The organism is Cellulomonas sp. JZ18 (assembly GCF_009720485.1).
Lineage (GTDB): Bacteria > Actinomycetota > Actinomycetes > Actinomycetales > Cellulomonadaceae > Cellulomonas.
The window spans coordinates 2411638-2469308 of sequence record NZ_CP045245.1 but is presented as its reverse complement, the minus strand read 5'-3'; the positions used below and the strand labels follow the sequence as shown (position 1 = coordinate 2469308).

General features: G+C 75.4%; 51 protein-coding genes and 4 pseudogenes (2 of these 55 only partly in view). 46 read left to right on the top strand and 9 right to left on the bottom strand.

All coding sequences use genetic code 11. The annotated features are described in order from the left end of the window. The 21 genes and pseudogenes from smc to GC089_RS11070 all read left to right on the top strand — a co-directional run. Nucleotides 1–812, top strand: the end of a protein-coding gene (gene smc / locus GC089_RS11170) for a chromosome segregation protein SMC (protein ID WP_196250684.1). It extends 2749 nt beyond the left edge of the window; only the last 812 of its 3561 coding nucleotides appear in the window; its start codon lies off the left edge, out of view; its stop codon occupies nucleotides 810–812. Between the two features lie 142 nt (nucleotides 813–954). Continuing rightward, entirely contained in the window at nucleotides 955–1275 is a 321-nt protein-coding gene (locus tag GC089_RS11165; RefSeq protein WP_230684748.1) for a hypothetical protein, read from the top strand. A gap of 132 nt (nucleotides 1276–1407) precedes the next feature. Then, complete coding sequence (gene ftsY / locus GC089_RS11160; RefSeq protein WP_155377739.1) at nucleotides 1408–2631, top strand: signal recognition particle-docking protein FtsY; 1224 nt, start codon at nucleotides 1408–1410, stop codon at nucleotides 2629–2631. A 234-nt stretch (nucleotides 2632–2865) separates the two neighbouring features. Then, the gene (locus GC089_RS11155; RefSeq protein ID WP_155377738.1) at nucleotides 2866–4176 is read left to right on the top strand and encodes an ammonium transporter; all 1311 of its coding nucleotides are present in this window, start codon (nucleotides 2866–2868) and stop codon (nucleotides 4174–4176) included. After that, nucleotides 4176–4517, top strand: a complete 342-nt coding sequence (locus tag GC089_RS11150) for a P-II family nitrogen regulator (RefSeq protein ID WP_136520431.1) — start codon at nucleotides 4176–4178, stop codon at nucleotides 4515–4517. Before GC089_RS11155 ends, GC089_RS11150 begins: the two co-directional genes overlap by 1 nt. Before the next feature lie 22 nt (nucleotides 4518–4539). After that, nucleotides 4540–6327 carry a [protein-PII] uridylyltransferase gene (locus GC089_RS11145; RefSeq protein WP_155377737.1) on the top strand — a complete coding sequence of 596 codons (1788 nt, stop codon included), beginning with the start codon at nucleotides 4540–4542 and terminating at the stop codon, nucleotides 6325–6327. Nucleotides 6328–6354: 27 nt separating this feature from the next. Next, nucleotides 6355–7956: a signal recognition particle protein gene (gene ffh, locus GC089_RS11140; protein ID WP_155377736.1), complete on the top strand. Its 1602-nt coding sequence runs from the start codon at nucleotides 6355–6357 to the stop codon at nucleotides 7954–7956. Further along, nucleotides 7953–9055, top strand: a pseudogene (locus GC089_RS11135) (amidohydrolase family protein). The gene ffh and the pseudogene GC089_RS11135 overlap by 4 nt, the downstream one beginning before the upstream one ends. Before the next feature lie 219 nt (nucleotides 9056–9274). Continuing rightward, a complete protein-coding gene (gene rpsP, locus GC089_RS11130; RefSeq protein WP_155377735.1) occupies nucleotides 9275–9700 on the top strand; it encodes a 30S ribosomal protein S16 in 426 nt (141 codons plus the stop codon). After that, the gene (locus GC089_RS11125; RefSeq protein ID WP_155377734.1) at nucleotides 9700–9939 is read left to right on the top strand and encodes an RNA-binding protein; all 240 of its coding nucleotides are present in this window, start codon (nucleotides 9700–9702) and stop codon (nucleotides 9937–9939) included. The genes rpsP and GC089_RS11125 overlap by 1 nt, the downstream gene beginning before the upstream one ends. 115 nt (nucleotides 9940–10054) lie before the next feature. Continuing rightward, a complete protein-coding gene (gene rimM / locus GC089_RS11120) occupies nucleotides 10055–10603 on the top strand; it encodes a ribosome maturation factor RimM (RefSeq protein ID WP_155377733.1) in 549 nt (182 codons plus the stop codon). Nucleotide 10604: 1 nt separating this feature from the next. Continuing rightward, nucleotides 10605–11414, top strand: coding sequence for a tRNA (guanosine(37)-N1)-methyltransferase TrmD (trmD, locus tag GC089_RS11115; RefSeq protein ID WP_155377732.1), 810 nt, complete (start codon nucleotides 10605–10607; stop codon nucleotides 11412–11414). Nucleotides 11415–11630: 216 nt separating this feature from the next. Next, a complete protein-coding gene (gene rplS, locus GC089_RS11110) occupies nucleotides 11631–11993 on the top strand; it encodes a 50S ribosomal protein L19 (protein ID WP_155377731.1) in 363 nt (120 codons plus the stop codon). A 153-nt stretch (nucleotides 11994–12146) separates the two neighbouring features. Beyond that, nucleotides 12147–13034 carry a signal peptidase I gene (gene lepB / locus GC089_RS11105; RefSeq protein WP_155377730.1) on the top strand — a complete coding sequence of 296 codons (888 nt, stop codon included), beginning with the start codon at nucleotides 12147–12149 and terminating at the stop codon, nucleotides 13032–13034. 14 nt (nucleotides 13035–13048) lie between these two features. Then, nucleotides 13049–13888: a ribonuclease HII gene (locus tag GC089_RS11100; RefSeq protein WP_155377729.1), complete on the top strand. Its 840-nt coding sequence runs from the start codon at nucleotides 13049–13051 to the stop codon at nucleotides 13886–13888. Between the two features lie 60 nt (nucleotides 13889–13948). After that, complete coding sequence (locus GC089_RS11095) at nucleotides 13949–14272, top strand: DUF2469 domain-containing protein (protein ID WP_155377728.1); 324 nt, start codon at nucleotides 13949–13951, stop codon at nucleotides 14270–14272. 127 nt (nucleotides 14273–14399) lie between these two features. Beyond that, a complete protein-coding gene (locus tag GC089_RS11090; protein ID WP_155377727.1) occupies nucleotides 14400–14756 on the top strand; it encodes a YraN family protein in 357 nt (118 codons plus the stop codon). 1 nt (nucleotide 14757) lies between these two features. Further along, nucleotides 14758–16278, top strand: coding sequence for a YifB family Mg chelatase-like AAA ATPase (locus GC089_RS11085; RefSeq protein WP_155377726.1), 1521 nt, complete (start codon nucleotides 14758–14760; stop codon nucleotides 16276–16278). After that, complete coding sequence (dprA, locus tag GC089_RS11080) at nucleotides 16275–17456, top strand: DNA-processing protein DprA (protein WP_155377725.1); 1182 nt, start codon at nucleotides 16275–16277, stop codon at nucleotides 17454–17456. Before GC089_RS11085 ends, dprA begins: the two co-directional genes overlap by 4 nt. A gap of 133 nt (nucleotides 17457–17589) precedes the next feature. Then, nucleotides 17590–18516, top strand: a complete 927-nt coding sequence (locus GC089_RS11075; protein WP_155379148.1) for a tyrosine recombinase XerC — start codon at nucleotides 17590–17592, stop codon at nucleotides 18514–18516. A gap of 109 nt (nucleotides 18517–18625) precedes the next feature. Then, entirely contained in the window at nucleotides 18626–19582 is a 957-nt protein-coding gene (locus tag GC089_RS11070) for a FliA/WhiG family RNA polymerase sigma factor (RefSeq protein ID WP_155377724.1), read from the top strand. A 47-nt stretch (nucleotides 19583–19629) separates the two neighbouring features. On the opposite strand, the gene GC089_RS11065 is transcribed toward GC089_RS11070, so the two are convergent. Then, a complete protein-coding gene (locus tag GC089_RS11065) occupies nucleotides 19630–20130 on the bottom strand; it encodes a murein hydrolase activator EnvC (protein ID WP_230684747.1) in 501 nt (166 codons plus the stop codon). A 531-nt stretch (nucleotides 20131–20661) separates the two neighbouring features. Here GC089_RS11065 and rpsB point away from each other — a divergent pair. From rpsB to dxr, 8 genes and pseudogenes are all read left to right on the top strand, one after another. Then, entirely contained in the window at nucleotides 20662–21639 is a 978-nt protein-coding gene (rpsB, locus tag GC089_RS11060; RefSeq protein WP_155377722.1) for a 30S ribosomal protein S2, read from the top strand. 103 nt (nucleotides 21640–21742) lie between these two features. Then, complete coding sequence (gene tsf, locus GC089_RS11055; protein ID WP_155377721.1) at nucleotides 21743–22588, top strand: translation elongation factor Ts; 846 nt, start codon at nucleotides 21743–21745, stop codon at nucleotides 22586–22588. A gap of 201 nt (nucleotides 22589–22789) precedes the next feature. Then, nucleotides 22790–23524 (top strand): UMP kinase, encoded by a 735-nt coding sequence (gene pyrH / locus GC089_RS11050; protein ID WP_155379146.1) that lies wholly within the window; start codon nucleotides 22790–22792, stop codon nucleotides 23522–23524. Between the two features lie 56 nt (nucleotides 23525–23580). Beyond that, nucleotides 23581–24138 carry a ribosome recycling factor gene (frr, locus tag GC089_RS11045; protein WP_155377720.1) on the top strand — a complete coding sequence of 186 codons (558 nt, stop codon included), beginning with the start codon at nucleotides 23581–23583 and terminating at the stop codon, nucleotides 24136–24138. Further along, nucleotides 24138–24976: pseudogene (locus tag GC089_RS11040) on the top strand (phosphatidate cytidylyltransferase). The gene frr and the pseudogene GC089_RS11040 overlap by 1 nt, the downstream one beginning before the upstream one ends. Nucleotides 24977–25091: 115 nt before the next feature. Next, nucleotides 25092–26222: a 23S rRNA (adenine(2503)-C(2))-methyltransferase RlmN gene (gene rlmN, locus GC089_RS11035; protein ID WP_155377719.1), complete on the top strand. Its 1131-nt coding sequence runs from the start codon at nucleotides 25092–25094 to the stop codon at nucleotides 26220–26222. Next, nucleotides 26219–26773 (top strand): DivIVA domain-containing protein, encoded by a 555-nt coding sequence (locus GC089_RS11030; protein WP_155377718.1) that lies wholly within the window; start codon nucleotides 26219–26221, stop codon nucleotides 26771–26773. The genes rlmN and GC089_RS11030 overlap by 4 nt, the downstream gene beginning before the upstream one ends. A 40-nt stretch (nucleotides 26774–26813) precedes the next feature. Beyond that, nucleotides 26814–27980 carry a 1-deoxy-D-xylulose-5-phosphate reductoisomerase gene (gene dxr / locus GC089_RS11025; RefSeq protein ID WP_370513991.1) on the top strand — a complete coding sequence of 389 codons (1167 nt, stop codon included), beginning with the start codon at nucleotides 26814–26816 and terminating at the stop codon, nucleotides 27978–27980. 37 nt (nucleotides 27981–28017) lie between these two features. Here dxr and GC089_RS11020 read toward each other — a convergent pair whose 3' ends face one another. Continuing rightward, nucleotides 28018–29361 carry an FAD-binding oxidoreductase gene (locus tag GC089_RS11020; RefSeq protein WP_230684746.1) on the bottom strand — a complete coding sequence of 448 codons (1344 nt, stop codon included), beginning with the start codon at nucleotides 29359–29361 and terminating at the stop codon, nucleotides 28018–28020. Between the two features lie 160 nt (nucleotides 29362–29521). On the opposite strand from GC089_RS11020, the gene GC089_RS11015 reads away from it, so the two are divergent. From GC089_RS11015 to GC089_RS11005, 3 genes are all read left to right on the top strand, one after another. Then, complete coding sequence (locus GC089_RS11015) at nucleotides 29522–30835, top strand: RIP metalloprotease (RefSeq protein WP_155377716.1); 1314 nt, start codon at nucleotides 29522–29524, stop codon at nucleotides 30833–30835. A 129-nt stretch (nucleotides 30836–30964) separates the two neighbouring features. Beyond that, on the top strand, nucleotides 30965–32098 hold the full coding sequence (gene ispG, locus GC089_RS11010) for a flavodoxin-dependent (E)-4-hydroxy-3-methylbut-2-enyl-diphosphate synthase (protein WP_196250909.1): 1134 nt from the start codon (nucleotides 30965–30967) through the stop codon (nucleotides 32096–32098). A 109-nt stretch (nucleotides 32099–32207) separates the two neighbouring features. After that, nucleotides 32208–33113 carry a DUF4081 domain-containing GNAT family N-acetyltransferase gene (locus GC089_RS11005; protein WP_155377714.1) on the top strand — a complete coding sequence of 302 codons (906 nt, stop codon included), beginning with the start codon at nucleotides 32208–32210 and terminating at the stop codon, nucleotides 33111–33113. A gap of 52 nt (nucleotides 33114–33165) precedes the next feature. Here the strand turns inward: GC089_RS11005 and GC089_RS11000 are convergent, their stop codons facing one another. Further along, nucleotides 33166–34056, bottom strand: a complete 891-nt coding sequence (locus GC089_RS11000) for an Fpg/Nei family DNA glycosylase (protein ID WP_155377713.1) — start codon at nucleotides 34054–34056, stop codon at nucleotides 33166–33168. An 87-nt stretch (nucleotides 34057–34143) separates the two neighbouring features. Here GC089_RS11000 and GC089_RS10995 point away from each other — a divergent pair. Next, a pseudogene (locus tag GC089_RS10995) lies at nucleotides 34144–35936 on the top strand (proline--tRNA ligase). 37 nt (nucleotides 35937–35973) lie between these two features. Here GC089_RS10995 and GC089_RS10990 read toward each other — a convergent pair. Further along, entirely contained in the window at nucleotides 35974–37023 is a 1050-nt protein-coding gene (locus GC089_RS10990; protein WP_155377712.1) for a DUF4439 domain-containing protein, read from the bottom strand. Nucleotides 37024–37163: 140 nt separating this feature from the next. Between GC089_RS10990 and GC089_RS10985 the strand changes: the two genes are divergently transcribed. The 13 genes and pseudogenes from GC089_RS10985 to GC089_RS10925 all read left to right on the top strand — a co-directional run bounded on the left by GC089_RS10985 (nucleotide 37164) and on the right by GC089_RS10925 (nucleotide 54099). Further along, entirely contained in the window at nucleotides 37164–37709 is a 546-nt protein-coding gene (locus tag GC089_RS10985) for a ribosome maturation factor RimP (RefSeq protein WP_155377711.1), read from the top strand. A gap of 1 nt (nucleotide 37710) precedes the next feature. Continuing rightward, the gene (gene nusA / locus GC089_RS10980; protein ID WP_155377710.1) at nucleotides 37711–38748 is read left to right on the top strand and encodes a transcription termination factor NusA; all 1038 of its coding nucleotides are present in this window, start codon (nucleotides 37711–37713) and stop codon (nucleotides 38746–38748) included. Beyond that, nucleotides 38745–39218 (top strand): YlxR family protein, encoded by a 474-nt coding sequence (locus GC089_RS10975; protein ID WP_155377709.1) that lies wholly within the window; start codon nucleotides 38745–38747, stop codon nucleotides 39216–39218. Before nusA ends, GC089_RS10975 begins: the two co-directional genes overlap by 4 nt. Nucleotides 39219–39288: 70 nt before the next feature. Further along, nucleotides 39289–42197: pseudogene (gene infB, locus GC089_RS10970) on the top strand (translation initiation factor IF-2). 192 nt (nucleotides 42198–42389) lie between these two features. Further along, nucleotides 42390–42830: a 30S ribosome-binding factor RbfA gene (gene rbfA / locus GC089_RS10965; protein WP_136520397.1), complete on the top strand. Its 441-nt coding sequence runs from the start codon at nucleotides 42390–42392 to the stop codon at nucleotides 42828–42830. Next, nucleotides 42827–43840: a tRNA pseudouridine(55) synthase TruB gene (truB, locus tag GC089_RS10960; protein ID WP_155377708.1), complete on the top strand. Its 1014-nt coding sequence runs from the start codon at nucleotides 42827–42829 to the stop codon at nucleotides 43838–43840. Before rbfA ends, truB begins: the two co-directional genes overlap by 4 nt. A 224-nt stretch (nucleotides 43841–44064) precedes the next feature. Next, nucleotides 44065–47337 carry a glycoside hydrolase family 9 protein gene (locus GC089_RS10955; RefSeq protein ID WP_230684744.1) on the top strand — a complete coding sequence of 1091 codons (3273 nt, stop codon included), beginning with the start codon at nucleotides 44065–44067 and terminating at the stop codon, nucleotides 47335–47337. A 181-nt stretch (nucleotides 47338–47518) separates the two neighbouring features. Beyond that, the gene (locus GC089_RS10950; protein ID WP_155377706.1) at nucleotides 47519–48535 is read left to right on the top strand and encodes a bifunctional riboflavin kinase/FAD synthetase; all 1017 of its coding nucleotides are present in this window, start codon (nucleotides 47519–47521) and stop codon (nucleotides 48533–48535) included. A gap of 129 nt (nucleotides 48536–48664) precedes the next feature. Then, nucleotides 48665–48934, top strand: a complete 270-nt coding sequence (gene rpsO / locus GC089_RS10945; RefSeq protein WP_155377705.1) for a 30S ribosomal protein S15 — start codon at nucleotides 48665–48667, stop codon at nucleotides 48932–48934. A gap of 247 nt (nucleotides 48935–49181) precedes the next feature. Further along, nucleotides 49182–51425, top strand: a complete 2244-nt coding sequence (locus GC089_RS10940; RefSeq protein WP_155377704.1) for a polyribonucleotide nucleotidyltransferase — start codon at nucleotides 49182–49184, stop codon at nucleotides 51423–51425. Between the two features lies 1 nt (nucleotide 51426). Continuing rightward, complete coding sequence (locus tag GC089_RS10935; protein WP_155377703.1) at nucleotides 51427–52752, top strand: pitrilysin family protein; 1326 nt, start codon at nucleotides 51427–51429, stop codon at nucleotides 52750–52752. A gap of 100 nt (nucleotides 52753–52852) precedes the next feature. Continuing rightward, nucleotides 52853–53611 (top strand): 4-hydroxy-tetrahydrodipicolinate reductase, encoded by a 759-nt coding sequence (gene dapB / locus GC089_RS10930; RefSeq protein ID WP_155377702.1) that lies wholly within the window; start codon nucleotides 52853–52855, stop codon nucleotides 53609–53611. Next, the gene (locus tag GC089_RS10925) at nucleotides 53608–54099 is read left to right on the top strand and encodes a hypothetical protein (RefSeq protein WP_155377701.1); all 492 of its coding nucleotides are present in this window, start codon (nucleotides 53608–53610) and stop codon (nucleotides 54097–54099) included. The genes dapB and GC089_RS10925 overlap by 4 nt, the downstream gene beginning before the upstream one ends. A gap of 51 nt (nucleotides 54100–54150) precedes the next feature. Here GC089_RS10925 and GC089_RS10920 read toward each other — a convergent pair whose 3' ends face one another. The 5 genes from GC089_RS10920 to GC089_RS10900 all read right to left on the bottom strand — a co-directional run. Further along, nucleotides 54151–54711 (bottom strand): GNAT family N-acetyltransferase, encoded by a 561-nt coding sequence (locus GC089_RS10920; protein WP_155377700.1) that lies wholly within the window; start codon nucleotides 54709–54711, stop codon nucleotides 54151–54153. Between the two features lie 75 nt (nucleotides 54712–54786). Further along, on the bottom strand, nucleotides 54787–55440 hold the full coding sequence (locus GC089_RS10915) for a methyltransferase domain-containing protein (protein WP_155377699.1): 654 nt from the start codon (nucleotides 55438–55440) through the stop codon (nucleotides 54787–54789). 50 nt (nucleotides 55441–55490) lie between these two features. Then, nucleotides 55491–55805, bottom strand: a complete 315-nt coding sequence (locus tag GC089_RS10910) for an AzlD domain-containing protein (RefSeq protein WP_155377698.1) — start codon at nucleotides 55803–55805, stop codon at nucleotides 55491–55493. Continuing rightward, nucleotides 55802–56554, bottom strand: a complete 753-nt coding sequence (locus GC089_RS10905; RefSeq protein WP_155377697.1) for an AzlC family ABC transporter permease — start codon at nucleotides 56552–56554, stop codon at nucleotides 55802–55804. Before GC089_RS10905 ends, GC089_RS10910 begins: the two co-directional genes overlap by 4 nt. A gap of 61 nt (nucleotides 56555–56615) precedes the next feature. After that, a protein-coding gene (locus GC089_RS10900) for an NAD-dependent succinate-semialdehyde dehydrogenase (RefSeq protein WP_155377696.1) crosses the window boundary here: on the bottom strand, nucleotides 56616–57671 show its 3' portion. The gene runs 414 nt beyond the window's last position; only the last 1056 of its 1470 coding nucleotides appear in the window; the start codon falls outside the window, past its right edge — the gene reads right to left on this strand; the stop codon is at nucleotides 56616–56618.

Here is a 57671-nt window from a genome sequence, read left to right as displayed (position 1 = left end):
GCATCGAGCAGCTCGAGACCCGCTCCGTCGAGGACCTGGGCCTGGACCCCGACGTCCTCGTCGAGGAGTTCGGCCCGCACCGGGACGTGCCGGTCGTGCTGCCCCCCGGCGCGGAGCCGGAGTCCGGCGCGCCGACGGCGGTGCCCTACGTGCGCGCGGAGCAGGAGAAGCGGCTGCGGGCCGCCGAGCGCGGGCTCGCCCAGCTGGGCCGGGTCAACCCGCTCGCGCTCGAGGAGTTCGCCGCGCTGGAGGAGCGGCACCGGTTCCTCACGGAGCAGCTCGCGGACCTCAAGAAGTCCCGCGCGGACCTGCTCGAGATCGTCAAGGAGATCGACGAGCGCGTGGAGCGCGTCTTCGCGGAGGCGTACCGGGACACGGCGGCGGCCTTCGACGACGTCTTCCCGCGCCTGTTCCCCGGCGGCGAGGGCCGCCTCGTGCTCACCGACCCGGACGACATGCTGACGACCGGCATCGAGGTCGAGGCCCGGCCTGCGGGCAAGAAGGTCAAGCGACTGTCGCTGCTGTCCGGCGGCGAGCGGTCGCTCACGGCCGTCGCGCTGCTCGTCGCGATCTTCAAGGCCCGGCCGAGCCCGTTCTACGTCATGGACGAGGTCGAGGCGGCGCTCGACGACGCGAACCTGGGCCGGCTGCTGGAGATCTTCCGCGAGCTCCAGCGCGACTCGCAGCTCATCGTCGTCACGCACCAGAAGCGCACGATGGAGATCGCCGACGCGCTCTACGGGGTCACCATGCGCGGCGACGGGGTGACGACCGTCATCAGCCAGCGGATGCGCGAGGAGCAGCCGGCCTGAGGGCCGCGCGCCGGGACGGCCGCCGCCCCACGTGCGCCCCTCGCACGCACCCTCCGCACGCGCTGTGAAGGTCGTGTGGAGTGGTGGACGCCACGGTGCGGCAGGCGTGCGACGCCCGCCGGGGCGGCGGACCATTGGTCCCATGATCGTCGTGGTTCTCGTGGTCCTCCTCGTGCTGCTCGCCGCCGTCGCGGTGCTGCTGCTCGCCCGCGTGAGCAGCGATGACGCGCCGGGCGGTGTCGAGTCCCCCTGGCAGGCGTTCCGTCGTGGCCTGCGCGCGCGTCGCTCGCCGGACACCGACGACGCGCTGGCCGCCGCCCTGGCGGTCGAGCCGCAGGACGTGTCGCTCGCCGACTTCCTGCGGGCGAACGTCCAGGCCGGCGACGGCTACGTCGACGTCGACGAGCTCACGGACGACCTGCACCGGGTCGCCCAGACGCTGCGGGTGCGCCGGGGCGCCTGACCCGGCGGCGCACGCCCCGTCGCGGGCGGCGGGTGCTCCCGCCGCCCGCGCGGGCGTGCGCGGGCAGGTGCGTGGCCCCGCTCACGCCGCACCCGGTCGCGGCGGGCGCCGCCGTGCGGACAGACTGTCCGCGTGGACCTCAACGACCTCCTGCCCTACCTCGTCGGCGCCCCCGTGCTGGTGGCCGGCGCGGCCGCGGCGCTGCTCGTGCGGCGGCGCCGCGGCGGCGACCAGCGCCCGGACGCGCGGCCCGACGCGACGCGCACGGCCACCGACGTCGTCGACCGTCCGGTGGTCCCGACGCCGGTCGTGCCGCCGGACGTCGCGGTCGACGGCACGAGCGGCGCGGTGGAGGGCGCCACCGTCGAGGACATCTCCGTCGAGGACCTCGTCGCCCCGCCGCTGGAGACGCCGGCGCCCACCGCCGGGCGGCTGCGCCGCCTGCGCGAGCGGCTCGCCCGCTCGGGCTCCCCGCTGGGCACCCGCCTGCTGTCGGTCCTCTCGCGCGACCAGCTCACGGAGGACGACTGGGACGAGCTGGAGGAGACCCTCCTGCTGGCGGACGTCGGGGCCGGCCCGACCGACGAGATCATGCAGGCGCTGCGCACGCGCGTGCGGGTCGAGGGGCACTCGGACCCCGTGCAGGTGCGTGCGGTCCTGCGCGAGCAGCTGCTCGCGCTGGTCGACCCGAGCCTGGACCGGTCCCTGCGCACCGCGCCCGTCACGACCGCGGACGGCGAGCCGGTGCCCGCCGTGGTGCTGGTCGTGGGCGTCAACGGCACCGGCAAGACGACGACCGTGGGCAAGCTGGCGCGCGTGCTGGTCGCGGACGGGCGCACGGTCGTGCTCGGTGCGGCGGACACGTTCCGCGCCGCGGCCGCCGACCAGCTCGAGACGTGGGGCTCGCGGGTCGGGGTGCGCACCGTCCGGTCGGACCGGGACGGCGCGGACCCGGCCTCGGTGGCGTTCGACGCGCTGCGCACGGGCCGCCAGGAGCGTGCGGACGTCGTCCTGGTCGACACCGCCGGGCGCCTGCAGAACAAGGCCGGCCTTATGGACGAGCTGGGCAAGATCACCCGCGTGCTGAGCCGTGACGTGCCGCTGTCGGAGGTCCTGCTCGTCCTCGACGCGACCACGGGGCAGAACGGGCTGCAGCAGGCGCGCGTCTTCGGCGAGGTCGCGGGGGTGACGGGCATCGTCCTGACCAAGCTCGACGGCACCGCCCGAGGCGGCATCGTCGTCGCGGTGCAGCGCGAGCTCGGCGTCCCGGTCAAGCTCGTCGGCCTCGGCGAGGGGCCGGACGACCTCGCGCCGTTCGACCCCGAGGCGTTCGTGGACGGCCTGCTGGGGGACTGACCCCGCCCGGCGCGCGGCGCGGGTGCCGGTCCGCCGGTGCCCGCGCCGCGCACGCGCACCCGCGCGGTGCGCCGTCCCGAGTGCTGGACGATCGCCCGGGTGGAAACACGATGTTCACACCGCCGGGCCGCATGTCACGTCCCGGAAACCGCGCGCGTGCGCCGGTGAAACGCCTCTCCGCGACCGTTGTCGCCGACCAGCCACCCCCGGCTGGCGAGGGGAGAGGCGATCTCGATGGAAGAATTCGTCCTGGACAGCGGGAACACGGCGTTCATCATCTTCGCCGCTTCCCTGGTGTTCCTGATGACGCCCGCGCTGGCGTTCTTCTACGGCGGCATGGTCCGCGGCAAGAGCGTGCTCAACATGATGATGATGAGCTTCGGGGCCCTCGGCCTCGTCTCGCTCATCTGGGTCGTGTACGGGTACTCGGCGGCCTTCGGCAGCGACATCGGCGGGTTCATCGGCAACCCGACCGACTTCCTCGGCCTGCAGGGCGCCACGGACGACGAGAGCCTGATGGCCGGGACCGGAGTGCCGTTCCTGGTCGCCGCCGGCTTCCAGCTCACGTTCGCGGTCATCACCGTCGCGCTGATCTCGGGCGCCGTCGCGGACCGCATGAAGTTCGGCGCCTGGCTGGTGTTCGCGGGCCTGTGGGTGACGGTCGTCTACCTGCCGCTCGCGCACATGGTCTGGGGCGGCGGCCTGCTCGGCGGCGGCTGGTTCCTCATCGACGCGCTGCCCGTCCCGATCGACTTCGCGGGTGGCACGGTCGTGCACATCAACGCCGGTGTCGCGGGCCTCGTGCTGGCGATCGTCCTCGGCAAGCGCAAGGGCTTCGGCCGTGAGCCGATGCGGCCGCACAACCTGCCGTTCGTCATGCTCGGCGCCGCGCTGCTGTGGTTCGGCTGGTTCGGCTTCAACGCCGGCTCGGAGTTCGCCGCGGACGGTACGGCCGGCCGCGCCTGGGTCAACACGACGGTCGCCACGGCGGTCGCGCTGCTCGCCTGGATCGGCACGGAGAAGATCCGTGACGGCCACGCCACGTCGCTGGGTGCGGCGTCGGGCGTCGTCGCCGGCCTCGTCGCCATCACCCCGGCCGCCGCGGCGGTCGACACGTGGGGCGCGATCGCGATCGGCCTCGTCGCGGGTGTCCTGTGCGCCCTGGCCGTCGGCCTGAAGTACAAGTTCGGCTACGACGACTCCCTCGACGTGGTCGGGGTCCACCTCGTCGGCGGCCTCGTCGGCACGGTCCTCATCGGCCTGTTCTCGACGAACACGGACGCGACCTGGTACCCCGAGGGCGCGGCCAACGGCCTGTTCTACGGTGGCGGCGCGGGCCAGCTCGGCACGCAGATCGTCGTCGCCGTCCTGGCCATGCTCTTCAGCGGTCTGGCCACGCTCGTCATCGCGCTGGTCCTCAAGGCGACGATCGGCCTGCGGGCGTCCGACGAGCAGGAGGTGTCCGGTCTCGACCTGACGGTCCACGGCGAGACGGCGTACGAGTCGCTGGGCGCGGGTGCCCGCGTCGTGACGGAGGTGAAGTGATGACGAAGCTCGTGACGGCGGTCATCCAGCCGCATCGGCTGGACGACGTGAAGTCGGCCCTCGAGGCCGCGGGTGTCCGCGGTCTGACGGTCAGCGAGGCGAGCGGCTACGGCCGCCAGCGCGGCCACACCGAGGTGTACCGCGGTGCGGAGTACACGGTGGACCTGGTGCCGAAGGTGAAGATCGACGTCCTCGTCGCGGACGGCGACGCGGCGGCGGTCACCGAGGTCATCGTCCGTGCGGCGCAGACCGGCAAGATCGGTGACGGCAAGGTCTGGGTCGTGCCGGTCGAGGACGTGGCCCGCGTCCGCACCGGTGAGCACGGCGACGACGCCCTCTGAGCAGGACGGTCGCGCACAGCACATGACGACGGGACGGCCGCCCGCGACGGGCGCCGCCGGGTCGCCGCAGGTCCCGCACCCGCTCGGGGTGCGGGACCTGCGTGCCGCCCGGCTCACGACCGCCGCACGGATGACGGGACCGGGCACGGACGGGGTCGCCCGTCGGCGCGCCGTCGCGGACCTCGTGGTGGGGGCGCTCGCCCGGCTCTGGGACGAGGTCACCGAGGGGCGGGACGTGCCCGGGGTCGCGCTCGGCGTCGTCGGGAGCGTCGGCCGTGGTGACGCGAGCCCCGTGTCGGACCTCGACCTGCTGCTCGTGCACGAGGGGCGCGGGCACGGCCCCGACGAGATCGCGGCGCTCGCGCAGCGCCTGTGGTACCCCATCTGGGACGCGAACCTCGACCTGGACCACGCGGTGCGCTCGCTCGCGCAGTGCCGGCAGGTCGCGTCGAAGGACCTGCCGGCGGCGGTGGGGCTGCTCGAGCTGCAGCCGGTCGCGGGGGACGGCGTCGTCGTCGCGCGGGCCCGGTCGGCGCTGCTGGCGGACTGGCGCTCGGCCGCGCGCCGGCGCCTGCCCGAGCTCCTGGCGTCCACCCGGCAGCGCGCCGAGCGGCACGGCGAGCTGGCCTACCTGCTCGAGCCGGACCTCAAGGAGGCGCGCGGCGGCATCCGGGACGCCGTCGTGCTGTCCGCGCTGGCGGCGACGTGGCTGACGGACCGGCCGCACGGCGCGGTCGACCACGCGTACGCGCACCTGCTCGACGTCCGCGACGCCGTGCAGGTGGTGACGCGCCGGCACACCAACCGGCTGCTGCTCGTCGACCAGGACGAGGTCGCCGCGCTCGTCGGGTTCGACGACCGGGACGACCTGCTCGCGTCGGTGGCCGAGGCGGGGCGGGTCATCTCGTACGCGCTCGACACCACCGCCCGCAACGCCCGGCAGGCGCTGCAGCGCCCGGCGCGCCGGCCCGTGCTCGTGCGGGGCCGGCGCACGCCGCCGCGGCTGCGCCAGATCGCGGAAGGGCTGGTCGAGCACGACGGGGAGCTGGTGCTCGGCGTGGACGCGCGTCCGGCCGACGACCCCGTGCTGTCGTTGCGCGCCGCGGCGACGGCGGCGCGCACGGGCCTCGTCCTGTCGCCCGTCACGGTCGCGAGCCTGGAGGCGACGCCGCCGCTGCCGGTGCCGTGGCCGCGCGCCGCGCGTGCGCACCTGCTGCACCTGCTGGCCTCCGGGCCCGCGCAGGTGCCCGTGTGGGAGGCGCTGGACCTCGCCGGGGTCGTCACGACGTGGATCCCCGAGTGGGCGGGCGTGCGCAACCGGCCGCAGCGCTCGCCGGTCCACCGGCACACCGTCGACCGGCACCTCGTGGAGACGGTCGCGAGGGCGGGGCGGGACCGCCGGGCGGTCGAGGCGCCGGACACGCTGCTGCTCGCCGCGCTGCTGCACGACATCGGCAAGCGCGCCGGCGCCGGGGACCACTCCGTCGAGGGTGCGCGCCTGGCCGGTCCCGTCGTGGAGCGGATGGGGTTCGGGCCGCGGGTCGCGGCCGACGTGGCGCGCCTGGTGCGTGAGCACCTCACGCTGGCCGAGCTCGCGACCGGTGCGGACCCGGACGACCCCGCGACGCTCACGCGCCTCCTCGACGCCGTCGACCACCGAGCCGACCTGCTCGTGCTCCTGCGCGCGCTGACCGAGGCGGACGCGTCCGCGGCCGGCCCCGCGGCGTGGACCGCGTGGCGGGAGCGGCTCGTCGACGACCTCACCGCCCGGGGTCTGCGCGCCCTGGCAGGTACCCTGGACCGTCCGTAGCCCGTCCGCTTCCCGCAGCGAGGTCCGGTGTTCGCCACCCTCTCCGACCGTCTCACGTCGACCTTCAAGAACCTGCGCTCGAAGGGCAGGCTCTCGGAGGCGGACATCGACGCGACGATCCGTGAGATCCGTCGTGCCCTCCTCGACGCCGACGTGGCCGTGCCGGTCGTCCGCCAGTTCACCGGTGCGGTGCGCGAGCGCGCGCTGTCCGCCGAGGTCTCGCGCGCGCTGAACCCCGCGCAGCAGGTCGTCAAGATCGTCAACGACGAGCTGGTGGCGATCCTCGGCGGGCAGACGCGGACCCTGGTCTTCGCCAAGCAGCCGCCGACGGTGATCCTGCTCGCCGGTCTGCAGGGTGCGGGCAAGACGACGCTCGCGGGCAAGCTCGCGCAGTGGCTCAAGGGCTCGGGGCACACCCCGATGCTCGTCGCGGCGGACCTCCAGCGTCCGAACGCCGTCACGCAGCTGCAGGTCGTCGGCGAGCGCGCGGGCGTGCCGGTGCACGCGCCGCACCCGGGCAACCAGGGGGCGGACGACGTCCTGCCGGCCGGTGCCGACCCCGTCTCCGTCGCCCGCTCGGGCCTGGAGGAGGCGCGCCGGCGCCAGCACGACGTCCTCATCGTCGACACCGCGGGTCGTCTCGGCGTCGACGCCGAGCTCATGCGGCAGGCCGCCGACATCCGCGACGCCGTGCAGCCGGACGAGGTCCTCTTCGTCGTCGACGCGATGATCGGCCAGGACGCCGTCACCACGGCGCAGGCGTTCCAGGACGGCGTCGGCTTCACGGGCGTCGTGCTGTCCAAGCTCGACGGCGACGCGCGCGGTGGTGCCGCGCTGTCGATCGCGAGCGTGACGGGCCGGCCGATCATGTTCGCCTCGACGGGTGAGAAGCTCACCGACTTCGAGGTCTTCCACCCCGACCGCATGGCGTCGCGCATCCTCGACATGGGTGACGTGCTCACCCTCATCGAGCAGGCCGAGAAGGCGTTCGACGCCGACCAGGCCGAGAAGATGGCCGGCAAGCTCGTCGGCGGCGAGGACTTCACGCTCGAGGACTTCCTCGTGCAGATGCAGCAGCTGCGCAACATGGGCTCGATCAAGAAGATGTTCGGGATGCTGCCCGGCATGGGGCAGATGCGCGAGGCGCTGGAGAACTTCGACGAGCGCGAGGTGGACCGCATCGAGGCGATGATCCGCTCGATGACCCCCGGCGAGCGGCAGAACCCGAAGATCATCAACGGCTCCCGCCGTGCACGCATCGCCCGCGGCTCCGGGACCACCCCGAGCGAGATCAACCAGCTGCTCGAGCGGTTCGAGGGCGCGAAGAAGATGATGCGCCAGATGGCCAAGGGCGGCGGCATGCCGGGCATGCCCCCGGGCATGGGGAACCTGCCGGGCATGGGCGGCAAGAAGTCGCGGGGCAAGCAGGCGCCGGCCAAGCGTGCGAAGGGTGCCCGCTCCGGCAACCCGGCGAAGCGCGCGGAGCAGGAGAAGGCCGCCGCGGCACGCGCCGCCGGGCAGGCCCCGGCCGGCTCGGCGTTCGGGATCGGCGGCCGTGCGGCGCAGGCGCCGGACCCCGCGGACCTGCAGCTGCCGGCCGGGCTCGACAAGCTCTTCGGCGGCCGCTGAGCGCCGGCGTGGGCGTCACGCACCTGCGGGGGACCGTCGTGCTCGGGGACGAGCACGAGGTCGGTGAGGCGTGGGTCGTCGGCGACCGGCTGACCCTCGAACGTCCCGCGGGCGTGCCGGACGCCGTGCTCGAGGGGTGGGTGCTGCCCGGTCTCGTCGACGTGCACTGCCACATCGGCCTCGCGTCGGACGGCGCCGTGGACGCGGCGACGGCCGAGCGGCAGGCCCTCGCGGACCGCGACTCGGGCGTCCTGCTCGTGCGCGACGCGGGGTCGCCCGCCGACACCGGCTGGGTGCACGCACGCGCCGACCTGCCCCGGCTGATCCGCGCCGGCCGCCACCTCGCGCGGCCCAAGCGGTACCTGCGGCACTACGGCCGCGAGCTCGTCGCGGTCGAGGAGCTGCCGGCGGCGGTGCGCGAGGAGGCCGCGCGCGGTGACGGCTGGGTCAAGCTCGTCGCCGACTGGATCGACCGCGACCTCGGACCCGACGGCGACCTGCGCCCGTTGTGGCCGGACGACGTGCTGGCCGCCGCCGTGGCCGCCGCGCACGAGGCCGGGGCGCGCGTGACGGCCCACACGTTCTCGACGGAGGCGCTCGACCCGCTGCTCGCCGCGGGCGTCGACTGCCTCGAGCACGCGACGGGTGCCACCCCCGACCAGGTCGAGCGCATCGCCGCCGCCGGGGTCCCCGTGACCGCGACGCTGCTCCAGGTCGCGCAGTTCGAGGCGATCGCCGCGCAGGGGAGGCCCGCTACCCGCGCTTCGCGGCGCGGATGCGGCGGATGCACACGCGGCGGCTGCAGCACGTGCGCGACCTGCACGACGCGGGTGTCCGCGTGCTCGTCGGCACCGACGCGGGCGGCACGATCGGCCACGGCCGGATCGCGGACGAGGCGGCCGAGATGGTCGAGGCCGGGATCCCCGCCCGCGACGTCGTCGCCGCCGCGAGCTGGCGCACGCGCGCGTGGCTCGGGGCGGAGGGCATCGCCGAGGGGGCCAGCGCCGACGTCGTCGTCTACGACGCGGACCCGCGCGCGGACGTGCGCGCGCTGGTCGCGCCGGCGGCCGTCGTCCTGCGCGGGGTGCGCCACCGCTGACGTACCGGTCGCCGGGTGACGCCGGGCGGGTGCGGCTCTGTGAGCACCGCGGCACGGCGCGTGCTCACCGGGGCCCCGATGTCTGGCACAATGGTCGGCTGTACTCGGCGCGCACAGCCCCTCTACCTGTGCCCGCTGCGTCCTCGGCCGGACCGGCGCGCCCTCCCCACGGGTGCCGACCGCGACGCCACCCCAGCAGACATCAGGAGACACCACCTCGTGGCCACGAAGATCCGCCTCAAGCGTCTGGGCAAGATCCGCGCGCCGTACTACCGCATCGTCGTCGCCGACTCGCGCACCAAGCGCGACGGCCGCGTGATCGAGGAGATCGGCAAGTACCACCCGACCGAGGAGCCGTCGCTCATCGACGTGAACTCGGACCGTGCGCAGTACTGGCTCGGCGTCGGCGCGCAGCCGACCGAGCAGGTCCTCGCGCTGCTCAAGGTCACCGGCGACTGGCAGAAGTTCAAGGGCCTGCCGGGTGCCGAGGGCACGCTGCGGACGAAGGCGCCGAAGGCCGACGCCGCGGCCGCCGTCGAGGCCGCCTCGGCCGACGCCGAGAAGGCCAAGGCCCGCGCCGCCGAGCAGAAGGCCGCCGCTCCCGCTGCGGACGCCGAGGCGCCCGCCGAGGACGAGCAGGCCTGATGCTCGCCGACGCGCTCGAGCACCTGGTGCGGGGCATCGTCGACCACCCGGACGACGTGCGCGTGCGTGCCTCGTCGCAGCGCCGCGGGGAGATGCTCGAGGTGCGTGTGCACCCCGAGGACCTCGGGCGCGTCATCGGTCGCGGCGGCCGTACCGCCCGTGCCCTGCGCACGGTCGTGGGCGCGCTGTCGACCGACGGCCCGGTCCGCGTCGACGTGGTCGACGTCGACCGGCGCTGAGAAGCATCCCGACGGCCCGGTCCCTCCTCGAGGGGCCGGGCCGTCGGCCGTCACCGGGCCCGCCCGTGACCGAGAAGCCCCGGTGCCGGCAGGCGGGCGGGGGAGGGAGAGCACGATGCAGCTGACGGTCGCCCGGATCGGGCGGGCCCACGGCCTGCGCGGCGAGGTCGCGCTGGACGTCCGGTCGGACGTGCCCGAGCGGCGGCTCGTCGAGGGGGCGCGCCTGGCCACGGAGCCCGCGTCGGCGGGGCCGCTGACCGTCGCGCGCGTGCGCCGGGCCCAGGAGCGCTGGTACGTGACCTTCGCGGAGGCGGGCGACCGCACCGCGGCCGAGGCGCTGCGCGGTGTCGAGCTCCTGGTCGACAGCGACGACGACGCCGACGACGACGGCTGGTACGAGCACGAGCTCGTCGGCCTGCGCGCCGAGCACGTGGCGGACGGGCGCCTGCTCGGCGAGGTCGTCGGGCTCGAGCACCTGCCCGCCCAGGACCTGCTCGTGGTGCGCGAGTCCGACGGCACGCGCACCCTCGTGCCGTTCGTCGAGGCGATCGTGCCGGTCGTCGACGTGGCCGCCGGACGCGTGGTCCTCGACCCGCCGGGCGGCCTGCTCGCGGCCGACGCCGCACGGCTGGTGGTCGACGAGCCGACCGGCGACGAGGGCTGACGTGCGCGTCGACGTCGTCTCGATCTTCCCCGAGTACCTGGCCGCGCTCGACCTGTCGCTCGTCGGCAAGGCGCGCACCGCGGGGCTGCTGGACCTGCGCGTGCACGACCTGCGCGCGTGGACGGACGACCGGCACCGCACGGTCGACGACACGCCGTTCGGCGGCGGAGCCGGCATGGTGATGCGGCCCGACGTGTGGGGTCGCGCCCTCGACGACGTGCTCGACGACGGGGCGCACCTCATCGTCCCGTCGCCCGCCGGCGAGGTCTTCACGCAGCGCACCGCCGAGCGGCTCGCCCGCGAGGAGCACCTCGTCGTCGCGTGCGGCCGGTACGAGGGGATCGACGCGCGCGTGGCCGAGCACTACGGCGAGCGCGTGCGCGTCACCGAGCTGTCGCTCGGCGACTACGTGCTCAACGGCGGTGAGGTCGCCGCGCTCGTGGTCGTCGAGGCGGTCGCGCGCCTGCTGCCGGGCGTCGTGGGCAACCCCGCCTCCCTGGTCGAGGAGTCGCACGGCGCGGCCGGTCTGCTCGAGTACCCCGTGTACACCAAGCCCGCGCAGTGGGCCGGACGTGCCGTGCCGGACGTGCTGCTGTCCGGGCACCACGCCCGGATCGAGCGCTGGCGCCGCGACCGCGCCCTCGAGCGGACGGCCGCGCGCCGGCCCGACCTCGTGGCCGCGCTCGACCCCGCCGCACTGGACCGGCACGACCGCGCGGTGCTGGCGGCGCTGGGCTGGGACGTGCGGGAGGGCCGGCTCGTGCGCGTGGACCCGGGCGGGGACGCCCTGGAGCGTGTGGGCGAGCCCTGATTCGGTCCGCGGGCCCCGGCTGTGGCAGACTGGTCGGTCGGTGCGCGTCGGTCGCCTCTCTGCCGCAGGGGAGAGCGCCCACGACGCACGGACCCGGCCCGGCCGCGGTCCGTCCCACCGAATCCGGAACCCCCTCGGGCGCCTGCCCTGCCCCGGCAGCGCGTGCGCCCGTCGATCACGCTCCTGACCTGCGGCAGGGCGGGGAAGTGACACCTCATGCAGACGCTCGACGCGCTCGACGCAGCCTCGCTGCGCACCGACGTCCCGGAGTTCCGTCCCGGCGACTCGCTCAAGGTCAACGTCAAGGTCGTCGAGGGCAACCGCTCTCGTATCCAGGCGTTCCAGGGCGTCGTCATCGCCCGCCAGGGTGCCGGCGTGCGCGAGACCTTCACGATCCGCAAGATCAGCTTCGGCGTCGGCGTGGAGCGCACGTTCCCCGTCCACTCGCCGACGCTCGACTCCATCGAGGTCGTCACCCGCGGTGACGTCCGCCGCGCGAAGCTGTACTACCTGCGCGCGCTGCGGGGCAAGAAGGCGAAGATCAAGGAGAAGCGCGAGCAGGCCCCGGCCAAGGGCTGAGCACCGCACCTCCCACGACGGGCGGTCACCGCAGCTGCGGTGGCCGCCCGTCGTCGTCCCCACCGCGCACGGTCGCGCAGGAGGCGGCCGGTGGGACGGCCCGGCGGGCGGGCAGGTGCCCCGTCGGACGCGCCCGCGTGCGAGAGTGTGACCGTGAGCGAGCGACGCGCCGAGCAGCTGGGGTCGGTGCCGACCCCCGGGCAGGGCGCCGACGCCCGTGCCGGGAACGGGCGGCCGCCGTGGCCCCCGACGGGTGCGGCGGCCGGCGGCGACGGACGGGTCGCGCCGGAGCCGGCGCACGACCCCGAGGTCGCGGGCAGCCGCCGTCGACGGCGCGAGCACGCGCGCGAGGCCGGCCGGGCCCGACGCTCCGGCGCCTGGTCGTGGGTGCGCGAGACGGCGATCATCCTCGTCAGCGCGCTCGTGCTGTCGCTGGTCGTCAAGACGTTCCTGGTGCAGGCGTTCTTCATCCCGTCGCAGTCGATGCACGACACCCTCATCGAGAACGACCGGATCCTCGTCAGCAAGCTCACTCCCGGACCGCGCGATCTGCGCCGCGGTGACGTCGTCGTCTTCAAGGACCCCGGTGGTTGGCTGCCGCCCACGGCGGAGGAGCCGCGCGGTCCCGTGGCCGCCGCCGTCGAGGACGGCCTGACCTGGATCGGTCTGCTGCCCCAGGACGCCGGCGAGCACCTCGTGAAGCGGGTCATCGGGCTGCCGGGGGACCGTGTGGCCTGTGCGGGCCCCGGTGAGCCCGTCACCGTCAACGGCGTCCCGATCGACGAGCCGTACCTGGCTGCCGGCGCCCAGCCGAGCGAGGAGCCGTTCGACGTGGTCGTGCCCGAGCGCTCGGTCTGGGTGATGGGGGACAACCGCCAGCGTTCGGCGGACTCGCGCTTCAACCAGGGGCGTCCCGGCGGCGGCTCCGTGCCGATGGACAACATCGTCGGCGTCGCGTTCGTCACCGTGTGGCCGCTCGACCGCGTGACCGTGCTGCGCAACCCGTCGGACACGTTCGCCGGCGTCCCCGACCCGTCCTGACCTCCGGATCCTGCATGACTCTCACCGACCCGTCTCCCGCCGCCGCGCCCGCGACCACCGCGCCGGTGCGGCAGCCGCGCGCGGCGCGCCCGTCCTCGCGGCCCGTGCCGCACCTGCGTCACGAGCGCGCCCTGCTGCGCGAGGGGCACACGTACGTGGCGGGGATGGACGAGGTGGGCCGCGGGTCGCTCGCCGGTCCGGTGACCGTCGGCGTCGTCGTGGTCGACTCCGGCACCCGCTCGGCACCGCGCGGCGTCGCGGACTCCAAGCTGCTCACCCCGGCCGCGCGCGAGCAGCTGCTGCCCGCGCTCGGCCGGTGGGGCGTGGCCCGGGCGGTGGCGCACGCGAGCGCGCAGGAGATCGACGAGCGCGGGATCGTCGCCGCGCTGCGGCTGGCCGGGACGCGCGCGCTGGCAGCCGTCCTGACCGTCGTCGAGCGCGTCGACGTCGTGGTGCTCGACGGTGCGCACGACTGGCTGACCCCGCCCGCTCCCGACCTGTTCGGCACGCAGGACGAGCTGTTCGGCGACCGGCAGGACGTGCCCGTGCCCGCCGTGCGGCTGCGCGTGAAGGCGGACCGCACGTGCGCGAGCGTCGCGGCGGCCAGCGTCCTGGCCAAGTGCGAGCGCGACGCGCTGATGGTGCGGCACGCCGACGACCACCCCCACTACGGCTGGCACGAGAACAAGGGCTACGCGGCACCCGACCACCTGGCGGGCCTGCGTCTGCACGGCCCGAGCCCCCTGCACCGCCGCTCGTGGCGGCTGCCCGAGACGGTCGCGCCGCCCCCGCAGACGCGAGGTCCCGGCTGGACCCTCGACGGTCTGCTGACCGAGGACCTGCGGCTCGTCTGAGGGGCACGGCGCGACCCGCGCAGTCCCGTGCCCCGGCACGGGATGGGGGATGATGGTCCCGTGAGCGCCGAGGACCTGGAGAACTACGAGACCGACATGGAGCTCGCGCTCTACCGCGAGTACCGGGACGTGGTCGGGCTCTTCTCGTACGTCGTCGAGACGGAGCGGCGCTTCTACCTGGCCAACCACGTGGACCTGCAGGTCCGCTCGGCCGCCGGCGAGGTGTACTTCGAGCTCTCGCTGGTCGACGCGTGGGTGTGGGACGTGTACCGCTCGGCCCGGTTCGTGAAGTCGGTGCGCGTCGTCACGTTCAAGGACGTGAACGTCGAGGAGCTCGCCAAGGCCGAGCTCGACCTGGGTTCGGGGACCGCCTTCCCGCGCTGACCGCGTCCGCACCGGGCTCGGCGAGCCGACCACAGCCCTCGTCGGCGCGCGGCCGCCCACCGCCCGACCCGCTGCCGCCGCCGGCTCCCGCCCGCACCGGCCAGGGTCGTGGCCGGAGGTGGTCGGCGTGCGAGCGACGGACGCGGTGGGACGGTACGGCGAGGACGTGGCGGCGAGGTTCGTCACGGAGGCCGGGTGGCGGGTGCTCGACCGCAACTGGCGGTGTCCGGAGGGTGAGCTCGACATCGTCGCGCTCGACGGCGACGAGCTCGTCGCCATCGAGGTCAAGACGCGGCGGTCGGCGCGCTACGGGCACCCCGCGGAGGCGGTCACGGCCCGCAAGCTCGCGCGGCTGCGCCGGCTGACGGCGGCGTGGTTGCGCGCGCACGACGCGCCGGTGCGCTCGGTGCGGGTCGACGTCGTCGCCGTGACCCTCCCCGCGCGTGGCCGTGCGCACGTCGAGCACCTCGTGGGGGTGGTCTGACGTGCTCGGGCGCACCTGCGCCGTCGCGCTGCTGGGCCTGCACGGGCACGTCGTCGAGGTCGAGGCGCACCTGGCTGCCTCGTTGCCGGCCTTCACCCTGGTCGGGCTGCCGGACGCCGCGCTCGCGGAGTCCCGCGACCGCGTCCGGGCCGCGGTGTCCTCGTCGGGGCTCGTCTGGCCCAACCGCCGCATCACCGTGAACCTGTCGCCCGCGACGCTGCCGAAGACGGGCTCGGGGTTCGACCTGGCGGTCGCGGTGGCGACGCTCGCCGGCGCGGGCGTCGTCGATCCCGCGCGCGCCGCGCAGTGGGTCCACGTCGGGGAGCTGGGGCTGGACGGGCGGGTGCGCCCCGTGCGCGGTGTCCTGCCGGCGGTGGCGGCGGCGGTCGCAGCGGGCCGGCCCCGGGTGGTGGTGCCCGCCGGGAACGCCGCCGAGGCGGCGCTCGTCCCGGGCGCCGAGATCCTCGCGGCGGAGCACCTGGCGCAGGTCGCGGCCCGGCACGGTGCGGACGTCGACGTGCCCGACGTCGAGGCCGTCCCCGCGGTGACGGCGGCCGGTCCGCCCGGTGGCCCTGTGCTCGACCTGGCGGACGTGCGGGGGCAGGAGGAGGCACGGCTGGGCGTCGAGGTGGCGGCTGCGGGGGGCCACCACCTCCTGCTCGTCGGGCCGCCGGGGACGGGCAAGACGATGCTCGCGGCGCGGATGCCGGGGCTGCTGCCCGACCTCGAGGACGCCGACGCGGTCGAGGTGACGGCGCTGCACTCGGTGGCCGGGACGTTCGACGCCTCCCTCGGGCTGCTGCGCCGGCCCCCCTTCGAGGACCCGCACCACACCGCGACGGCGGCCAGCGTGGTGGGCGGCGGGCCCGGCCTGCCGCGTCCGGGGGCGGCCTCGCGCGCCCACCGGGGCGTGCTGTTCCTCGACGAGGCGCCGGAGTTCACGACCGGTGTGCTGCAGACCCTGCGCCAGCCGCTGGAGCACGGCGAGATCGTGCTGCACCGCGCGGCGGGGGCCGCACGGTACCCGGCCCGGTTCCAGCTCGTGCTCGCGGCCAACCCCTGCCCGTGCGGGCGTGCTGTGGGCAAGGGCCTCGACTGCACGTGCCGACCGGAGCAGCGGCGCCGGTACTTCGGGAAGCTGTCCGGTCCGCTCCTCGACCGGGTCGACCTGCAGCTCGACGTCCAGCCCTCGCGCGCCAGCGACGGCGTGGGGGAGGGCAGCGCCGCGGTCGCGGCACGCGTCGCGGCTGCGCGCGCGGCGCAGCGGGCCCGGTGGCGGGATGCCGGGTGGCGCACCAACGCCGAGGTGCCCGCCCGCGCCCTGCACAGCCGGCTCGGTCCCGACGGGCGGTTGCTGGCGGACCTGCACCGTGCCGTCGACCGCGGCACCCTCAGCCTGCGCGGCGCGGACCGGGTGCTGCGGGTCGCGTGGACGGTCGCCGACCTCGACGGGCGGGTCGCGCCCGCGCGCGAGGACGTGGCCCGCGCGCTCGCCCTGCGGACGCGGGGGCACGGCGCGTGACCGAGGACGAGCGGGACGCGCGGGCGGTGTGGAGCGCCCTCGCGGAGCCCGGTGACGAGGTCGCGGGCGCGCTCGTCCAGGCGTGCGGTGCGGCCCGGGCGCTGTCGTGGGTCGACGCTGCGATCGCCGCGGGGGCGCCGGACTGGGCCGCGCTCGAGGGGCCGGCCGGTGCGACGGGCGACCGCACGCGCCGACGGGTGTCGGCCGGCCTCGCGCGCTGGGCGGTGCGCCGTGCCCGCGTCGAGCCCGCGCGCGACCGCGAGGCGGCGGCGCGCGTCGCTGCTCGTGTGGTCGTCCCCGGGGACGCGGAGTGGCCCGCGGGTCTCGACGACCTCGGCGTCGCCGCGCCCTTCGCGCTGTGGGTGCGCGGTGGTCCTGCGGCGTCCCAGCGGGCGGTCGCGCTCGTGGGTGCCCGGGCCTGCAGCGCGTACGGCGAGCGCGTCGCCGTCGACCTGGCCGTCGACCTGGCGCGGCGGGGCTGGCAGGTGGTCTCCGGCGGTGCGTACGGGATCGACGCCGGCGCGCACCGCGGGGCGCTGCTGGGGGAGGGGCGGACGCTCGTGGTGCTGGCCGGTGGTGTCGACCGCGCGTACCCCGTCGGCAACGCGCGTCTGCTGGAGGAGGTCGTGCACACAGGCGGTGCCGTGGCCAGCGAGGTCCCGCCCGGTGCCGTCCCCACGCGCAGCCGCTTCCTGCAGCGCAACCGGCTGATCGCGGCGTCGGCGCGTGCCACGGTGGTCGTGGAGGCGGCGTGGCGGTCGGGAGCGGCGAGCACCGCCCACCACGCCGCACGTCTGCTCAGGCCGGTGGGCGCCGTGCCCGGTCCGGTGACGTCGGCGGCGTCGGCCGGGTGTCACCGGCTCCTGCGCGACGGCGTCGCCGTCTGCGTCACGGACGCCGCCGAGGTCGTCGAGCTCGCCGGGGAGGCCGGCACGGACGCGGTGGCGGAGGCGAGCGCACCCGACGGGCCGCGTGACCGCCTGCCGCCGGTCGCGCGCCGGGTGCTCGACGCGCTGCCGCGGCGAGGGGCTCGGGGTGCGGACGAGGTGGCCGTGCGCGCCGGCACGACGCCGGGCGAGGCGCGTGACATGCTCGGCCTGCTCGAGCTCGACGGGCTGGTGCGCCGCGAGGCCGCCGGTTGGGTGGTGGCCGACGGGCATGAGCAGCGCCCCGGGTGAAAAAAAGCGGCGTTCAGGGGAATCCGTCCTGCAGAACCGGACATTGTCGGCGGATTCCGTCATCGCGCTTTCTTGTAGTTTCCTGGGCGTCTTGTGAAGGCCCGGTGACGCACGCCACCTTAGGAGCATGTTCATGGCGGAGATCACGGCGCAGGCGCCCGAGCGGGCGCAGCTGCTCGCCGACTTCGCCCTCCACCTGCGTGCGCAGCGTGCTCTGTCGGAGAACACCGTGCGGGCCTACCTCGGCGACCTGGAGCACCTGTTCGGGTACGCCGTCCGTCACGGGGCGGCCCGCCTGGACCAGGTCGACCTGACCGTGCTGCGCGGCTGGCTCGCCGCGATGGCGAGCGCCGACCGCAGCCGGGCCACCCTCGCGCGGCGCTCGGCCGCCGCGCGCACGTTCTTCCGCTGGGCCGTGCACACGAGCCGGCTCGCCAGCGACCCGACCCTGCGGCTCGCCTCGGCGCGCGGTGCCGCGCCCCTGCCGACGGTGCTCGCGGTGGAGCCGGTCACGCGGCTGCTGGACGCGGCACGGGAGCGCGCCCAGGACGAGGACCCGGTGCACGTGCGGGACTGGGCCGCCCTGGAGCTCCTGTACGGCACGGGCGTGCGCGTGGGCGAGCTGTGCGGTGCCGACGTGTCGGACGTGGACCTCGCCGGCCGGACCCTGCGCGTGGTCGGCAAGGGTGACAAGGAGCGGGTCGTGCCCTTCGGCCTGCCGGCCGCGCGTGCGGTCGACGCGTGGCTCGCGCGGGCGCGCCCGCGCCTGGTCCGCGAGGGCACGCCGTCGGCGCTCCTGCTCGGGCGGCGCGGCGGACGTGTGGACCAGCGGCAGGTGCGCGCCGTCGTGCACGCGCTCGCAGCGGCGGTGGGCGTCGACGACGTCGCGCCGCACGCGCTGCGCCACACCGCCGCCACGCACCTGCTCGAGGGCGGGTCGGACCTGCGCTCGGTGCAGGAGATGCTCGGCCACGCGAGCCTCACCACGACCCAGCGGTACACCCACGTCTCCGCCGAGCGCCTGCGCTCCGCCCACCGGCTCGCCCACCCACGGGCATGAACGCCACGCTCCTGCCGCCGGGACGCCCCGCGCGGCCCGCCCTCGCCCGCCCCGCCCCGCCCGCCCCACCTCGCCCCGCACGGGCACCAGCACAGAGACGGAGCCGACGATGACGGCACTGCAGGACGCCCCCGTCGGGCTCGCCACCACCGCCCTGCGCACCTACCGTCCCGGGACCGCTCCGGCCGGCGTCGTGCCCCAGCAGCGCGTCGCCGCCGTGCCCGCGGTCGAGGACGAGCCCGCCCCCACGGCGTCCGACGCGGCGCTGGCGGGCGTGGCCGCCCCGGTCGCCGTCCCCGAGCCGTCGGACGTCGAGGCGCTGTGGACGCGCTACACGCAGGAGCGCTGCCCGCGCTCGCGGGAGCAGCTGATCCTGCACTACGTGCCGCTGGTCACCGCCGTGGCGGGCCGGATCGGGATGCGCCTGCCCTCGACGGTGGAGCACGCGGACCTCGTGTCGTACGGCATGTTCGGGCTGATCGACGCGATCGAGAAGTACCGCACCGACCGGGCCGTGAAGTTCGAGTCCTACGCCTCCTCGCGCATCCGCGGCGCGATCATCGACGAGCTGCGCGCGATGGACTGGGTGCCGCGCTCGGTGCGCACGAAGGCGCGCGCGGTCGACCGGGCGTACGGCGAGCTCGAGTCGACCCTCCACCGCGCCCCGACGGAGACCGAGGTCGCCCAGCGGCTCGACCTGCCCGTGCACGAGCTCCGCGCGGTGTACACCCAGCTCGCCGCCGTCAACATCGCGGCCCTCGACGAGCTGCTCGCGGGGTCCGACGACCGCCCCGGCGCCGGGACCCTGGCCGACACCCTGGGTGACCGGCGCGCCGAGGACCCCGCGGGTTCCGTCGAGGCGCAGGAGACGAAGTACCTGCTCGCCCGCGCGATCGAGTGCCTCGGCGAGCGAGAGCGCCTGGTCGTGGTCCTGTACTACTACGAGAGCATGACGCTCGCGGAGATCGGCCGCGTCCTCGGCGTGACGGAGTCGCGGATCTCCCAGATCCACACGGCCGCCATGGTGCGGCTGCGCACGCGCCTGCTCGACGCCGAGCGCGGCTGAGCCCCGCCGAGCGAGGCTCGCACCCGCCGAGCGAGGCCCAGGGAGCGTCAGGGCACGGGCAGCAGCACGACCGGGCCCGACCCGGGCAGCAGGCTCCACGGGTCGACGTACCGCTCGCCCTCGCGGACGCCCCAGTGCAGGCAGGCGCGTCGGCAGTGCCCACCCTCCGCCAGAGTGCCCAGCGCGTCCCCGGCACGCACGGCGGTCCCCGCGACGACGACGGCCGTCACCGGCTCGACGCTGCTGCGGCGGCCGTCGGCGTGCAGCACCGTGACGACCCCGCGTCCGGCGACGGGTCCCGCGAACGTCACGACGCCGTCCGCCGGCGCCACGACCGTCGTGCCGGGCTCCGCGCTGAGGTCGACGCCACGGTGGCCGGCGAGCCACCGCTCCGGCGGCGCCTCGAAGGGGCGACTGGGGGCGTGGACGCCGCCCACCGGGGGCCGGTACGTCACGGGCGCTGCCGCTGCGGCCGGGGGACGGGCACCGGACGGCGGCGCGACGGCCCCGCCGGCGAGGGCGGCGAGGACGAGCACCGCCGGCAGCACGGCACCGGCTCGCGCGCGCCGGCGGGTGCCGTGTCCGGTGGTTCCGCGCCGCTCCGCCGGTGCGCCGTGCCGGCGCCGCCGGGCGGACGTCGGACCCGAGGGTGCGGCGGATCGACCGACCGCCCGGCGTCGTGGACGACGCCGGGCCGGCTCGGGTGCCGGGGGAGGAGGGGGCGCGGTGTGCGGCATGGCGTCGACGGTGGCCGTGGCCCGGTGCGCCCGGGAGCGGGGGAGTCTGGCCTCGGGACGGGCGCGTGCGGAGATCGGGCTGAGGGCGGCTCGCGGGCCCTCCGGCAGGGCACCGGCCGGCGTGGGCTAGACTTCCCCTACGACCGGCCCGTGCCGGTCGAATTCGCGTGCCATGACCCGGTCGCCGACCGGTCGTCGTCCCGCACGGTCCGGGCCCTCGGGCCCGGCGCGGGCGGCGGGTGGCACCAGGGGACCGGCCGCCGGCCGGACCGACAACCGAGACCGCGGGCCCTGCCCGCACGAGAGCGCGCGCCTGGCCGGTGCGCGCCGGGAGGACGTGTCATGGCCGTCGTGACCATGCGCCAGCTGCTCGAGAGCGGTGTCCACTTCGGGCACCAGACCCGCCGCTGGAACCCCAAGATGAAGCGCTTCATCTTCACCGAGCGCAACGGCATCTACATCGTCGACCTGCAGCAGTCGCTGTCGTACATCGACCGCGCGTACGACTTCGTGAGCCAGACCGTCTCGCACGGCGGCTCGATCCTGTTCGTCGGCACGAAGAAGCAGGCGCAGGAGCCGGTCGCGGAGCAGGCCGCGCGCGTCGGCATGCCCTACGTCAACCAGCGCTGGCTGGGCGGCATGCTCACCAACTTCTCCACCGTCCACAAGCGTCTGCAGCGCCTCAAGGAGCTCGAGCAGATCGACTTCGACGACGTCGCGGCCTCGGGCCTGACGAAGAAGGAGCTGCTCGTCCTGCGTCGCGAGAAGGACAAGCTCGCGAAGACGCTCGGCGGCATCCGTGACATGGCGAAGGTCCCCTCGGCGATCTGGGTCGTCGACACCAACAAGGAGCACCTCGCCGTCGACGAGGCGCGCAAGCTCGGCATCCCGGTCGTCGCGATCCTCGACACCAACTGCGACCCGGACGTCGTCGACTACCCGATCCCGGGCAACGACGACGCGATCCGCGCCGTGCAGCTGCTGACCCGCGTGATCGCCGACGCGGCCGCCGACGGCCTCATGAAGCGCCACTCGGGTGGTGCCGCCGCCGCCACGCAGGGCGCCGACGCCGACGCCGAGCCGCTCGCCGAGTGGGAGCGCGAGCTCCTCGCCGGCGCCGAGGCCGGCCTGCAGGACCCGGCGCTCGCGCCGGCCGAGCTGGACGCGGCCGCCGCGGCCGCCGGCGACCCGCAGGCCGCCGAGGGCGAGGCCGGCCCGGCCGAGTCCGCGACCGCGCCCGGCCAGGACGCGGCCCCGGCCGTCGACGCCGCCGCGGACGCCGCGGCGCGCGAGCAGGCCGCCCAGGACGAGCAGGCCTGACGCACCTGGTGACCCAGCGGGTGCGGCGCGAGCGACCGCGCCGCACCCGCTCGGCCCGCGGACCAGCGGGCCGGACCCGAGAACTCAAGGACGGACGGAACTGATGGCGAACTACTCGCTGGCCGACATCAAGGCGCTGCGCGAGCGGACCGGTGCCGGGATGCTCGACGTCAAGAAGGCGCTCGAGGAGGCCGAGGGCGACGCGGACAAGGCGCTGGAGATCATCCGCGTCAAGGGTCTCAAGGGCGTCGGCAAGCGTGAGGGCCGCTCGGCCTCCGACGGTCTGGTCGCGGCGAACGTCGCGTCGACCACGGACGGCGAGGGCCAGACGGGCGTGCTCGTCGAGGTCAACTCGGAGACCGACTTCGTCGCGAAGAACCAGACGTTCATCTCCCTCGCGGAGCGCGTCCTGGCCACGGCCGTCGCCTCCGGTGCCGCCGACGCCGACGCGCTGCTCGCGGCGGACTCCGACGGCACGCCGCTGCAGACGGTGGTCGACGAGACCGCCGCCACGCTGGGCGAGAAGGTCGTCGTGCGCCGCGTCGCCCGCCTCGCCGGCGAGCACGTCGAGGTCTACCTGCACAAGGTGAACAAGGACCTGCCGCCGCAGGTCGGCGTCCTCGTCGCCACGGACGCGGCCGGTGCCTCGGTCGCCCGTGACGTCGCGACCCACGTCGCCGCCTACTCCCCGACGTACCTGACGCGGGACGAGGTCCCGTCGGACGTCGTCGAGAACGAGCGTCGCATCGCCGAGGAGACGGCCCGCAACGAGGGCAAGCCCGAGGCCGCGCTGCCGAAGATCGTCGAGGGCCGCCTCAACGGCTACTTCAAGGAGTCGGTCCTGCTGGACCAGGCCTTCGCGAAGGACCCGAAGAAGACGGTCGGCCAGGTGCTCGCCGAGGCCGGCGGCACGGTGACCGGCTTCGTGCGGTTCCGCGTCGGAGCCTGAGCACGTCGTGACGGCGGTGGCCCCGGTCCGTACGGACCGGGGCCACCGCCGCACCGGGCGCCCGCGGTCCGCCGGGCGCCGCGCGTCGACCCCGCGGGCCACGCGCGCCCGTCGCGGCGCGACCGACGAGGAGGACCCGTGACCGAGAACCCGACCGACGGCCGGCAGGCCGCACCCGAGACCGGCACGTCCTCCCCGGGGGTGCCCGTGCGCAGCGCGGGGGAGGTCCAGGGCCGGCGCGTCCTGCTCAAGCTGTCGGGCGAGAGCTTCGGCGGCGGCTCCGTCGGCCTGGCCGTGCCCGTCGTGCGCCGCATCGCGGGCGAGATCGCCGCGGCGGTGCGCGACGGCGTGCAGGTCGCGATCGTCGTCGGGGGCGGCAACTTCTTCCGCGGCGCCGAGCTGCAGGTCGGCGGCATGGACCGCGCCCGCGCCGACTACATGGGCATGCTCGGCACGGTCATGAACTGCCTCGCGCTGCAGGACTTCCTCGAGCAGGCGGGCGTGAGCACGCGCGTCCAGACGGCGATCACGATGGGCCAGGTCGCCGAGCCGTACATCCCGCTGCGGGCGATCCGGCACCTCGAGAAGGGCCGCGTCGTCATCTTCGGCGCCGGCGCGGGCCTGCCGTACTTCTCGACCGACACCGTGGCGGTGCAGCGCGCGCTCGAGACGCACTGCCAGGAGGTCCTCATGGGCAAGAACGGCGTGGACGGCGTCTACACCGCCGACCCCCGCCGGGACCCGACCGCGCGCAAGCTCGACCACCTGACGTACACCGACGCGATCGTCGGGGAGCTCGGCGTCATGGACACGTCGGCCCTCAGCCTGTGCCGCGACAACGACGTGCCGATGCGCGTCTTCGGGCTCGAGGAGCACGGCAACGTCACGCGTGCGCTCGAGGGTGAGAAGATCGGGACGCTCGTCACCGCGAGCTGAGCGCACGCCCTCCGCACCGCACAGCGCGGTCCGCACGACACGATGAAGGAGCACCGGTGATCGACGACACACTCCTCGAGGCCGAGGAGAAGATGGACAAGGCCGTGGAGGTCGCGAAGGAGGACTTCGCCGCCATCCGCACCGGCCGTGCGAACGCGGCGATGTTCGCCAAGGTGTTCGTCGACTACTACGGCTCGCCCACCCCGCTGCAGCAGCTCGCGTCGTTCAACGTCGTCGAGGCGCGCACGATCCTCGTCTCGCCCTTCGACAAGTCGTCGATGTCGGCGATCGAGAAGGCGCTGCGCGACTCCGACCTCGGGGTGAACCCGACGAACGACGGGAACGTCGTGCGCGTCGTCCTGCCCGCCCTCACCGCGGAGCGTCGCAAGGACTTCGTCAAGCTCGCCAAGAGCAAGGCGGAGGACGCGCGCATCTCCGTGCGCTCCGTCCGGCGGCGTGCCAAGGAGGAGCTCGACCGCATCGCGAAGGACGGCGAGGCGGGCGAGGACGAGGTCGTGCGTGCGGAGAAGGAGCTCGAGGCCCTGACCAAGCGCCACGTCGACCTGGTCGACCAGCTCCTCGCCGCCAAGGAGAGCGAGCTGCTCGAGGTCTGATGACACAGCTCGCCGCCCCCCGCAGCTCCAGCCCTGGACGCGACCTCCCGGCCGCGGTCACGGTGGGCGTCGTGCTGCTCGGCGCCGTGGCGGCGTCGTTGTTCATCCGCAAGGAGGCGTTCGTCGCCCTCGCGGTCCTCGCCGTGGGGCGGCCGTCTGGGAGCTGGCGCAGGCGCTCACCCGGCGCTCGGTCCACCTGCCCCTGCTGCCGCTGCTCGTGGGGACGGCCGGTGTCCTCGTCTCCGCGTACACCGCGGGCCCGGAGGCGCTGTTCGTCGCGTTCCTGCTCACCGTCGGCGGCGCCGTCGTGTGGCGCGTGCTCGACGGCAGCGGCGAGTCCGCGCTGCGGGACGCGACCGCCGCCACGTTCGCCGCCGCCTACCTGCCGTTCCTCGCGGGCTTCGTCATGCTGATGCTGGCCGAGCCGGACGGGCCCGCGCGGGTCGTGCTGTTCATCCTGCTGGCCGTCGCCTGCGACACCGGCGGGTACGCCGTGGGGAGCCTGCTCGGCCGGCACCCGCTCGCGCCGACGGTGAGCCCCAAGAAGTCCTGGGAGGGTCTGCTCGGCTCCGTCGTGCTCACGTGCGTCGTGGGTGTCGTCGGCGTGCAGGTGGCGTTCGACGGCGAGCCGCTCGTCGGCGTCCTGCTCGGGCTCGGCACGGTCGTGAGCGCGACGCTCGGCGACCTCGCGGAGTCGATGCTCAAGCGTGACCTCGAGCTCAAGGACATGGGCCGTCTGCTGCCCGGGCACGGGGGTGTCCTGGACCGTCTCGACTCGCTGCTGCTCACCGCCCCGACGGTCTGGGTCCTGCTGACCGTCCTGCTCCCGGCGGGCTGAGCCGCCACGAGCGAGCGCGACCGTCGCCCGCCCGGCCCCTCCGCCCGTCCTCCCGGCCCCACCGGGCCGCCGTCCGTCCGTCCCGACCGCCACCCGCGGGAGAGGAGCCGCCGCCGTGAACCCCACGCCGGTCCGTCTGGATCTCAGCGCCCCCATGCGCGGCGCCCGCGGCAAGCCGCCGCGGCACTTCGTCGACCTCACGCCCGAGGAGCGCGTCGAGGCGGTGCAGGCGCTGGGCGAGAAGCCCTTCCGCGCCAAGCAGCTCGCGACGCACTACTTCACGCACCTCACCGCCGACCCCGCGGCCATGACGGACCTGCCGAAGGCCACCCGGGACGTCCTGGTCGCCGACCTGTTCCCGCCGCTGCTCACCGAGAGCCGCACGCTGACGGCCGACCAGGGGACGACCGTCAAGACGCTGTACCGCCTGTTCGACGGCGCCAAGGTCGAGTCGGTGCTGATGCGCTACGCCAACCGCGCGACGCTGTGCGTCTCGAGCCAGGTCGGCTGCGGTCTCGCGTGCGCCTTCTGCGCCACCGGCCAGATGGGCCTCACACGCAACCTGTCCACGGCCGAGGTCGTGGAGCAGGTGCGGCAGGCGGCGCGCGCCCTCGCGGCCGGTGAGATCCCGGGCGGTGCGACGCGCCTGACGAACGTGGTCTTCATGGGCATGGGCGAGCCGCTGGCGAACTACAAGACCGTCATGGCGACGGTCCGCCGGCTCGTCGCGCCCACGCCGGACGGTCTCGGCATGTCGGCACGCAACATCACGGTGTCGACGGTGGGCCTCGTCCCCGCGATGGACAAGCTCGCGAAGGAGGGCATCCCCGTCACCCTCGCGCTGTCCCTGCACGCCCCGGACGACGAGCTGCGCAGCGAGCTGGTCCCGGTCAACACGCGCTGGACCGTCGACGAGGCGCTGGACTCCGCCCGCCGGTACTTCGACGTCACCGGCCGCCGCGTGTCCATCGAGTACGCGCTCATCCGGGACGTCAACGACCACGCGTGGCGCGCGGACCTGCTGGGGGAGAAGCTCGTCGCCCGCGGCGGCACGGGCTGGGTGCACTGCAACCCGATCCCGCTCAACCCGACGCCGGGTTCGCGCTGGACGGCGAGCGATCCCGAGGTGGAGCGCGAGTTCGTGGCACGCTTGCGCGCGCACGGCATCCCCACGACCATCCGGGACACGCGGGGCAGCGACATCGACGGCGCGTGCGGCCAGCTCGCCGCGGAGGAGGACGAGTGAGCGACGGGATGTTCCGTACCGTCACCGGGTTGCGGCGCGGGTACGACCCCGACGAGGTGGACGAGTTCTTCGCCCACGCGCGCTCGCTCTACGAGCAGGGCCCCCCGACGGGCCTGTCGTCCGCACAGGTGCGGGGCGTCGCCTTCGACATGGTGCGCGGCGGGTACGTCACCGCCGCCGTCGACGCCGCGCTGGACCGGCTGGAGGCCGCCTTCGTCGCGCGGCACCGGGCGCAGTTCATCGCCGAGCAGGGCCAGGACGCGTGGATGGCGCACCTGGGCGCGCAGGCGCGCACCCTGTACGGGCGGCTGGGCCGTCCCGACGGCGACCGGTTCGCCCCGCCCCAGGGGCGGGAGCCGGGCTACGAGCCCGCCGACGTGGACGCGCTCTGCCACCGCCTCATCGCGTACTTCGACACCGGGGCCCCGCTGACCGCGGCCGAGCTCCGGTCCGCGACGTTCCGCCGCCGGACCGGGCGCAACGGCTACGCCGAGGGGCCGGTCGACGCGTTCGTCGCCCGCGCGGTCGAGGTCCTGCTCGGCGTCGAGTGACGCGGCCGCCCGCACGGGGCACCGTGCGGGCTCTGCGAGGATGACCCGCGTGAGCCAGCGCAGCGTCGTCGTCCTCGGGTCCACCGGATCGATCGGGACGCAGGCCCTCGACATCGTCGCCCGCGCGCCCGAGCGGTTCGTGGTCGCCGGCCTGTCCGCGGGGGGTGCGCACACCGACCTCCTCGTCGAGCAGGCGCGCACCCACCGCGTCCCGGTCGTCGCGGTGGCCGACGAGACCGCCGCCGTCCGCGTGCGCGACGCCCTGCCCGGCACGCAGGTGCTGGCCGGTCCGCAGGCCGCCGCGGAGCTGGCGGGGAGCGGTGCGGACGTCGTGCTCAACGGGATCACCGGGTCGGTCGGGCTGCTGCCCACGCTCGCGGCGCTGCGCGGCGGCAGCACGCTGGCGCTGGCGAACAAGGAGTCGCTCGTCGTCGGCGGCGCCCTCGTGCACGCCGCCGCCGTCCGTGCCGACCAGATCGTGCCCGTCGACTCCGAGCACTCGGCGATGGCGCAGGCGCTGCGCTCCGGCGAGCGCGGCGAGGTCCGGCGCCTCGTCCTCACCGCATCGGGAGGGCCGTTCCGGGGCTGGACCGCGGACGCGGTCCGGGCGGCGACGCCCGCGCAGGCGCTCGCGCACCCGACGTGGGCGATGGGTCCGGTCGTGACGGTCAACTCGGCGAGCCTGGTCAACAAGGGGCTCGAGCTGATCGAGGCGCACCTGCTGTTCGACGTGCCGGTCGACGACATCGCCGTCGTGGTGCACCCCCAGTCCGTCGTGCACTCGATGGTCGAGTTCGTCGACGGCTCGACGATCGCGCAGGCGTCCCCGCCCGACATGCGCCTGCCCATCGCGCTCGGGCTGGCCTGGCCCGAGCGCGTCCCGGGGGCGGCCCTGCCCTGCGACTGGGGGGCGCCGACCGCCTGGACGTTCGAGCCCCTGGACGAGCAGGTGTTCCCGGCGGTGCGGTTGGCGCGGCACGCCGTGGCGGCGTCGGCGACCCACCCGGCGGTCTTCAACGCGGCCAACGAGGAGGGCGTCGCGGCGTTCCTGGCCGGCCGGATCGGCTTCGGCGACGTCGTCGACACGGTCGCGCGCGTCCTCGAGGAGCACGTCGGCACGTCGGCCGCCGCCCTGACCCTCGACGCCGTGCTCGCCGCGGAGGAGTGGGCGCGCGCCCGCGCTCGCGAGGTGCTGGCGCGGGCCTGAGCGCCCTGCCGCCGCTGCCCCGGGTCTCCCGGCGTGGTCAGGCGGGGCGGCGGGACGCGAGCAGCCGGGCCAGCGCCGGCGTGCGCCCGCGACGTTCCTCGGCGCGGTCGGACCAGGCGTCGACCGCCGCAGCCAGGGCGGCGGCGCCGCGACCCCGCGCCGCGGCAGGTGGACGGCGCACCCAGGGCAGCTCGGTGAGCGCGGAGTCGGCGCCCGTGACGAGATCGGCCAGGGTGCGCCCCGCGAGGTTCCCGACCGCGGGCCCGTCGGCTCCCGCCCCGACCGCCCACGCGATGCCGTCGGCCGGGTCGACGCCGAGGGCCGGCGCGCCGTCGCCCGTCACCCCCTGCGCCGTGTCCCACACGTGCGTGACCGCGTGGTCGCGCACGGGAGGCAGCAGGTCGGCGACCCGTCCCAGGTCCGCGGGTGTCCCCGCGGCGACGAGCCGGTCGTCGACCGTGCGGACGAGCTCGAGCGGACGGTGCCGGTCCTCGACGACGGTCGTGCCGGCCGCCAGGCCGAGGGCCTCCCACACGTCGGCGGGCAGGGGCTCGGTCGCGAGGGTGCGCGCACGCCGCAGGCCGGCAGGACCGGGTGCGCCCGCCAGCCGGGTGGCGCCCGTCGTGACGACGACACGGCGGCTGCGGACGACGCCGTGCGCCGTCGCCACGGCGCCGGGAGCGACGCGGAGCGCCGGCGTGCGCTCGACCACGCGTGCCCCGCGCTCCTGAAGCACCTGCGCGAGTCCGCGCAGGAGCCGGACGGGGTCCACGTGCGCCGCGTCGGGCGTCCACGTGGCGGCCAGGACGTCGGCCGCGCGGACGTGGTCCTGCGCGCGCAGGGCGTCGAGGAGGCGCACGTCGTCCCCCGTCGCGGGGGCGGCGGCGGCGCGGGAGGCGATCCGGTCGACGGCGGGACCGGTGCGCGCGAGGGTCACCAGCCCGCCGTAGCGGAAGCCGGCGTCGACCTGCTCCGCGGCCAGCACACCGCCCACCTCGACGACGGCGTCCTGCAGGGCCGCGCGCAGCGCCCGCCGCGTCCGTCCCGCGGCACCCGTGCCGGTGCCGTCCGACGCGGTGCGCAGCGCGTCGGCGAGGACCGGACCGGCCGGCGCGGCCCCGGTCGCACGTCCGCCCCCGGCCGCGCCCACGAGCCCCGCGTCGAGGACGAGCACGTCGAGCGAGGGGTCGGCCTCGAGCAGGTAGTAGGCCGTCCACACGCCGGTCGTGCCGGCGCCGACCACCACCACGTCAGCCGTGGTGTCGCCGTCGAGCGGGGGGCGCGCGCGGGCGGCCGCGGGGTCGTCGGCGACGAGGCGGTCCCACCACAGGACCTCGCGCGGAGCGCCCGCCGCGGGCCTGGGGCCGTCGAGGGGGTGCACCGGGCCAACGTACCGGTGCGGCGCGCGGGTGACGCTCCCAGGCGGCTCCCAGGCGCTGCGCACACCCTGGTGCCGCGCGGGCTAGCCTGTCCGCGCGCGGCGGGCGTCCCGCAGCCGCCGCAGGACGCGCCGTCGGCGCAGGGTGCCAGGAGGTGGGTGCGTGGAGGCGCTGCTGGGCGTGGTCGTGTTCGTCGTCGTGCTGCTGGCGTCGATCGCGCTGCACGAGATCGGGCACATGGTGCCCGCGAAGCGCTTCGGCGTGCGCGTGAGCCAGTACATGGTCGGCTTCGGCCCGACGCTGTGGTCCCGGACCAGGGGCGAGACCGAGTACGGCCTCAAGGCGATCCCGCTCGGCGGGTTCGTCCGTCTCGTCGGCATGTACCCGCCGGACCACGCCGTGGACGCGCCCGCGCCCCGCACCTGGGGCCAGCGGCTGGCGGCCGACGCACGCGCGGCCAGCGCCGAGGAGATCCGACCCGGGGAGGACCACCGCGCGTTCTACCGGCTCTCGACGCCCAAGAAGCTCGTCGTCATGCTCGGCGGGCCGGTGATGAACCTGCTCATCGCCGCCGTGCTCGTCGTCGTCGCCTACGTCGGCATCGGCATCCCCACGCCCGTGCCGACGCTGTCGTCGGTCTCGGAGTGCGTCATCCCGGCCGACGCCCCCGCCGACCGGGGGTGCACGGCGCAGGACGCGGCCGCGCCCGGTGCCGCCGCCGGGCTGCGCCCCGGCGACACCGTGGTGTCCTACGACGGCACCCGGGTGACGTCGTGGGAGCAGCTGGCGGGCCTGATCCGCGGCACCGGGGACGAGCAGGTCCCCGTCGTGGTCGAGCGCGACGGCGACCGCGTCGAGCTCGACGTGACGCCGGTCGTGGCGGAGCGTCCCGTGGTCGCGGACGACGGGACCGTCGTGACCGACGACGACGGCACGGTCGTGACGCGGCCCGTCGGCTTCCTCGGGGTGTCGCCCTCCGAGGAGGTCCGGCGCCAGTCCGTGGGCTCGGCGCTCGCGTTCACGGCGGCCCGCACGTGGGACACCGTGTCGGTCGTCGGCACGCTGCCCGGACGCGTCGTCGACCTGGTGCGCACGACGTTCACGGGCGGCGAGCGCGACGAGACCTCCATCGTCGGCATCGTCGGCGTCGGGCGGTTCGCGGGGGAGATCGCGTCGCTCGAGCAGGAGTCCGCGGGCGTGCGTGCCGCGAGCCTGCTGGCGACCCTCGCGATGCTCAACCTCGCGCTCTTCGTCTTCAACCTCATCCCGCTGCCGCCGCTGGACGGCGGGCACGTCGCCGCGGCGCTGTGGGAGGGCGCGCGCCGGCAGGTCGCCCGCGTCCGCGGCCGCGAGCGCCCCCGTCCCTTCGACACGGCGCGTCTCGTCCCGCTGGCGTACTCCGTCTTCGTGGTGCTGGGCGCGGTCGGGCTGCTGCTCGTGTACGCCGACATCGTCGACCCGGTCTCGATCCTGTGACGTGCACCACGACCGCGCGGTGGTGTGCGTGCCGCGTGCGTGAGGGGTCCGTGAACGTCGGTCGCGACCGGGCGGTGCGCGTCCGGCGGATGGGATGATGGACGCGTGAGCACCCCGATCAGCCTCGGCATGCCGCAGGCACCGGCGCCGGTCCTGGCCCCGCGCCGCCCCTCCCGCAAGATCCGCGTCGGCAAGGTCGAGGTCGGCGGCGACGCTCCGATCTCGGTCCAGTCGATGACGACCACGCCGACGACCGACATCAACGCGACCCTCCAGCAGATCGCCGAGCTGACGGCCGCCGGCTGCGACATCGTGCGCGTCGCGGTGCCGAGCCAGGACGACGCCGACGCGCTGCCGGCGATCGCGCGCAAGTCGCAGATCCCCGTCATCGCCGACATCCACTTCCAGCCGAAGTACGTGTTCGCCGCGATCGACGCCGGCTGCGCCGCCGTCCGCGTGAACCCCGGCAACATCCGCAAGTTCGACGACCAGGTCAAGGAGATCGCGAAGGCGGCCGCCGACGCGGGCACCTCGATCCGCATCGGCGTGAACGCGGGCTCGCTCGACCCGCGTCTGCTCGCGAAGTACGGCAAGGCGACGCCCGAGGCGCTCGTCGAGTCGGCGGTGTGGGAGGCCTCGCTGTTCGAGGAGCACGGCTTCCACGACTTCAAGATCTCGGTCAAGCACAACGACCCGGTCGTGATGGTCCGCGCGTACGAGCTGCTGGCCGAGCGCGGCGACTGGCCCCTGCACCTCGGCGTCACCGAGGCCGGGCCCGCGTTCCAGGGGACCATCAAGTCCGCCACGGCGTTCGGCGCCCTGCTGAGCAAGGGCATCGGCGACACCATCCGCGTCTCGCTGTCGGCGCCTCCGGTCGAGGAGGTGAAGGTCGGCATCCAGATCCTCCAGGCGCTCAACCTGCGGCCGCGCAAGCTCGAGATCGTCTCGTGCCCCTCGTGCGGTCGGGCGCAGGTCGACGTCTACACGCTCGCGGAGAAGGTCACCGCCGGGCTCGAGGGCATGGAGGTGCCGCTGCGCGTCGCCGTCATGGGCTGCGTCGTCAACGGTCCCGGCGAGGCGCGCGAGGCCGACCTCGGTGTGGCCTCGGGCAACGGCAAGGGGCAGATCTTCGTCAAGGGCGAGGTCGTCAAGACCGTGCCGGAGTCGATGATCGTCGAGACGCTCATCGAGGAGGCCATGCGCATCGCCGACTCCATGGACCCCGTCGAGGGCGGCGGCGCACCCGTGGTGTCCGTCGGTTGACGCCCTCCGCGGCGCTCCCGCGGCAGCGGTCGCGGGCGTGACGGGATCCGGTGCGGGCGCGCCCGCGCCCGGCCGGGCGCCCTGCGACCCGCTGGGGCACAATCGCCTCATGACGGCGGCGCAGGGGACGGCGCTCGGGGGGCGCACGGGAGCGGCGGTCCTGACGGACGCCGACGTCCCGGCCGCGCTGGCCGTCTGCGCGACGGACCCGGTCGGCTCCGTGCTCGCCGCGAGCCGCCTCGAGCAGGCGGCCGCGACCGGTCTGCGCCGTGCGGGCGGCGAGCTGTGGGGCTATGCCGAGGACGACGGTCTGCGCGGCATCTGCTGGGTCGGGGCGAACCTGGTGCCGGTCCTGGTCCCGCACGACGACGCGGGCGCGGCCCGCGCCCTCGACGCGTTCGCCGAGCTGGGCCGTCTGCGCGGCCGGCGCTGCTCCTCGATCGTGGGGCCGGCGGACGCCGTGCTGGGGCTGTGGTCGCGGTTGCGGGGCTCCTGGCCGGTCGAGCGGGAGGTGCGTGCGAGCCAGCCGTCGATGGTCATCGACCACGAGCCGGCGGTGGCCCCCGACCCCGCCGTGCGCCGCTCGGTGCCGGAGGAGTACGACGCGGTGCTCCCGGCGTGCGTGCGCATGTTCACCGAGGAGGTCGGCTACTCGCCGGCGAGCGGGCCGGGCGGCCCCTACGAGCAGCGCGTGCGGCTGCTCATCGAGCAGGGGCGGTCGTTCGTCCGGGTCGAGGCGGGCGGCGGCCGCTGGCGGCGGCCGCGGGTCGTCTTCAAGGCCGAGGTGCCCGCGGTGGCCGGCGGGGTCGCGCAGGTGCAGGGCGTGTGGGTCGACCCCGAGCGACGGGGCGAGCGGTTGTCCGAGCGCGGGATGGCTGCCGTCGTGCAGACAGCGCGCGCCGAGCTCGCGCCGACGGTGTCGCTGTACGTCAACGGGTACAACACGCGCGCCGTACGCGCGTACCGCGCGGTCGGCTTCCGTCAGGTGGGGGAGTACGCGACCGTGCTGTTCTGAGCCGCCGCGCGTCGGCCCCGGAGGCCCGCGGCGCTCGGCGCACGCGCGCCCGTCAGCGCAGCAGGCGCGACAGGCGCCGGTCGGCGAGCGGCTTGCCCCCCGTCTGGCACGTGGGGCAGTACTGCAGGGACGAGTCGGCGAACGACACCTCGTGCACGATGTCGCCGCACGGCACCCCGTCCCAGCCGGGGCAGGGCTCGCCCGTGCGGCCGTGGACGCGCATCCCCTGGCGCTTGGCGTCCTTGAGCTCGGCGGCCGGCTTGCCCGACGCGGCGGCGACGGCCTCGGTGAGCACCGCGCGGATCGCCGCGTGCAGCCGCTGGGTGCGGGCCTCGTCGTACGACCGCGTGGGCGCGAACGGGCTGGTCCGCGTGACGAGCAGGATCTCGTCGGAGTAGGCGTTGCCGATGCCGGCGATCGTGCCCTGGTCGCGCAGCAGTCCCTTGACCTGCTGGTTGCGGGCCGCGAGCAGCTCACCCAGCAGCTGCGGCGTGAACGCCTCCGACAGCGGCTCGACGCCGAGCGTGGCGACCTGCGGCACGTCGACCGGGTCGGCGACGACGTGGACGGCCAGCCGCTTGCGCGTGCCGGCCTCCGTCAGGTCGAACCCGGAGCCGTCGTCGAACCCCACCCGCAGCGCGACCGGCGACCTGCCGGGACGGGCCGGGCGCTCGGGCAGGGCGTCGTACCAGCGCACCCAGCCGGCGCGCGAGAGGTGCCACACGAGGTGCAGCACCCCGTCCGCCGGCGTCTCGACGGCCGTGTCGAGCCACTTGCCGTGCCGGCCGACGTCCAGGACGACCCCGCCGCGCAACGCCGTCGGCGCCGGACGGAACGTCTTCAGCGCGCTGATCGCCGCGACCTCGACGCGCGTGACGGTGCGGCCGACCGTGCGCCCGCGCAGGTACTGCGCCAGCGCCTCGACCTCGGGCAGCTCGGGCACGGGCCCATCGTGGCGCACGCCACCGACAGCGCGCACCCGCCCGGGCGCGGCGCGGAGGCGTGCGCGCGGGCCACTAGGCTCCGTCCCATGCTCCTGCGCATGTCCACGCTCTTCGTCCGCACCCTGCGCGAGGACCCCGCCGACGCCGAGGTGGCCAGCCACAAGCTCCTCGTGCGCGCGGGGTACATCCGCCGCGCCGCCCCGGCATCTACACGTGGCTGCCGCTGGGCCTGCGGGTGCTGGCCAAGGTCGAGCAGGTCGTCCGCGAGGAGATGACGGCGATCGGGGCGCAGGAGGTGCACTTCCCGGCGCTGCTGCCGAAGGAGCCGTACGAGGCGACGGGTCGCTGGACGGAGTACGGGCCGAACATCTTCCGCCTCAAGGACCGCAAGGACGGCGACTACCTCCTCGCGCCGACGCACGAGGAGATGTTCACGCTCCTGGTCAAGGACCTGTACTCCTCGTACAAGGACCTGCCGCTCGCGCTGTTCCAGATCCAGACGAAGTACCGCGACGAGGCGCGGCCGCGGGCCGGCCTGATCCGCGGGCGCGAGTTCGTCATGAAGGACGCCTACTCGTTCGACGTCGACGACGAGGGCCTGGCGGCGTCGTACGAGGCGCAGCGGGGCGCGTACCAGCGCATCTTCGACCGCCTCGGCCTGGAGTACGTGATCGTCGCGGCCACCTCCGGCGCGATGGGCGGGTCGCGCTCGGAGGAGTTCCTGACGCCGACGCCGATCGGCGAGGACACGTTCGTGCGCTCGGCGGGCGGGTACGCCGCCAACGTCGAGGCGGTCACGACGCTCCCGCCGGCGCCGCTGGACTGGTCGGACGCGCCCGCCGCGCACGTCGAGGACACGCCGGACACCCCGACGATCGAGACCCTGGTGGCGTACGCCAACGCGCACGTCCCGCGCGCGGACCGGCCCTGGACGGCCGCCGACACGCTGAAGAACGTCGTGCTGGCGCTGGTGCACCCGACGGGCGAGCGCGAGCTCGTCGTCGTCGGCCTGCCGGGCGACCGCGAGGTCGACCTCAAGCGGCTCGAGGCGGGCGTGGCGCCGGCCGAGGTCGAGCCGGCCGGCGACGCGGACTTCGCCGCGCACCCGGAGCTCGTGCGCGGGTACATCGGTCCCGGCGTGCTCGGGCCGAACGTCGCCGTCGCCGAGGGCGGCAAGCGCACGTCCGTGCGCTACCTCCTCGACCCCCGGGTCGTGCCCGGCACGCGGTGGATCACGGGTGCGAACGAGCCCGGGCGGCACGTCTTCGACCTCGTCGCCGGGCGCGACTTCACGGCCGACGGGACCGTCGAGGCCGCCGAGGTGCGCGCGGGCGACCCCGCGCCGGACGGGTCGGGTCCGCTCGAGCTCGCCCGCGGCATCGAGATCGGCCACATCTTCCAGCTCGGCCGCAAGTACGCGCAGGCCCTGGGCCTGACCGTGCTCGACCAGAACGGCAAGTCCGTCGTCGTCACCATGGGCTCCTACGGCATCGGCGTGACGCGCGTCCTGGCGGCGCTCGCCGAGGCGAACCACGACGAGCGCGGTCTCGCGTGGCCCGCGCACGTCGCGCCCGCGCACGTGCACGTGGTCGCGACGGGCAAGGACGCGGCGGTGTTCGAGGCGGCCGAGGCGCTCGCCACGACGCTCGCGGCCCGCGGCGTCGAGGTCCTGTACGACGACCGGCCGAAGGTGTCGCCGGGCGTCAAGTTCGCGGACGCGGAGCTGCTCGGCGTGCCGCTCGTCGTCGTCGTCGGTCGTGGCCTCGCGGACGGCGTCGTCGAGGTGCGTCCGCGCGCCGGCGGCTCGGGCGAGCAGGTGGCCGTCGAGGCCGCCGCCGACCACGTGGCCGAGCTGGTCGACGGGCTCCTGGCCGGCTGACGGCGGGGCGCTCGACCGACGCGCTCGACCGAGGCGCTCAGCCGACGGGCTCGCCCGCGAGCTCGGGGAGCCCCGGGAAGGCGACCGGCGCCGCGCCCCGTGCCGTCGCCGCGTCGTGCGACGCGCGCAGCCCCGCGACGAGGGACGCGCGGCCGCCGGCCGGTGCCGTCGCCACGGCGGTCGCGTACGCGTCGGTCACGGCGGACTCGACGCGGCGCGCGAGGTCCTCGAGCACGACCGGGTCGTCGAGCGCGGCGGGCAGCGCGTAGGCGGAGCGGCGCGGGTCGTCGCTCCTGCCGACGACGCCGGCCGCGGCGGCCCACCGCGCACCGGCGGCGCGGTGCCGGGCGGCGGCCGCCCGTGCGTCCTCGCGCGCGTCGCCCGAGCGGCGTGCCGCCAGCACCTCGTAGGCGTACCCCGCCTCGTCGTGGGCGAGGGCGACGGCCGCGAGGGCGTCGGCGTGCGCGCCCGTGGCCGTGGCGGGGGTCGCGTCCGGAGAGGGGGCCGGTGAGGCGCCCGCGGAGGCCCCCGACCCGCTCGGCTCGTCCCGGTCCTCGTCGACCGCGGGCAGCGGCAGGCCGGTGGCCGTGGACAGCCGTCGCGCGAGGTCGGCGCGGGACGTGGCGACCGACGCCACGAGGCGCGCGAGCGGTCCGTCCGGCACCGCGTCCGCGTCGGCCGACGCGGTGGCCGCGTCCTCGACCAGGGTCACGAGCAGCGTGCCGGCGTCCGGCGCGGGGCGTGGCGTCGGGGTCGTCGACGGCGTGGGGCGCGGCAGGCCCGAGTCGTAGACGCCGCCGGCCTCCGCGGCGTGGCGCGCCGCGTGCGCGACCACGTCCTCCAGCACCTCGCGCGCGGGCCCCTCGGGCGTCGTCGCGGCCAGGCCCTCGGCGTCGGCCGCGAGGTCGAGCGCGTCGGCCACCGTGCGGCCGCGGACCTGCTCGACCGCGTCGGGGCTCGGCTCGGCGGGCGGGGGCGTCTCGAGCCGCAGGCCGCACGCCGTCAGCGGCAGCACGAGCGCGGCCAGGGCCAGGGTGCGCCGCAGCCGGGCGCGGCGGACGGGGGCGGGGGCGGCGGGGCGGTCCATCGGCGGCGATCCTCCCACGCCGCGTGCGCCCGGCCGCGCAGGGTCGGGGGCCCCGCCGCGAGTCGTTAGGCTGGTCCCCACAACGTCACAAGGGTCGCCGCTCGTGCCGCCCGCGCCGAGAGCCGACAGGAGGCCGCGTCATGGTCGCGCCAGCAGCCGCACCCCGGGTGCGTGAGGTCGTCGAGCCCGCCGTCGCGGGGGCCGGGCTCCTGCTGGAGGGCCTGGAGGTGGCCGGTGCCGGGGCTCGGACGGTCGTCCGCGTCGTCGTCGACCTGACCGACGGGGACGAGGCCGAGCTGGACCTCGACCGCATCGGCGAGGTGACCCAGGCGGTGTCCGACGCGCTCGACGCGACGGACGTGCTGCCCGGCGCGTACACGCTCGAGGTCAGCAGCCCCGGCGTCGACCGCCCGCTCACCCAGCCGCGCCACTGGCGCCGGGCGGTGGGCCGCAAGGTCACGCTGGTGCGCGGCGACGGCACCGCGGTGACCGGCCGGCTGTCCGACGTCGGTGCGGGCGGGGAGCCGGAGGTCGTGGTGGTGCCGGTGACGGACCCGGGCAAGGGGCGCCGCCCCAAGGAGCTGCCGCCCGTCGCCGTGCCGTGGGCGGACGTGCGCTCCGGGCGGGTCGAGGTCGACCTCAGCGGCGTGGGCACCGGTGACGACGACGTGGAGACGGAGGGCTGACGTGGACATCGACATGCAGGCGCTGCGCCTGATCGAGCGGGAGCGGGAGATCAGCCTCGACGTGCTCGTGGAGGCGATCGAGCAGGCTCTGCTCTCGGCGTACCACCGCACGCCGGGGGCGCAGCAGCGCGCGCGGGTGGAGGTCGACCGCCGCACGGGGCACGTCACGGTGTGGGCGAAGGAGCCGGTCGACGCCGACGCCCCCGAGGCGGAGGCGCCCGAGTACGACGACACGCCCGCGGGCTTCGGCCGCATCGCCACGTCCACGGCCCGCCAGGTCATCGTCCAGCGCCTGCGGGACGCCGAGGACGACCAGGTCCTCGGGCAGTTCCGCGGCAAGGCGGGCGAGGTGCTGGGCGGCGTCATCCAGCAGGGACGCGACCCGCGCACCGTGCTCGTCGACGTGGGAGGGGTGGAGGCCGTGCTGCCGCAGCACGAGCAGGTGCCCGGGGAGCGGTACGTGCACGGCGAGCGCCTGCGCGCGTACGTGCTCGACGTGGCGCGTGGCCCGCGAGGGCCACAGATCACGCTGTCGCGGACGCACCCGATGCTCGTGCGCAAGCTGTTCGCGCTCGAGGTGCCCGAGATCGCCGACGGCACGGTCGAGATCACGGCGCTCGCCCGCGAGGCCGGGCACCGGACGAAGATGGCGGTCCGCGCGACCGTCGCCGGCGTGAACGCCAAGGGTGCGTGCATCGGCCCGATGGGCGGCCGCGTGCGCGCGGTCATGGCGGAGCTGCACGGCGAGAAGATCGACATCGTCGACCACGCGGACGACCCGGCGGAGATGGTGGCGCACGCGCTGTCGCCCGCGCGTGTGCTGTCCGTCACGGTCGTCGACCCCGAGGCGCGCGCCGCGCGCGTCGTCGTGCCGGACTACCAGCTGTCCCTCGCGATCGGCAAGGAGGGCCAGAACGCCCGCCTCGCCGCCAAGCTGACGGGCTGGCGCATCGACATCCGCTCGGACGCGCAGGAGCCCGCCGAGGGTCAGGACCGTCCCGCCGGCGCGACCGACGGGACGTCCGGTCACGTCCGGTGAGCCGGCGCGGTAGACTGACGGAGGCTGGGTCGGACGCCCGGCTCTCCTCGCCGAGCAGACGGCACCCCGATCCCGCGCATCCCGTGCCCGAACCGGGTCCCGTCCGCACGTGCGTGGGGTGCCGCTCGACCGGCCCGAGATCGGCCCTGCTGAGGGTGGTGCTGGGACGCGACGCCACGGGTGAGCCCGTGCTCGTCGTGGACGAGCGCCGCCGGATGCCGGGGCGGGGTGCCTGGCTGCACCCCGAGGAGCACTGTCTCGCGCTCGCCGTCCGACGGCGGGCGTTCGGGCGGGCCCTGCGCCACGCAGGTCCGCTCGACACCGAGGTGGTCGCCGGAGCCGTCGCACGGCACGCCGACGACCAGCAGCCACAGCCGCAGCACGACGGCGCCGGGGACATCCCGGTGCCGACCGTCGACAGGGAAAGCGGGTTGGAAGCCGATGGCGACCCGATGAGCACGCAGCGATGAGTGCCCAGCGATGAGTACCCAGCACTAACGACGGTCCTCCCTGTCCGGGGCGGGCCGAGACAGGAGAGATGTGGCCAAGGTCCGCGTCTACGAGCTCGCCAAGGAGCTCGGAGTCGACAGCAAGACCCTCATGAGCAAGCTCGGCGAGCTCGGTGAGTTCGTCCGCTCGGCGTCCTCGACGATCGAGCCCCCCGTCGTGCGCAAGCTGCGCGACACCTACCCCGCGGGCGGCAACGGCTCGTCCGCGTCGCGTCCGGCTGCACCGGCGCCGCGCCCCGCGGCGCCCGCCGCCCCCGCGGCCCCGGCGGCGCCCGCCGCCCGGCAGCGCCCGCGGCCCCCGCGCCGGAGGCCTCCGCACCGGCGGCGTCCACGCCCGCACCGGCACCGCGCCCGGCACCCGCCGCGCCCGCCGCTCCGGCTGCCCCGGCTCCCGCGGCGCGCACCCCGCAGGCCCCCGCACCCGCACCGCGCAACCCCCAGGGCCCGACGCCGCAGGCGCCCGCGGCCCGTCCCGCGCCGTCCGCGCGTCCGGGCGCCCCGCGCCCTGCCGGCGGCGGCGGTGGCCGTCCCGGCGCCCCGCGTCCGGGCAACAACCCGTTCGCGCCGTCGCAGGGCATGGGTCGCCAGGGTGGCGGCGACCGACCGGGCGGTCCGCGTCCGGGCGGTCCGCGCCCCGGTGGTCCCCGTCCCGGCAACAACCCGTTCGCGTCCTCGCAGGGCATGCCGCGCCCGGGCGAGCGCCGGCAGCAGGCGGCCGACGGCGCGCCCGCGGCCTCGGCCGGGGACCGTCCCGGCGGTCCGCGTCCCGCGCCGCGTCCGGGCGGTCCGCGCCCGAACCCGGGCATGATGCCCGGCCGCACCTCCAGCGGCGTCGGTCGTCCCGGCGAGCGCCCGGCCGGTGCCGGTCGCGGCGGCCCGGGTGGCGGCCGCGGCGGCGGTGGCGGCGGCTACGGCGGTCGTCCCGGCGGTGCGCCGGGCGGTGGCGGCGGCTTCGGCGGTCGTCCCGGTGGCGGCGGTCGTCCCGGTGGCGCCGGTCGCGGCTCCACGCAGGGCGCGTTCGGTCGCGCCGGTGGTCGCCCCGTCCGCGGGCGGAAGTCGAAGCGGGCGAAGCGCCAGGAGTTCGAGGCCATGCAGGCCCCGTCGCTCGGCGGCGTCAGCGTCCCGCGCGGCAACGGCTCGACGGTCATCCGGCTGCGGCACGGCTCGTCCCTGAACGACTTCGCCGACAAGATCGACGCGAACCCGGCGGCGCTCGTCACCGTGCTGTTCCACCTCGGTGAGATGGCGACGGCGACGCAGTCGCTCGACGAGGACACGTTCGGCACGCTGGCCCAGGAGCTGGGCTACGTCATCGAGATGGTGTCGGCCGAGGAGGAGGACCGCGAGCTGCTCGGGTCCTTCGACATCGACCTCGACGCCGAGCTCGAGGCGGAGTCCGACGAGGACCTCGCGCCGCGTCCGCCGGTCGTCACGGTCATGGGTCACGTCGACCACGGCAAGACGAAGCTCCTCGACGCCATCCGCTCGACGGACGTCGTCGCGGGCGAGGCCGGCGGCATCACCCAGCACATCGGTGCGTACCAGGTGCGCACCGAGCACGAGGGCCAGGAGCGGGCCATCACGTTCATCGACACCCCGGGTCACGAGGCGTTCACCGCCATGCGTGCCCGTGGTGCGCAGGTGACGGACATCGCGATCCTCGTGGTCGCGGCGGACGACGGCGTGATGCCCCAGACCATCGAGGCGCTCAACCACGCGCAGGCGGCGAACGTGCCGATCGTCGTGGCGGTCAACAAGGTGGACAAGGAGGGGGCCAACCCCGACAAGATCCGCCAGCAGCTGACCGAGTACAACCTCGTGGCCGAGGAGTACGGCGGCGACACGATGTTCGTCAACGTCTCGGCGAAGCAGCGCATGGGCATCGAGGACCTCCTCGAGGCCGTGCTGCTCACCGCCGACGCGGCGCTCGACCTGCGGGCGAACCCCGACAAGGACGCGCGCGGCGTCGCCATCGAGGCGAACCTCGACAAGGGCCGCGGCTCCGTCGCGACCGTCCTGGTCCAGTCGGGCACGCTGCACGTCGGTGACGCGATCGTCGCCGGCACGGCCCACGGCCGCGTCCGCGCGATGTTCGACGAGCACGGCGAGAACGTCACCGAGGCGGGGCCGGCGCGTCCGGTCCAGGTCCTCGGCCTGGCGTCCGTGCCGAGCGCCGGCGACACGTTCCTCGTGGCCCCGGACGAGCGCACGGCCCGTCAGATCGCCGAGAAGCGCGAGGCCGCCGAGCGTGCCGCCCTCCTGGCCAAGCGCCGCAAGCGCATCAGCCTCGAGGACTTCACGCAGGCGCTGCAGCAGGGCAAGGTCGAGACCCTCAACCTGGTCCTCAAGGGCGACGTGTCCGGTGCCGTCGAGGCGCTCGAGGACGCGCTGCTCAAGATCGACGTCGGCGACGAGGTCGACCTGCGCGTCATCCACCGCGGTGTGGGTGCCATCACGCAGAACGACGTCAACCTCGCCACGGTCGACAACGCGATCATCATCGGCTTCAACGTGAAGTTCGCGGAGCGCGTCGAGGACCTGGCCGACCGCGAGGGCGTCGACGTGCGCTTCTACTCGGTCATCTACCAGGCGATCGACGACGTCGAGGCCGCCCTCAAGGGGATGCTCAAGCCGGAGTACGAGGAGGTGCAGCTCGGCACCGCGGAGGTGCGCGAGGTGTTCCGCTCCTCGAAGTTCGGCAACATCGCCGGGTCGCTCGTCCGCTCGGGCACGATCGTCCGCAACTCCAGGGCGCGCGTCCTGCGCAACGGCAAGGTCGTGGGGGACAACCTCACGATCGAGTCGCTCAAGCGGTTCAAGGACGACGCCACCGAGGTCCGCGAGGGCTTCGAGTGCGGTATCGGGCTGGGGTCGTACAACGACCTGCAGGTCGACGACGTCATCGAGACGTGGGAGATGCGCGAGAAGCCGCGCAGCTGATGCTCGGGGTGCGGGGGCGGGCCGTCGGCTCGCCCCCGCGCTGCGCCTCCGGGAGGACGCGGCGGGCCTACCGTGGGCCTGGCGGCCCGTGCCAGGCCCACCACGGCCCGCCGCGCCCTCCCTCCGGCGCATCGCTCATGCTGTGAGGACCTGCCCGGCTTCTCGTCGGGAGGGCTAGGGAAAGGAAGTGCCATGGCTGACACGGCTCGGGCGCGGAAGATCGCGGAGCGGATCCAGCAGGTCGTCGCGCGGATGATCGACACGCGGGTCAAGGACCCCCGGCTCGGCTTCGTCACGATCACCGACGTGCGCGTGACCGGTGACCTGCAGCACGCGGACGTGTACTACACGGTGCTGGGCGACGAGGAGGCGCGGACCGGCAGCGCCGCGGCGCTGGAGAGCGCCAAGGGGCTGATCCGCTCCGAGGTCGGCAAGCAGACCGGCATCCGGCTCACGCCGACGCTCGCGTTCCACCTGGACGCGGTGCCGGAGACGGCCGCGCACCTCGAGGCGGCCCTGTCCGAGGCCGCGCGCCGTGACGCGGAGGTCGCCGCGCTCGCCGCGAAGGCGCGTCCCGCCGGGGACGCGGACCCGTACCGCCGTCCCGACGAGGACGACGACGCCGACGCATGACCGACGCGACTGCCGGCGCCCCGGACGCCCGTGCGGCGACCGGGCGCACCAGGCGCACCGGGCGCCGTGACGACCGACCACGCCGTCCCACCGCCGCGGACGGCGTCCTCGTCGTCGACAAGCCGGCCGGCTGGACGAGCCACGACGTCGTCGCGCGCGTGCGGCGCCTCGCCTCGACGCGCAAGGTCGGCCACGCGGGCACGCTGGACCCGATGGCGACCGGCGTCCTGGTGCTCGGCGTCGGCCGCGCCACGCGCCTGCTGACCTACGTCACGGGTGCCGACAAGGACTACACGGCGACCGTGCGGCTGGGCGTACGGACGTCGACGGAGGACGCGGAGGGCGAGGTCCTCACGGTCACCGACGCCTCCGCGCTCACCCCGGACGCGGTGCGGCATGCCGCGGCCGCGCTCACGGGGGACCTGCTCCAGGTGCCGAGCGCCGTGTCCGCGATCAAGGTGGACGGGCAGCGCGCCTACGCGCGCGTGCGCAACGGCGAGCAGGTCGAGCTCGCGGCGCGGCCCGTGACGGTCGCCCGGTTCGACGTCGGCGAGCCGGTGCCCGCCGCGGTCACCGGACCGGACGGGACCGAGGTACGCGTGCTCGACGTCGACGTCGCGGTCACCTGCTCCTCCGGCACGTACGTGCGCGCGCTGGCCCGTGACCTCGGGGACGCGCTCGGCGTCGGCGGGCACCTCACGGCGCTGCGCCGCACACGCGTCGGCGGCTACGGGCTCGACGTCGCGCAGACCCTCGACGCGCTCGACGCCACGCCCGACGACGTGGCGGTCGAGGTGCTGCCGATGGCGGAGGCGGCCCGTGCGGCGTTCCCCGTCCGCGCGCTCACCGAGCGCGAGGCGCGCGCGCTGTCCTACGGGCAGGGCGTGCCCGTGGGGGACGCCCCTGACGGCCCCGTCGCCGCCATCGCCCCCGACGGCACCCTGGTCGGCGTGGTGTCGCGGCGCGGCGACCTGCTGCGCGCGGAGATCGTGCTGGCGCCCGCCGGCTGACCGGGCGCACGCGGGGCGGGCCGTGGCCCCTCGCTCCTCGTCCGCCCGGCCCCCTCCTCTCGAATCGTTTCGGTACGGCGTCGCGCGACGCGCGGGCTCTTCCGGTTCGTCCGGATCCCGTCTACCCTCCGGACGACGGAAGGCGCCCCCACACCGAGGTGGGAGCGCTCCTACACAGGAGGAACGACGTGGTTTCTCGCACGAGGGGACGCGCGCGGAGCGCGGTGTCCGCGGGCGTCGCAGCAGCGGCGCTGGCGGTCGCGGGGGCGGTGCCCGCCGCGGGTTCGCTGATCGGTGACGGCTCGTTCGACGACGGTCCCGGCGCCTGGGTGGCATACGGGCACGAGGGGGAGGTCGACACCAGCACGGGCGCCCTGTGCGTCGACGTGCCGGCCGGCTCGGCGCAGTACGGGGTCGGCGTCGTGCTCAACGGGGTGGCGATCGAGCAGGGCTCGACGTACACGCTGTCGTACACGGCGTCGGCGACGACCGACGTCACGATCCGGGCCCTCATCGGCCAGAACGGGGCGCCGTACGGGACGGTGCTCGACACGAGCCCCGCGCTCACGAGCACCCCGACGCCCGTCGAGGAGGTGTTCACCGCGACGGCGAGCTACCCGGCCACCGCGACCGACGAGTCGCCCGAGGGGCAGATCGCCTTCCAGCTGGGCGGCTTCACCGACGAGGCGTGGACGTTCTGCCTCGACGACGTCGAGCTGAGCAGCGACGCCGAGCTGCTGCCGCACACGTCCTTCGCGGAGGGCCTGGGGCCCTGGGGGCTGTACGGCGCGAGCGACCCGCGCTTCGCCGACGGGGAGATGTGCGTCGACCTGCCGGGCGGGCAGTCGAACCCGTGGGACGCGGGTCTGGCGTTCACCGGCCTGCCGGTCGAGGAGGGCGAGAACTACGTCCTGTCGTTCACGGCCCGCACGACGCCGGCCACACCCGTCCGGGTCATCGTGGGCGAGGCCGGCGGGGCCTACCGCACGGCCTTCGAGCAGGCCTCGGCGCCGCTGGGCACGGAGGCGACGACCCTCGACTACCCGTTCACGAGCTCGCTGACGTTCCCCGCCGAGGGTGAGGCGCCGGGCCAGCTGGCGTTCCACCTCGGCAAGACCGGTGCGTACGAGTTCTGCATCTCGGAGGTGTCGTTGACCACGTCCGCCACGCCGCCGCCGCCCTACGAGCCCGACACCGGGCCGCGGGTGCGCGTCAACCAGGTCGGCTACCTGCCGCACGGCCCGAAGCGGGCGACCGTGGTGACCGACGCGACGCAGGCGCTGCCGTGGCAGCTGCTGGACGCCTCCGGCGAGACGGTCGCCGAGGGCACGACGACCCCTGCGGGGCACGACGAGTCCTCCGACGCCGACGTGCACGTCGTGGACTTCTCGGACGTCGACGTCACCGGCGAGGGCTTCACGCTCGTGGCCGACGGCGAGACGAGCCGGCCGTTCGCGATCGCGGCGGACCTGTACGAGCAGCTGCGCTACGACGCGCTGAACTACTTCTACCTCGCGCGGTCGGGCACGCCGATCGAGGCGGAGATCGTGGGCGAGGAGTACGCCCGCGAGGCCGGGCACGTCGGGGTCCCGCCGAACAAGGGCGACACCGACGTGCCGTGCATCGGCCCCCGCGAGTACTACGACGGGTGGACGTGCGACTACACGCTGGACGTCACCGGTGGCTGGTACGACGCCGGTGACCACGGCAAGTACGTCGTCAACGGCGGCATCTCCGTCGCGCAGCTGCTCTCGACGTACGAGCGCACCCTGACGGCGGGGAGCGCCCGCGAGGGTGCCCTGGGCGACAGCACGCTCCGGCTGCCCGAGCGTGGCAACGGCGTCCCGGACGTCCTCGACGAGGCGCGCTGGGAGCTCGAGTGGATGCTCAAGATGGTCGCGCCGGCGGGGGAGTACGCCGGCCTGGTCCACCACAAGATCCACGACGAGGGGTGGACCGGCCTGCCGCTGATGCCGGCGGACGACCCGCAGGTGCGGTCGCTGCACCGGCCGTCGACGGCGGCGACGCTCAACCTGGCCGCGGTCGCGGCGCAGGGCGCGCGCCTGTTCCGCGAGTACGACGCGGCGTTCGCCGACACGCTGCTGGCCGCGGCGCGCGACGCGTACGCCGCCGCGCAGGCGCACCCGGACGTGTACGCGCCGGTCGAGGCCGGGTCCGACGGCGGCGGTCCCTACGACGACCGTGACGTGCGGGACGAGTTCTACTGGGCCGCGGCAGAGCTGTTCGTCACGACGGGCGAGGAGCAGTACGCCGCCGACGTGACCGGCAGCCCGCTGCACACCGCGGACGTCTTCGGGCACGGCGGCGCCAGCTGGGGCAGCGTGGGCCCGCTCGCGCGCCTGACGCTGGCCACCGTGCCGAACGACCTCCCGGGCGTGGCCGACGTGCGGGCGTCGGTCGTCGCCGCGGCGGACGGGTACCTCGAGACGCAGGCGGCCCACGCCTGGGGCTCGGTCTACTCGCCCCCGGGCGGGCAGTACGAGTGGGGGTCGAACTCGTCCGTGGCGAACGTGCTCGTCATCATCGCGACGGCGTACGACCTCACGGGCGAGCAGCGCTACCTCGACGGCGTGCTGGAGGGGCTCGACTACCTCTTCGGCCGCAACGCGCTCAACCAGTCCTACGTGACGGGCTGGGGGTCGGTGTTCTCGCAGAACCAGCACTCCCGCTGGTTCGCGGCGCAGCTCGACCCCGCGTTGCCGCACCCGCCGGCCGGGTCCCTCGCCGGTGGTCCCAACTCGATGACGTCCACGTGGGACCCGACGATGCAGGCCGCCTTCGCGCAGGGCTGCGCCCCCGCGCGGTGCTACCTCGACGAGATCTCCTCGTGGGCGTCCAACGAGATCACCATCAACTGGAACTCGGTCCTGTCCTGGGTCGCCTCGTTCGTCGCCGACCACGGGCAGGCGGCGCCGGTCGCCGTCGCGCCCGAGGTGACGACGCAGCCGCAGGGCGTCACGGCGGCCCTCGGGGCCACCGCGACGCTCACGGCGGCGGCCTCGGGCACCCCGGCACCGACGGTGCAGTGGCAGGTCCGCCGCGGCGCCGGCGCGTGGACGGACGTGCCCGGCGCCACGTCCGGCACGCTCACGGTGACGGTCACGGCGCAGGAGGACGGCGCCCGGTACCGCGCGGTGTTCACGAACACGGCCGGCACGGCGACGTCGCAGGAGGCGGCCGTGGCGGTGCAGCGCGTGGCACCCGCGGTGACCCGGCACCCGGCGGCCGTCTCGGCGCGGCTGGGCTCGTGGGCCACGTTCGACGCCGCGGCGACGGGGTACCCCGCGCCGTCGGTGCGGTGGCAGGTGCGGTGGTTCCGCGGCCCGTGGCTGCCGGTGCCGTTCGCGAGCAGCAGCACCCTGCGCGTGCCGGTGACGCCGCTCGCGTACGGGACGCAGTACCGAGCCGTGTTCACCAACGCGGCAGGCTCGGCCGCGACCCAGCCCGCCGCCCTCACGGTGCGCCTCGGTCGCTGACCCCCCGGCGCCCGCCCCGGTCCCGTGCGACGTCACGGGGACCGGGGCGGGCGTCCGCGCGCCGGGGAGTGCGCCGGCGCCGGCCGGGCGGGCGGGCGGTGCACGCGCGACGCCCCGCAGGTGGCAGTCTTGTCCGTCGGACCCGCCGACCGGCGGGCGGGACGTCGACCCGGGAGCGTGGGTGCAGGTCTGGACCGAGCTGTCGCAGGTGCCCGACGACTGGGGCCGGTCGGTCGTGACGATCGGGAACTTCGACGGCGTGCACCGCGGGCACGTCGCGGTGCTGACGCGCATGGTGGCCGACGCCCGTGCGGCGCACGCGCACGCGGTGGCGGTGACGTTCACGCCGCACCCGCTCGCCGTGCACCGGCCCGACGACGCGCCACCGCGGCTGCTGGGGGACGAGGACCGGCTCGAGCTGCTCGAGGGCACCGGGCTCGACGCGGTGCTCCTGGTCACCTACACGCTGGAGTTCGCGCGCCAGTCGCCCGAGGAGTTCGTGCGGCGCTGGCTCGTGGACGCGCTGCACGCCGCGACCGTCGTCGTCGGGCGCGACGTGCGCTTCGGCTGGCAGAACTCGGGCGACCTCGCGACGATGCGCGCGCTGGGGGAGCGGTACGGCTTCACGGTCGAGGTCATCGACGACGTCACGCCGTCCGTGGCGGCGGACCCCGGCAGCGCGGAGGACCGGGCGGCGGACGCGCTGCGCCGCCGCTGGTCGTCGACGTGGGTCCGCGAGCTGCTGGCGGCGGGCGACGTCGTGCAGGCGGCGCGCGTGCTGGGGCGCCCGCACCGGGTGCGCGGCCTCGTCGTGCACGGCGACGCACGCGGACGCGAGCTGGGCTACCCGACGGCGAACCTCTCGCGGGACGCGACCGGGATGGTGCCGGCCGACGGGGTGTACGCGGGGTGGCTGCGCCGCGTGCGGCGCGCGGACGGCAGCGTGGTCGGCGCCGACGACCCGGACCGGGTGCTGCCGGCGGCGGTGTCCATCGGCACGAACCCCACGTTCGACGGCGTGGAGCGCCGGGTCGAGGCGTACGTGCTCGACCGGACGGACCTCGACCTGTACGACGAGGAGGTCGTGCTCGACCTCGTGGAGCGGCTGCGCCCGACCGTCCGGTTCGACGGGGTCGACGCGCTGCTCGTGCAGATGGCCCGCGACGTCGAGGACGTGCGGCGCGTCCTGCACGGCTGACGGGCCTGACCAGCGGCGGCACGCGGTCGTGCTGGTAGAGTGGTCAGCGCCGTACGACCGGCCGCGGACCGAGAGAGCCCGGGTGGACATGCCCCGGCGCACCGCGCAACGAGAATCCTGAGGAGCACCGTGTCGCTCGACACTGCCACGAAGCAGTCCATCATGGCCGAGTACGCCACCCACGAGGGCGACACCGGCTCGCCCGAGGTCCAGATCGCCGTCCTGACGCAGCGCATCAAGGACCTGACGGAGCACCTGAAGACGCACAAGCACGACCACCACAGCCGTCGTGGTCTGCTGCTCCTCGTCGGTCGCCGTCGCCGTCTGCTGGGCTACCTGCAGAAGGTCGACATCAACCGCTACCGCAGCATCATCGAGCGGCTCGGCCTGCGTCGCTGACCGAACCGCACCAGCCCGGACCGCTCGGTCCGGGCTGGTCCTGCATCCGGGGCCGTCCGTCGGGCGGCCCCGGGGCGCAGGACCGGGCACCCTGACGGGTGCCGCCGCACCACCAGCACGGAACCACCGCGCCGACCCGCTCGTCCGGTCCTCGGTAGTGGCCCCCGGGACGCACCTCGCGTGCGGGGGCCTCGATCGAAGACCGCCGCGGTCAGGCCGGCGCCTTCGATGACAAAGGAGGGCACCCGTGGAGGGTCCCGAGATCCAGTTCGCCGAGGCCACGATCGACAACGGTCGCTTCGGCACCCGCACCGTCCGCTTCGAGACCGGCCGCCTCGCCAAGCAGGCCGCCGGCTCGGCCGTCGCCTACCTCGACGACGACACGATGCTGCTGTCGGCCACGACGGCCGGCAAGCACCCGCGCGAGGGCTTCGACTTCTTCCCCCTGACGGTCGACGTCGAGGAGCGCCAGTACGCCGCCGGCAAGATCCCCGGCTCGTTCTTCCGCCGCGAGGGCCGTCCCTCGACCGAGGCGATCCTCGCCTGCCGCCTGATCGACCGCCCGCTGCGCCCCCTGTTCGTCAAGGGCCTGCGCAACGAGGTCCAGGTCGTCGTGACGGTCCTGTCGATCAACCCCGACGACGCATACGACGTGCTGGCGATCAACGCCGCGTCGATCAGCACCCAGATCTCCGGCCTGCCGTTCTCCGGTCCCGTCGGTGCCGTGCGCATCGCGCTGATCGACGGCCAGTGGGTCGCGTTCCCGCGCTACACGGAGCGCGAGCGGGCCACGTTCGAGATCGTCGTCGCCGGTCGCGTCGTCGAGGGCGGCGACGTCGCCATCGCGATGATCGAGGCCGAGGCGCCCGAGAAGTCCTGGAACCTCATCAAGAACGAGGGCGGCGTCGCCCCGACCGAGGCCGTCGTGGCCGAGGGCCTCGAGGCGTCCAAGCCGTTCATCAAGGCGCTGGTCACGGCGCAGATGGAGCTGGCGGCGCAGTCCGCCAAGGAGACGCAGACCTTCCCGACGTTCCCGGACTACCAGGACGACGTGTACGCCGCCGTCGAGCAGGGCGCCACCGAGCGTCTGTCCGCCGCGCTGCAGATCGCGGGCAAGCAGGAGCGCGAGAACCGTCTCGACGAGATCAAGGCCGAGGTCCAGGCCGAGCTCGCCGCCCAGTTCGAGGGGCGCGAGAAGGAGGTCGGCGCGGCCTACCGCTCGCTGCAGAAGAAGCTCATCCGCCAGCGGATCCTCACCGACGGCTTCCGCATCGACGGCCGTGGCCTGCGCGACATCCGCACGCTCTCGGCCGAGGTCGAGGTGCTGCCCCGCACGCACGGCTCGGCGCTGTTCGAGCGCGGCGAGACGCAGATCCTCGGCGTCACGACGCTGAACATGCTCCGGATGGAGCAGCAGCTCGACACGCTGTCGCCGGAGACGCGCAAGCGGTACATGCACCACTACAACTTCCCGCCGTTCTCCACGGGCGAGACGGGCCGCGTCGGTTCGCCGAAGCGCCGCGAGATCGGCCACGGCGCGCTCGCCGAGCGCGCGATCGTCCCGGTCCTGCCGTCGCGCGAGGAGTTCCCCTACGCGATCCGCCAGGTCTCCGAGGCGCTCGGCTCCAACGGCTCGACGTCGATGGGCTCCGTCTGCGCCGCGACGCTGTCGCTGCTCAACGCCGGTGTGCCGCTGCGCGCGCCGGTCGCGGGCATCGCGATGGGTCTCGTGTCCGACACGGTCGACGGTGAGACCCGCTACGCGGCGCTCACCGACATCCTCGGCGCCGAGGACGCGTTCGGCGACATGGACTTCAAGGTCGCCGGCACGCGCGAGTTCGTCACCGCCATCCAGCTCGACACCAAGCTCGACGGCATCCCGGCCTCCGTCCTGGCCGGCGCGCTGACGCAGGCCAAGGAGGCGCGCCTCGCGATCCTCGACGTCATCGCCGAGGCGATCGACGTGCCGGACGAGATGAGCCCGTTCGCGCCGCGCGTCATCACGGTGAAGGTGCCGGTCGACAAGATCGGCGAGGTCATCGGCCCCAAGGGCAAGATGATCAACCAGATCCAGGAGGAGACCGGCGCCGACATCTCCATCGAGGACGACGGCACGGTCTACATCGGCGCGACGGACGGCCCGTCCGCCGAGGCCGCGCGGGCGGCGATCAACGCGATCGCGAACCCGCACATGCCCGAGGTCGGCGAGCGCTTCGTCGGCACCGTGGTGAAGACGACGACCTTCGGCGCGTTCATCTCGCTGTCGCCGGGCAAGGACGGTCTGCTGCACATCTCGCAGATCCGCAAGCTCGTGGGCGGCAAGCGCGTCGAGAACGTCGAGGACGTCGTCAAGATCGGGCAGAAGGTCCAGGTCGAGATCGGCGAGATCGACCCGCGCGGCAAGCTCTCGCTGCACGCGGTGGTCGACGAGGCCGAGGCCGGCGCCGAGGGCGAGACCGCGGCGGCCGAGCCCGCTGCCGCCGACGCCTGACGTGCCCCAGGACCTCCCGCTCGTCGCCCCGCGCTCGCCGGGCGCCGAGCTGGTCGTCGGGCAGGACGGTGACGCCCGTGTGCGGCGCACCGTCCTGCCCGGCGGGGTCCGGGTGCTGACCGAGCACATGCCCGGTCTGCGCTCGGCCACGGTGGGTGCGTGGGTCGGCGTCGGCTCGCGCGACGAGACGTCGGGCCACTACGGCTCGACGCACTTCCTCGAGCACCTGCTGTTCAAGGGCACCGCCCGGCGCACGGCGATGGACATCGCCGAGGCGTTCGACGCGGTCGGCGGCGAGGCGAACGCCGCGACCGGCAAGGAGCACACCTGCTACTACGCGCGCGTGCTCGACGCCGACGTCCCGATGGCGCTGGACGTCATCGCCGACATGGTCACGTCGGCGCGGCTCGACGCGGACGAGCTGGAGACCGAGCGCGGGGTCATCCTCGAAGAGCTCGCCATGAACGACGACGACCCGAGCGACGTCGCGCACGAGCAGTTCGCCACCGCGGTCTTCGGCGACACCCCGCTGGGCCGCCCCATCGGCGGCACCCCGCACACGATCCGCTCCGTGCCGCGTGACGCCGTGTGGGAGCACTACCGCGAGCACTACCGGCCGGAGACCCTGGTCGTCACGGCGGCGGGCGGTGTCGACCACGACGCGCTGTGCGCGCAGGTCGTCGACGCGCTGACGGCGGGCGGGTGGACGCTCGGCGCGCAGTCCGCCCCGGCCGCGCGGCGGACCCCCTCCGACGCGGTCCCGGGGGCCGGTCCCGTCGAGCTGACGGTGCGGCGTCAGACGGAGCAGGCGAACGTCATCGTCGGCGGGCTGTGCCTGACGGCGACGGACCCGCGGCGCTTCGCGCTCTCGGTGCTGAACGCGGCCCTGGGCGGGGGCATGTCGTCGCGGCTGTTCCAGGAGGTGCGCGAGAAGCGCGGCCTGGCGTACTCGACGTACTCGTTCGCCACCGGGCACGCGGACACGGGCCTGTTCGGCCTCTACGCGGGCTGCACGCCCGCCAAGGTGGACCAGGTCACGGACCTCATGGTCGCCGAGCTCGAGCGGATGGCGGACGCGCCGATGGACGCGGCGGAGCTCGCACGGTCCGTCGGGCAGCTGTCCGGCGGTCTCGTCCTCGGCATGGAGGACACCGGCTCGCGCATGAGCAGGCTCGGCAAGGCCGAGCTCGTGCACGGCGAGCTGCTGAGCCTCGACGAGTCGCTGGAGCGCATCCGCGCCGTCACGGCGGCCGAGGTGCAGGAGCTCGCCGCCGAGCTGGCCGCCGCTCCGCGCTCGGTGGTCCGCGTCGGTCCGTTCGGGGACTGACCCGGGCCCGGACCGGTACCGACCCACCCGTCCGTGCACGGGTGCGGCGGGCGCGGACGGGGCGGGGGACGACCCCCGCGGGCGGCTAGGGTGGCTGCCCGTGAGCGAACCGATCCGCGTGGCCGTGCTGGGTGCGGCCGGTCGCATGGGGTCCACCGTCGTGCGGACCGTGCAGGAGACCGAGGGCCTCGAGCTCGTCGCCCAGCTGGAGTCCGGGGGAGACCTGCGGGCCGTGGCCGCGTCGGGCGCCCAGGTCGCCGTCGACTTCACCGTCCCCGCCGTGACCGAGCAGAACGTGCACGCGCTCGTCGACGCCGGGGTCCACTGCGTCGTCGGCACGACCGGCTGGACCGAGGAGTCCCTCGCCCGGGTGCGCGACCACCTCGTGCGGGCCCCGGACGTGGGCGTCGCGGTGGTGCCGAACTTCGCGCTCGGCGCCGTGCTCGCGATGGCGTTCGCGCGGCAGGCCGCGCGCTGGTTCGAGTCCGCCGAGGTCGTCGAGCTGCACCACCCCGACAAGGTCGACGCGCCGTCGGGCACGGCACGGCACACGGCCGAGGGGATCGCGCGGGCCCGGGCGGCCGCGGGCCTCGGTCCCGCCCCGGACGCGACGACGCAGGCCCTGGACGGCGCGCGCGGTGCGGACGTCGACGGCGTGCGCGTGCACGCCGTCCGCCTGCGCGGCCTCGTGGCGCACGAGGAGATCCTGTTCGGCAACGTCGGCGAGCAGCTGACGATCCGGCACGACTCGTTCGACCGCGCGAGCTTCATGCCGGGTGTCGTCCTCGCCGTGCGCCGGGTCCCGCACCGGCCCGGGCTGACGGTCGGGCTCGAGCCGTTCCTCGACCTGCACGCATGAGCGACGGCACGACGCGGCGGTCCAGGTCGGGGCTCTGGGCGGCGCTCGCGCTCACGGCGCTGCTGGCCCTCTACGTCGTCGTCGTCGGCATCCGGGCCGTGCAGCTGGTGGCCACCGGGCAGCCCGTGGCCGTGGTGCTCGGCGTCGCCCTGCTGGTGGCGCCGCTGATCGTCGTGGCGCTGGTCGGGCGCGAGTGGGTGCTGGCCGCGCGCGTGCAGCGCATGGCGGACGAGCTCGCCGCCGCCGGTCGCCTCCCCGTCGACGACCTGCCCCGCTCGCCGGGCGGTCGCGTCGACCGGGCGGCCGCGCGTGCCGCGTTCGACGTGCACCGTGCGCGCGTCGAGGCCGCGCCGGGGGACTGGGAGGCGTGGTTCCACCTCGGCTTCGCCTACGACGCGGCGGGGGACCGCCGGCGCGCCCGCGCGGCCCTGCGCACGGCGTCGCGGCTGCGCGCGGGGGACCCCGCAGCGCCCACCGATCTGCCCTGACCGCCGGCGCGACCGGCTGCGCGGGGCACGAGCGCCCCGCGCGGGGCGAGGTCAGATCGCCGCGTACCAGCGGTGCTCGGCCACGACGTGCGCCTCCTCGTCCGGCCCCGGGCCGGTCGCGAGCCGCCGCGTCAGGCCGTCCGGGCCGAGGCCCGCGCCCGCCAGGAAGCGGACGCGCGCGTCGTCCCCGTCCATGACCCACGTCTGCACCTGGTCCGCGCCGTCGGCGCGCAGCAGGTCGACCACCGCCGCCAGGAGGCGCGACCCGTGGCCCGCGCGCTGCGCGGCGGGGTCGACCTCGAGCGCGAGGACGACGCCGGCCGGCGGCTCGGTCGGCTCGGGTGCGGATACCGGCGCGACCGACGCGAAGCCGACGACGCGCGGTCCTGCGCACGCGACGAGGACGCGGAAGCCCGGACCGGGCGGGGCGGTGATGGCGCGTTCCCACTGCGCCGCGAACGCCGCCTCGTCGAGCGCGTCGAGGACGGCCTCGCCCAGCACGTCGGCGTGCGCGGTCCGCCACGCCGCCAGCTGGATGCGCGCGACCTCGCGCTCGTCGCCCGGGACGGCGGGGCGGACGGAGACGTCGGCGGCGGGGGTCAGCAGCGACACCCCGTCAGGGTAGTCGCCGCGCGGGCGACGGCCGACGCCGCCGGACCGCGGCGCGGGGCACCGCGGCCGGGTGGCTCATCGCCGCACGACGAGCATCCGGTCGGCGCCGACCTGGAACTCGTACGGCACCGGCACGACCTGGACGCAGCGGCCCTCGTCCCGCAGCGTGTCCAGCAGCGCCGGGAGGAACCCGACCGGCTCGCCCGCGCCGCGCTGCACGAGCGGGAAGACGCGGACCTCGTGCGCGACCCGCAGGAGCTCGGTCAGCGCCGCGTGGTGCCAGGGGGCGTCGAGGACGTCGGCCCAGGTGAACAGCAGGTGGGAGCAGAGCGCGAGGTCGAAGGCGCCGTCCGGGAACGGCAGGTCGGGCAGGCTCCCGACGACGTAGCGCTCCGGCCGGGCCGCGAGGTCCTCCAGGAAGGTGGCGAGTGCCGCGTCGCGCAGTGCCCGGTGCCGCTGTGGGCTGCCGTACCAGGACCACGTGAACCGGTCGTCGTGGGCGTCGACCAGCGCCGCACCCGCGGCCGCCGACCGCTCGACGGTGTCCCGGAGGGCCTGCGGGTCGGCGTACACGGGGTCGACGGCCGTGACGTCGCCGCCCGCCGCGCCGACGGCCGCGGTGAACCCCGACGCGCCCGCCGAGCAGTCGAGCACGCGACCGGCGAGGTCGTCGTCGCCGAGGGCGAAGAACGCGCGGTACTCCTGCTCGCTGCGCGAGGACACGATCACGTGCGCACGGTAGCGGCGCGACGCACCCCGGCGAGCGTGCGCGCGCCGCGTCAGGGCATCCCGAGCAGACGCAGGCCGGCGGCGGTGGCGGCGGCCAGGACGACCACGAGGACGAACGGCGCGCGCAGCGCCAGCGCCACCGCGGCGACGGCCAGTGCAGGCACGCGCGCGTCGAGCGCGAGCCGCCCGCCGTCGGTCGCAGCCTGGACGGCGACCAGCGCGGCGAGCAGCGCGACCGTGACGAGCGCGGCCGTGCGGGCCACCCTCGGCTCGGCGAGCCAGTGCCGGGGCAGCAGGTGGCCGGCGAGCTTGATCGCGAAGCAGGCCGCGCTCGACAGCAGCACGGCGACCCAGAGGGCGGTCACGGTGCCGTCTCCCGACCGTCACCCCGAGCGCGGTCGCCGTCCCCGGCGGGCACCGGGACCGCGGGGCCGGCCGGCGCCGGGGTCAGCACGCCGACGAGGATCGCGACGGCGGCGGCGAGCAGCACCGGCACCCCGGAGGGCAGCACGGGCGTCGTCGCGAGGGCGACGAGCACGGCGGCGCCCGCGACGAGCCGTGCTGTGCGTCCCTGCGGCCCGCCGAGGCGCGGCCACAGGAGGGCGAGGAAGGCCGCGGCGGCCGCCGCGTCGAGACCGTACGCGCGCGGGTCCCCGAGCCGGTCGCCGGCCATCGCCCCGACCAGCGTGAACAGGTTCCACAGCACGTAGATGCCGGCGCCCGTCCACCAGAACCCCACCCGGGCCGCGGCGCGCGTCGGCTGGGCGGTCGCGACCGCGGTCGACTCGTCGATCGTCAGCTGCGCCGCGGGCAGGAGCCGCGATCCCGGCAGCGCGAGGAGCGGCGCGAGCTGCGCGCCGTAGAGCGCGTTGCGGGCGCCGAGCAGGGCGGCGGACGCGATCGCGGCCCCGACCGCACCGCCGGCGCCGACGACGCCGATCAGGGCGAACTGCGACCCGCCGGAGAAGAGCAGCAGGCTCAGTGCCATCGTCTGCGCGACGTCGAGGCCCGAGGCGACCGCCAGGGCGCCGAACGAGATGCCGTACAGCCCGGTCGCCACCGAGACCGAGACCGCCTGGCGGCGCGCGGCACGCAGGGGATCGGACGGGGTCACGCGCCCACTGTAGGCACCGGGGCACGCGTCGCAGGCCCGCTGTGCCCCGGTGGGCCGGACGTCACAGCGCGACGTACACCGGCTCCAGGTACTCCTCCATGCCGGCCGCGCCGCCCTCGCGGCCCAGCCCCGACTCCTTCACCCCGCCGAACGGCGCGCTCGCGTCGGAGACCATGCCCCGGTTGATGCCGACCATGCCGGCGTCCAGCTGCTCGGCCATGCGCATCGCACGGCCGACGTCCCGCGTGTACGCGTACGCGACGAGCCCGAACGGCGTGTCGTTCGCCAGGCGCACGGCCTCGTCCTCGTCGTCGAACGTGACGACGGGCGCGACCGGGCCGAACGTCTCCTCGGTGACGACGCGCAGCCCCGGGTCGACCGAGGTCAGCACGGTCGGTGCGTAGAAGTAGCCCGGCCGGCGCACCGGCTCGCCGCCGACCCGCAGGAGCGCGCCGCCGTCGACGGCCTCGGTGACGAGCTCCTCGACCCGGTCGACGGCCGACTGCTCGATGAGCGGGCCGACGGTCGTGTCGGGGTCGGCCCCGTGGCCCACGACGAGGCCCTCGAACGCCGCGGTGAGCCGGTCGGCGAACTCGCCCGCGACCGAGCCGTGCACGAGGAAGCGGTTGGCGGCGACGCACGTCTGGCCCGAGTTGCGCATCTTCGCCTGGACCGCGCCCGCCACGGCCGCGTCGAGGTCGGCGTCCTCGAACACGAGGAAGGGCGCGTTGCCGCCCAGCTCCATCGACGTGCGCAGCACGCGCGGCGCGGCGGCGGCCAGCAGCGTGCGCCCGACCTCGGTCGAGCCCGTGAAGGACAGCTTGCGCAGCCGGGGGTCGGCGAGCAGCGGCTCGGAGACGCGGCGCGCCGAGGACGTCGGGACGACGTTCACGACACCGGTCGGCAGGTCGCGCCCGTCGAGCTCGGCGCGGATGAGCTCGACGACGTAGGCGGTCGTCAGGGGCGTCAGCCGTGCGGGCTTCACGACGCACGTGCACCCCGCGGCCAGCGCGGGCGCGACCTTGCGGGCGATCATGGCGATCGGGAAGTTCCACGGCGCGATGAGCAGCGCCGGCCCCACCGGACGCCGCAGGACGAGCTGGTGGTGGGTGCCCGC

Bases quoted from the DNA above. Each gene is read 5' to 3' on its own strand.
- GC089_RS11165 (WP_230684748.1), top strand. From the start codon at position 955: ATGATCGTCGTGGTTCTCGTGGTCCTCCTCGTGCTGCTCGCCGCCGTC.
- GC089_RS11155 (WP_155377738.1), top strand. From the start codon at position 2,866: ATGGAAGAATTCGTCCTGGACAGCGGGAACACGGCGTTCATCATCTTC.
- GC089_RS11150 (WP_136520431.1), top strand. From the start codon at position 4,176: ATGACGAAGCTCGTGACGGCGGTCATCCAGCCGCATCGGCTGGACGAC.
- GC089_RS11145 (WP_155377737.1), top strand. From the start codon at position 4,540: ATGACGACGGGACGGCCGCCCGCGACGGGCGCCGCCGGGTCGCCGCAG.
- GC089_RS11125 (WP_155377734.1), top strand. From the start codon at position 9,700: ATGCTCGCCGACGCGCTCGAGCACCTGGTGCGGGGCATCGTCGACCAC.
- rimM (WP_155377733.1), top strand. From the start codon at position 10,055: ATGCAGCTGACGGTCGCCCGGATCGGGCGGGCCCACGGCCTGCGCGGC.
- rplS (WP_155377731.1), top strand. From the start codon at position 11,631: ATGCAGACGCTCGACGCGCTCGACGCAGCCTCGCTGCGCACCGACGTC.
- GC089_RS11100 (WP_155377729.1), top strand. From the start codon at position 13,049: ATGACTCTCACCGACCCGTCTCCCGCCGCCGCGCCCGCGACCACCGCG.
- GC089_RS11075 (WP_155379148.1), top strand. From the start codon at position 17,590: ATGGCGGAGATCACGGCGCAGGCGCCCGAGCGGGCGCAGCTGCTCGCC.
- GC089_RS11070 (WP_155377724.1), top strand. From the start codon at position 18,626: ATGACGGCACTGCAGGACGCCCCCGTCGGGCTCGCCACCACCGCCCTG.
- rpsB (WP_155377722.1), top strand. From the start codon at position 20,662: ATGGCCGTCGTGACCATGCGCCAGCTGCTCGAGAGCGGTGTCCACTTC.
- tsf (WP_155377721.1), top strand. From the start codon at position 21,743: ATGGCGAACTACTCGCTGGCCGACATCAAGGCGCTGCGCGAGCGGACC.
- dxr (WP_370513991.1), top strand. From the start codon at position 26,814: ATGACCCGCGTGAGCCAGCGCAGCGTCGTCGTCCTCGGGTCCACCGGA.
- ispG (WP_196250909.1), top strand. From the start codon at position 30,965: ATGCCGCAGGCACCGGCGCCGGTCCTGGCCCCGCGCCGCCCCTCCCGC.
- GC089_RS11005 (WP_155377714.1), top strand. From the start codon at position 32,208: ATGACGGCGGCGCAGGGGACGGCGCTCGGGGGGCGCACGGGAGCGGCG.
- GC089_RS10990 (WP_155377712.1), bottom strand. From the start codon at position 37,023: ATGGACCGCCCCGCCGCCCCCGCCCCCGTCCGCCGCGCCCGGCTGCGG.
- GC089_RS10985 (WP_155377711.1), top strand. From the start codon at position 37,164: ATGGTCGCGCCAGCAGCCGCACCCCGGGTGCGTGAGGTCGTCGAGCCC.
- rbfA (WP_136520397.1), top strand. From the start codon at position 42,390: ATGGCTGACACGGCTCGGGCGCGGAAGATCGCGGAGCGGATCCAGCAG.
- truB (WP_155377708.1), top strand. From the start codon at position 42,827: ATGACCGACGCGACTGCCGGCGCCCCGGACGCCCGTGCGGCGACCGGG.
- GC089_RS10925 (WP_155377701.1), top strand. From the start codon at position 53,608: ATGAGCGACGGCACGACGCGGCGGTCCAGGTCGGGGCTCTGGGCGGCG.